This window comes from Limnospira fusiformis SAG 85.79 (assembly GCF_012516315.1).
Lineage (GTDB): Bacteria > Cyanobacteriota > Cyanobacteriia > Cyanobacteriales > Microcoleaceae > Limnospira > Limnospira fusiformis.
Map to the genome: position 1 here is coordinate 2,130,569 of NZ_CP051185.1, position 57,671 is coordinate 2,188,239.

The 57,671-nt window shown below is 45.6% G+C and carries 49 protein-coding genes and 4 pseudogenes (2 of these 53 running past the window's edge); 27 read left to right on the forward strand and 26 right to left on the reverse strand.

Annotated elements, in window-relative coordinates:
* Positions 1–631 carry the 5' portion of a hypothetical protein gene (locus tag HFV01_RS10185; RefSeq protein ID WP_006670781.1) on the reverse strand. The gene continues 986 nt to the left of window position 1, outside the view, so 631 of the gene's 1,617 nt are visible here — the first part of the coding sequence; its start codon is at positions 629–631; its stop codon lies off the left edge, out of view.
* A gap of 411 nt (positions 632–1,042) precedes the next feature.
* On the opposite strand from HFV01_RS10185, the gene HFV01_RS10190 reads away from it, so the two are divergent.
* From HFV01_RS10190 to HFV01_RS10200, 3 genes are read left to right on the forward strand one after another with little or no spacing between them, the layout of a single operon-like run.
* Positions 1,043–2,170 (forward strand): RNA-guided endonuclease InsQ/TnpB family protein, encoded by a 1,128-nt coding sequence (locus HFV01_RS10190; protein WP_006625030.1) that lies wholly within the window; start codon positions 1,043–1,045, stop codon positions 2,168–2,170.
* Positions 2,171–2,223: 53 nt separating this feature from the next.
* Complete coding sequence (locus HFV01_RS10195; protein WP_006625031.1) at positions 2,224–3,579, forward strand: serine hydrolase; 1,356 nt, start codon at positions 2,224–2,226, stop codon at positions 3,577–3,579.
* A gap of 4 nt (positions 3,580–3,583) precedes the next feature.
* Positions 3,584–4,417, forward strand: coding sequence for an alpha/beta fold hydrolase (locus tag HFV01_RS10200; protein WP_187757672.1), 834 nt, complete (start codon positions 3,584–3,586; stop codon positions 4,415–4,417).
* Positions 4,418–4,440: 23 nt separating this feature from the next.
* Here the strand turns inward: HFV01_RS10200 and HFV01_RS10205 are convergent, their stop codons facing one another.
* The 4 genes from HFV01_RS10205 to HFV01_RS10220 form a co-directional block, all read right to left on the reverse strand.
* A complete protein-coding gene (locus HFV01_RS10205) occupies positions 4,441–4,707 on the reverse strand; it encodes a DUF1816 domain-containing protein (RefSeq protein WP_046319329.1) in 267 nt (88 codons plus the stop codon).
* A 159-nt stretch (positions 4,708–4,866) separates the two neighbouring features.
* Positions 4,867–7,038, reverse strand: coding sequence for an alkaline phosphatase D family protein (locus HFV01_RS10210; protein ID WP_046319332.1), 2,172 nt, complete (start codon positions 7,036–7,038; stop codon positions 4,867–4,869).
* Positions 7,039–7,209: 171 nt separating this feature from the next.
* A complete protein-coding gene (locus HFV01_RS10215) occupies positions 7,210–8,139 on the reverse strand; it encodes a class I SAM-dependent methyltransferase (RefSeq protein ID WP_006625035.1) in 930 nt (309 codons plus the stop codon).
* A 36-nt stretch (positions 8,140–8,175) separates the two neighbouring features.
* Positions 8,176–8,970 carry an alpha/beta fold hydrolase gene (locus HFV01_RS10220; RefSeq protein ID WP_006625036.1) on the reverse strand — a complete coding sequence of 265 codons (795 nt, stop codon included), beginning with the start codon at positions 8,968–8,970 and terminating at the stop codon, positions 8,176–8,178.
* Between the two features lie 451 nt (positions 8,971–9,421).
* Between HFV01_RS10220 and metG the strand changes: the two genes are divergently transcribed.
* The 7 genes and pseudogenes from metG (at position 9,422) to moaA (ending at position 17,531) form a co-directional block, all read left to right on the forward strand.
* Positions 9,422–11,026, forward strand: coding sequence for a methionine--tRNA ligase (gene metG / locus HFV01_RS10225; protein WP_006625037.1), 1,605 nt, complete (start codon positions 9,422–9,424; stop codon positions 11,024–11,026).
* Positions 11,027–11,157: 131 nt separating this feature from the next.
* Positions 11,158–11,775 carry a LabA-like NYN domain-containing protein gene (locus tag HFV01_RS10230; protein ID WP_006625038.1) on the forward strand — a complete coding sequence of 206 codons (618 nt, stop codon included), beginning with the start codon at positions 11,158–11,160 and terminating at the stop codon, positions 11,773–11,775.
* Positions 11,772–12,953: an LPS export ABC transporter periplasmic protein LptC gene (gene lptC, locus HFV01_RS10235; RefSeq protein ID WP_035759449.1), complete on the forward strand. Its 1,182-nt coding sequence runs from the start codon at positions 11,772–11,774 to the stop codon at positions 12,951–12,953. The genes HFV01_RS10230 and lptC overlap by 4 nt, the downstream gene beginning before the upstream one ends.
* A gap of 348 nt (positions 12,954–13,301) precedes the next feature.
* On the forward strand, positions 13,302–14,306 hold the full coding sequence (locus HFV01_RS10240; RefSeq protein ID WP_006625041.1) for a phosphoribulokinase: 1,005 nt from the start codon (positions 13,302–13,304) through the stop codon (positions 14,304–14,306).
* Positions 14,307–14,754: 448 nt separating this feature from the next.
* Positions 14,755–15,363, forward strand: a pseudogene (locus HFV01_RS10245) (IS607 family transposase).
* Positions 15,326–16,435 carry an RNA-guided endonuclease InsQ/TnpB family protein gene (locus tag HFV01_RS10250; protein WP_318286282.1) on the forward strand — a complete coding sequence of 370 codons (1,110 nt, stop codon included), beginning with the start codon at positions 15,326–15,328 and terminating at the stop codon, positions 16,433–16,435. Before HFV01_RS10245 ends, HFV01_RS10250 begins: the two are co-directional and overlap by 38 nt.
* 106 nt (positions 16,436–16,541) lie before the next feature.
* The gene (gene moaA / locus HFV01_RS10260; RefSeq protein ID WP_008052103.1) at positions 16,542–17,531 is read left to right on the forward strand and encodes a GTP 3',8-cyclase MoaA; all 990 of its coding nucleotides are present in this window, start codon (positions 16,542–16,544) and stop codon (positions 17,529–17,531) included.
* 22 nt (positions 17,532–17,553) lie between these two features.
* On the opposite strand, the pseudogene HFV01_RS10265 reads toward moaA, so the two are convergent.
* Together HFV01_RS10265 and rpsD are read right to left on the reverse strand one after the other, a co-directional pair.
* Positions 17,554–17,946: pseudogene (locus HFV01_RS10265) on the reverse strand (zinc ribbon domain-containing protein); the annotation flags it as partial.
* 206 nt (positions 17,947–18,152) lie between these two features.
* The gene (gene rpsD / locus HFV01_RS10270) at positions 18,153–18,761 is read right to left on the reverse strand and encodes a 30S ribosomal protein S4 (RefSeq protein ID WP_006625045.1); all 609 of its coding nucleotides are present in this window, start codon (positions 18,759–18,761) and stop codon (positions 18,153–18,155) included.
* Between the two features lie 142 nt (positions 18,762–18,903).
* Between rpsD and HFV01_RS10275 the strand changes: the two genes are divergently transcribed.
* Entirely contained in the window at positions 18,904–19,416 is a 513-nt protein-coding gene (locus tag HFV01_RS10275; protein ID WP_006668757.1) for a hypothetical protein, read from the forward strand.
* Here the strand turns inward: HFV01_RS10275 and pdxA are convergent.
* Positions 19,400–20,452, reverse strand: coding sequence for a 4-hydroxythreonine-4-phosphate dehydrogenase PdxA (gene pdxA / locus HFV01_RS10280; protein ID WP_006668758.1), 1,053 nt, complete (start codon positions 20,450–20,452; stop codon positions 19,400–19,402). The genes HFV01_RS10275 and pdxA overlap by 17 nt on opposite strands.
* Before the next feature lie 219 nt (positions 20,453–20,671).
* On the opposite strand from pdxA, the gene rfbF reads away from it, so the two are divergent.
* The 11 genes from rfbF to HFV01_RS10335 all read left to right on the forward strand — a co-directional run bounded on the left by rfbF (position 20,672) and on the right by HFV01_RS10335 (position 30,966).
* Positions 20,672–21,526: a glucose-1-phosphate cytidylyltransferase gene (rfbF, locus tag HFV01_RS10285; protein WP_006668759.1), complete on the forward strand. Its 855-nt coding sequence runs from the start codon at positions 20,672–20,674 to the stop codon at positions 21,524–21,526.
* Positions 21,504–22,499 (forward strand): NAD-dependent epimerase/dehydratase family protein, encoded by a 996-nt coding sequence (locus HFV01_RS10290; RefSeq protein ID WP_006668760.1) that lies wholly within the window; start codon positions 21,504–21,506, stop codon positions 22,497–22,499. Before rfbF ends, HFV01_RS10290 begins: the two co-directional genes overlap by 23 nt.
* 191 nt (positions 22,500–22,690) lie before the next feature.
* A complete protein-coding gene (locus tag HFV01_RS10295) occupies positions 22,691–23,923 on the forward strand; it encodes a class I SAM-dependent methyltransferase (protein ID WP_006625050.1) in 1,233 nt (410 codons plus the stop codon).
* Positions 23,924–23,995: 72 nt separating this feature from the next.
* Positions 23,996–25,225, forward strand: a complete 1,230-nt coding sequence (locus tag HFV01_RS10300; RefSeq protein WP_006625051.1) for a class I SAM-dependent methyltransferase — start codon at positions 23,996–23,998, stop codon at positions 25,223–25,225.
* Between the two features lie 115 nt (positions 25,226–25,340).
* Positions 25,341–25,442, forward strand: a complete 102-nt coding sequence (petM, locus tag HFV01_RS10305) for a cytochrome b6-f complex subunit PetM (RefSeq protein ID WP_006618540.1) — start codon at positions 25,341–25,343, stop codon at positions 25,440–25,442.
* 297 nt (positions 25,443–25,739) lie between these two features.
* Positions 25,740–26,717, forward strand: a complete 978-nt coding sequence (locus HFV01_RS10310; protein WP_006625052.1) for an SDR family oxidoreductase — start codon at positions 25,740–25,742, stop codon at positions 26,715–26,717.
* Between the two features lie 133 nt (positions 26,718–26,850).
* Positions 26,851–27,768: an NAD(+) kinase gene (locus HFV01_RS10315; protein ID WP_046319374.1), complete on the forward strand. Its 918-nt coding sequence runs from the start codon at positions 26,851–26,853 to the stop codon at positions 27,766–27,768.
* A gap of 47 nt (positions 27,769–27,815) precedes the next feature.
* On the forward strand, positions 27,816–28,511 hold the full coding sequence (gene nblR, locus HFV01_RS10320) for a response regulator transcription factor NblR (protein WP_008051568.1): 696 nt from the start codon (positions 27,816–27,818) through the stop codon (positions 28,509–28,511).
* A 31-nt stretch (positions 28,512–28,542) separates the two neighbouring features.
* The gene (locus HFV01_RS10325) at positions 28,543–29,061 is read left to right on the forward strand and encodes a DUF192 domain-containing protein (protein ID WP_006625055.1); all 519 of its coding nucleotides are present in this window, start codon (positions 28,543–28,545) and stop codon (positions 29,059–29,061) included.
* 575 nt (positions 29,062–29,636) lie between these two features.
* Positions 29,637–29,957 (forward strand): hypothetical protein, encoded by a 321-nt coding sequence (locus HFV01_RS10330; RefSeq protein WP_006625056.1) that lies wholly within the window; start codon positions 29,637–29,639, stop codon positions 29,955–29,957.
* A gap of 58 nt (positions 29,958–30,015) precedes the next feature.
* On the forward strand, positions 30,016–30,966 hold the full coding sequence (locus tag HFV01_RS10335; protein WP_006668765.1) for an Npun_F2552 family protein: 951 nt from the start codon (positions 30,016–30,018) through the stop codon (positions 30,964–30,966).
* On the opposite strand, the gene HFV01_RS10340 is transcribed toward HFV01_RS10335, so the two are convergent.
* Positions 30,961–31,707, reverse strand: coding sequence for a class I SAM-dependent methyltransferase (locus HFV01_RS10340; RefSeq protein WP_006668766.1), 747 nt, complete (start codon positions 31,705–31,707; stop codon positions 30,961–30,963). The two genes, HFV01_RS10335 and HFV01_RS10340, sit on opposite strands and share 6 nt — an antisense overlap.
* A gap of 68 nt (positions 31,708–31,775) precedes the next feature.
* Positions 31,776–34,244 carry an ATP-dependent DNA helicase RecG gene (gene recG, locus HFV01_RS10345; protein ID WP_193521063.1) on the reverse strand — a complete coding sequence of 823 codons (2,469 nt, stop codon included), beginning with the start codon at positions 34,242–34,244 and terminating at the stop codon, positions 31,776–31,778.
* Positions 34,245–34,463: 219 nt separating this feature from the next.
* Here recG and HFV01_RS10350 point away from each other — a divergent pair, with 219 nt between their 5' ends.
* Positions 34,464–34,628, forward strand: coding sequence for a hypothetical protein (locus tag HFV01_RS10350; protein ID WP_006625061.1), 165 nt, complete (start codon positions 34,464–34,466; stop codon positions 34,626–34,628).
* Positions 34,629–34,769: 141 nt separating this feature from the next.
* On the opposite strand, the gene HFV01_RS10355 is transcribed toward HFV01_RS10350, so the two are convergent.
* The 3 genes from HFV01_RS10355 to rpsB all read right to left on the reverse strand — a co-directional run bounded on the left by HFV01_RS10355 (position 34,770) and on the right by rpsB (position 37,380).
* On the reverse strand, positions 34,770–35,651 hold the full coding sequence (locus HFV01_RS10355; RefSeq protein ID WP_193521064.1) for a hypothetical protein: 882 nt from the start codon (positions 35,649–35,651) through the stop codon (positions 34,770–34,772).
* A gap of 115 nt (positions 35,652–35,766) precedes the next feature.
* On the reverse strand, positions 35,767–36,429 hold the full coding sequence (gene tsf / locus HFV01_RS10360) for a translation elongation factor Ts (RefSeq protein WP_006668770.1): 663 nt from the start codon (positions 36,427–36,429) through the stop codon (positions 35,767–35,769).
* Between the two features lie 150 nt (positions 36,430–36,579).
* Positions 36,580–37,380 (reverse strand): 30S ribosomal protein S2, encoded by an 801-nt coding sequence (gene rpsB / locus HFV01_RS10365; protein WP_193521065.1) that lies wholly within the window; start codon positions 37,378–37,380, stop codon positions 36,580–36,582.
* A gap of 93 nt (positions 37,381–37,473) precedes the next feature.
* Here rpsB and HFV01_RS30460 point away from each other — a divergent pair, with 93 nt between their 5' ends.
* A complete protein-coding gene (locus HFV01_RS30460; protein ID WP_318286235.1) occupies positions 37,474–37,731 on the forward strand; it encodes a photosystem I protein PsaX in 258 nt (85 codons plus the stop codon).
* 625 nt (positions 37,732–38,356) lie between these two features.
* Here HFV01_RS30460 and HFV01_RS10375 read toward each other — a convergent pair.
* From HFV01_RS10375 to HFV01_RS10390, 4 genes are all read right to left on the reverse strand, one after another.
* Complete coding sequence (locus tag HFV01_RS10375; RefSeq protein WP_318286236.1) at positions 38,357–39,769, reverse strand: AAA family ATPase; 1,413 nt, start codon at positions 39,767–39,769, stop codon at positions 38,357–38,359.
* A gap of 350 nt (positions 39,770–40,119) precedes the next feature.
* On the reverse strand, positions 40,120–40,365 hold the full coding sequence (locus HFV01_RS10380; RefSeq protein ID WP_006668774.1) for a DUF2281 domain-containing protein: 246 nt from the start codon (positions 40,363–40,365) through the stop codon (positions 40,120–40,122).
* Positions 40,366–40,425: 60 nt separating this feature from the next.
* Positions 40,426–45,063, reverse strand: coding sequence for a DNA methyltransferase (locus HFV01_RS10385; protein WP_193521066.1), 4,638 nt, complete (start codon positions 45,061–45,063; stop codon positions 40,426–40,428).
* 42 nt (positions 45,064–45,105) lie between these two features.
* Positions 45,106–45,978 carry an Rpn family recombination-promoting nuclease/putative transposase gene (locus HFV01_RS10390; protein ID WP_006625072.1) on the reverse strand — a complete coding sequence of 291 codons (873 nt, stop codon included), beginning with the start codon at positions 45,976–45,978 and terminating at the stop codon, positions 45,106–45,108.
* A 153-nt stretch (positions 45,979–46,131) separates the two neighbouring features.
* Here HFV01_RS10390 and HFV01_RS10395 point away from each other — a divergent pair, with 153 nt between their 5' ends.
* On the forward strand, positions 46,132–46,386 hold the full coding sequence (locus HFV01_RS10395; RefSeq protein WP_228116600.1) for a XisI protein: 255 nt from the start codon (positions 46,132–46,134) through the stop codon (positions 46,384–46,386).
* A gap of 163 nt (positions 46,387–46,549) precedes the next feature.
* On the opposite strand, the gene HFV01_RS10400 is transcribed toward HFV01_RS10395, so the two are convergent.
* A complete protein-coding gene (locus HFV01_RS10400) occupies positions 46,550–48,013 on the reverse strand; it encodes a Fic family protein (protein ID WP_006625075.1) in 1,464 nt (487 codons plus the stop codon).
* 110 nt (positions 48,014–48,123) lie between these two features.
* The gene (locus HFV01_RS10405) at positions 48,124–48,441 is read right to left on the reverse strand and encodes a hypothetical protein (protein WP_035759459.1); all 318 of its coding nucleotides are present in this window, start codon (positions 48,439–48,441) and stop codon (positions 48,124–48,126) included.
* 589 nt (positions 48,442–49,030) lie between these two features.
* Between HFV01_RS10405 and HFV01_RS10410 the strand changes: the two are divergent.
* Positions 49,031–49,183 (forward strand): annotated as a pseudogene (locus tag HFV01_RS10410) (transposase); the annotation flags it as partial.
* A 267-nt stretch (positions 49,184–49,450) separates the two neighbouring features.
* Here the strand turns inward: HFV01_RS10410 and HFV01_RS10420 are convergent.
* The 5 genes and pseudogenes from HFV01_RS10420 to HFV01_RS32080 form a co-directional block, all read right to left on the reverse strand.
* Complete coding sequence (locus tag HFV01_RS10420; RefSeq protein ID WP_006625077.1) at positions 49,451–50,758, reverse strand: AAA family ATPase; 1,308 nt, start codon at positions 50,756–50,758, stop codon at positions 49,451–49,453.
* 108 nt (positions 50,759–50,866) lie between these two features.
* Positions 50,867–52,111, reverse strand: a complete 1,245-nt coding sequence (locus HFV01_RS10425) for a GIY-YIG nuclease family protein (protein WP_008051551.1) — start codon at positions 52,109–52,111, stop codon at positions 50,867–50,869.
* Entirely contained in the window at positions 52,104–52,823 is a 720-nt protein-coding gene (locus HFV01_RS10430) for a Uma2 family endonuclease (RefSeq protein ID WP_193521067.1), read from the reverse strand. The genes HFV01_RS10425 and HFV01_RS10430 overlap by 8 nt, the downstream gene beginning before the upstream one ends.
* 34 nt (positions 52,824–52,857) lie before the next feature.
* On the reverse strand, positions 52,858–53,040 hold the full coding sequence (locus tag HFV01_RS32075; protein ID WP_438861266.1) for a pseudomurein-binding repeat-containing protein: 183 nt from the start codon (positions 53,038–53,040) through the stop codon (positions 52,858–52,860).
* Positions 53,041–54,406: 1,366 nt separating this feature from the next.
* Positions 54,407–54,928: pseudogene (locus HFV01_RS32080) on the reverse strand (DEAD/DEAH box helicase); the annotation flags it as partial.
* Positions 54,929–55,191: 263 nt separating this feature from the next.
* Between HFV01_RS32080 and HFV01_RS10440 the strand changes: the two are divergent.
* A complete protein-coding gene (locus HFV01_RS10440; RefSeq protein ID WP_006625081.1) occupies positions 55,192–56,223 on the forward strand; it encodes a hypothetical protein in 1,032 nt (343 codons plus the stop codon).
* A gap of 3 nt (positions 56,224–56,226) precedes the next feature.
* Here the strand turns inward: HFV01_RS10440 and HFV01_RS10445 are convergent, their stop codons facing one another.
* Positions 56,227–57,513, reverse strand: coding sequence for a bifunctional folylpolyglutamate synthase/dihydrofolate synthase (locus HFV01_RS10445; protein WP_193521068.1), 1,287 nt, complete (start codon positions 57,511–57,513; stop codon positions 56,227–56,229).
* A protein-coding gene (locus tag HFV01_RS10450; RefSeq protein ID WP_006625083.1) for a hypothetical protein crosses the window boundary here: on the reverse strand, positions 57,513–57,671 show its 3' portion. Its footprint extends 153 nt past the window's final position; only the last 159 of its 312 coding nucleotides appear in the window; its start codon lies off the right edge, out of view; its stop codon occupies positions 57,513–57,515. Before HFV01_RS10450 ends, HFV01_RS10445 begins: the two co-directional genes overlap by 1 nt.

Here is a 57,671-nt window from a genome sequence, read left to right on the forward strand (position 1 = left end):
CAGCACCAGCATCAATAATTAAGGTAGGTTCGTCTATTTTCGGTTCCCATTCACTTAACCAAGTAGCGATCGCATCTTCCACCATCCAAATTTGAGAGGGACTCTTGACCAAACCCGCCGCCAAAATGGTTTCCCGCACATTAAAACCATAAGCATGGGAAGCCTGAGTCGGACATCCTACCACCACCCCGGATAAACTCATATAAGCGGTTTTGAATTCCTGATCAGTTAAACCATTAGCACCAGATTGATAGTTTTTCGGTAAAGTCAAATCACCATCTTCGCTGTCTATATTGTCACCCCCACCTTGAGGAGAAATAGTCGATAATAGCAACTGTAAAGCCTGCTTAAACGTCCCTAAAAATAACTTTTGGGTTGGGGATACCTGAAGCAGGGGACAGGGCGCATAATCCTCACCAAAATGATGGGGGATAGCCCAACTAAGATAAGGTTTAAATCCTTGTAAAACTTCTGTTTCCCCTATTTCGCCGCCGGATTTTCGATGCAAGTAGACGCGACTGGGAAGGCGAAAAATGCGATCGCTCTCCTGAGAATCACTCAGCCAATATATAGGGTAAACAGCCTCAGTCAGGCGATCCAAAAGTGCGGCTGATATTCCGGTCGTCCCCACCTCCAGCCCTAGATACCATCGATTTGAGGAATCGTCCCCAAGCGTGGATACAACAGATTGATCTGGGGGTAAATCCGATCCCCCTAGGCTTGGTGTTTCTGATGTCACTGTCCCGACTGATTGAATGTTTCCTCAGTATATCTCAGGATGATCACAAAAAACTGGGAATTTTTCCCTAGGCGATCGCACTATGGCGACAGTTGCTGCTATGATCCTTCCTGTTGGTGATGAGGAGCAAGAATTTAATCCAAGATTTGCTTGACATCTTATGACAATAAGGTACAATACCCCAAAAGATTCGCAACTCAATAATGAATATACGATAATGAATATACGGTCAAACCCCAGACCATGCCAAATTTCCCTGACGACATACTCATTAAGTCGGATTCTTCATGGTAAAATCCAATCATGCCTTACAAAGCTTTCCGGACAAAACTAAAACTCAATGACCGTCAAGCTACCTTGATGGCCAAACACGCGGGTTATGCTCGGTTCGTGTTTAATTGGGGATTACACTTATGGAGGTCAGCTTATGAAGAGGGACTCAAGCCTAACGTCAACTCCATCAAAAAGGTTTTTACGAATTATGTAAAACCTCAATATCCTTGGATGTCTGAATTGTCTTCTAAAGTTTATCAATATGCCTTCATTAATCTAGGGGATGCCTTTAAGCGCTTCTTCAAGGGAATAAGCAGTTATCCTAAATTTAAGAAGAAAGGCCACCATGATAGTTTTACGCTTGACAATTCCGGAAAGCCATTCAAGTTGTCAGGAACTCGCCATAAGCTGCCTTTTGTGGGCTGGGTTTCTACATTTGAGGCACAACCCGAAAGTGGGGTTAAGAAAGTCACTATAACGCGCCAAGCAGGTGACTGGTATATGAGCTTTTTCGTAGAAATCACGCCAGAAATTACACCGAAATATCGAGAGAGAATCGGGGTTGACCTAGGAATTAACAATTTGGCGACTTGCTCCGATGGGACCCAATTCTCTAATCCCAAGGCTTATAAAGCAGCCACCCAAAAACTAGCTCGATTACAATGTCATTTAAGTCGCAAAGTCAAAGGCTCGAAAAATTGGGCCAAATGTCTCTTAAAAGTTCAAAAGCTACATCAAAGAGTAGCAAACATTCGGCGGGACACCATTCATAAAATAACTACTTTCTTGGCTAAGAACCACAGCCAAGTAGTCATTGAAGATTTGAATGTGTCAGGTATGCTGAAAAATCATGGTTTGGCGGGTTCTATCGCTGATGCTTCATTTTATGAGTTCCGTCGTCAACTCGGTTACAAGGCAGAACGTTATGGTTCAAAGTTGATTATTGCCGATAGATTTTATCCATCCAGTCAACTTTGTTCTAACTGTGGCCATCGTCAACAAATGCCCCTAGTCCGTCGGACTTTTGAATGTCCAAACTGTGGGCTGAAGATTGATAGAGATTTGAACGCCAGTAGAAATTTAGAAAAATCGCCTGGTTCAGACGATTACACTTGTGGACGGGGTGCTGCCGACAGTCCCGGACGAAGCAAGAAATAAACATCAAGATCCGGCTATGTCCCGTTTTGTTTAAGTTTTATAGAGCAGAAACAATGGCTGCACAATCGACCAATTTTCCCTACTTAGGCAGTCCCAAACGCAGTTTATTAAACCCACTCAAGTCAAAAACCCGGTGGCTGGGTGCTGTTGCCATTGCTGTCAGTATTGGCTTAACTCCAGCCTTACCTATGCTAGGGTCATCCTCAGCATTATATGGGGCTACTTCTCTCAATGAATTGATTAGCCTCCGGGACGAGTTATTATACATCCTAGAAAACCCCCCAGAATCAGCAGGTAATTCCCGTCAATTAATGTCATTATTTCCTAACCAGAGGCGGGAACCTTCTGAGCAGATAATCGAACAATTGCGCCACGTAGAAGTTCAAATCATGATTGAACAGCGGGCTAATGATAATTGGAAACAAGCGATAAGTTTAGCCCATCAAGCGGTAGATATTGGCAAAAGTTCTCCGCTATCCTGGGAAACTAGACAACAAATGGCAACCTTTTGGCAGAGGGCGATCGCCAATTTACAGGAAATTCCCCAGGATTCATTTTTAAGGGGACAAGCCACCGCGAAAATTTCCGAGTATCAAGACAACTATAATCGCCTCAAATTCCAGTTAAGAAACGCTCAATCGGAAATTTTAGAAGAAATTAGAGTTAGGAGTGGTTTATCGCGTAATGCGACCATCAGCGTTTGTAATTTAAACCGCCATTGTGCTAGTTTACGGGGTAGTCAAACTCCGGCGAGTCCGGCGAGTTTAATTAAAGTTCCTGTGGCGATCGCCTTATTACACAAAGCGGCTGAGGAACAGGTGAGTTTTGATCAAGAAATCTATGTCGAGGGGGGGAATTTTACCGAAGATGCTTCCTCAATTCGCGCCCGCCAATCCTACTCTCTCCAAATGTTAATGGCTCAAATGATTGACCATAGTAGTAATATCGCTACTAATCAACTTATCGACTATTTGAGTGCCGATTATATCAATAAACTACTAGAACGACACGGTTATCAAAAAACGCGGGTGCAATTTAAACTCATGGGCGATCGGATCATGCCTTTTAGACCCGGTAGAGGTCGCAATAGCATGACCAGTGATGAACTCACGGAAATGATGGTAGAAATCTACAACTATGAACACCCCCACTCGGAACTATTAATTGAGGCTTTAGGTCATCAGTACGATCGCGAAATTGGTTATCAAGCCTTACAAGGATTAAAAGCGCAGTGGTTAGGGGAAAAAACCGGTCAAAACTCTAGGGTAATTGGCACGACTTTAGCGGCTAGTATTGACGGGGAAAGGTATATTATTACCATTACCGATAACTCAGCCGGAAACATTCCCCAAGTCCGCAGAGCGATCGCTGGTATTGCCGAACATATTATCATGAGAGGGCAGTTATAAACTGATGAGTTTAGCTGTTTCCTTAAACTCGGAAATTCGCGGTCAAGGATTTCCGATACTGTGTCTTCATGGTCATCCTGGGTCAGGAGGCTGTATGTCAGTTTTTACAGATCACCTATCCCAAAACTATCAAACCATCGCCCCCGACCTGCGAGGCTATGGGAAAAGTCAGGTTAAACAACCCTTTGAGATGACCGATCATCTCCAGGATATCGAACAGCTTTTAGATAGCTTAAAAATAGATAAATGTTTAATTATCGGCTGGTCTTTGGGAGGTATACTCGCCCTAGAATTAGCATTAACAAACCCGGAAAGGTTTACGGGATTAATTTTAGTGGCGACTTCCGCCTATCCCCGTGGGAACCATCCTCCGATTTCATGGCTAGATAATCTATTAACGGGAATTGCGGGTATAATTAATTGGATCTGGCCAGCTAGTCAGTGGAATATCAACCTTTTCGGTAAGCGATCGCTATTTCGCTACTTAATCCAACAGCATACAGCCACCGCCTATAAATACATAGCCAAACAAGCCACACCCGCCTATTTACAAACCTCCAGACCAGCAACCATAGCCCTGAGACAAGCATTAAAAAACCGATATAACCGTCTAGCTGAGTTGGGAAATATTAGCTGTCATTGTCTCATATTAGCCGGAGAATGCGATCGACATATTACCGCCATCTCCAGTCAAGAAACGGCGGCAAACTTACCCAATTCGCAGTTTAACTGCTACCCCAACACAGCCCATTTATTCCCTTGGGAGATCCCCGATCAAGTGATCACCGATATCGATAACTGGATCAAAAACCATCCTGATATTGTTGATATCCGGTGACCTGTCCCGCCCAAGTTAAGCCACTATGCCCACTGTAGGGGGTGATCAAAATTTTGATCAAGATCGGCTGCCACAGTCAAAATATCAGGCTGACAGTGCTTAACTGCCACCTGTAGACCTGTGGCACCTTCACCTTGAATATCTTCAATATAACCGGGTTCTGCTTGTTCCGCCTCATCTTCGGTAAGAAACGGCCCAAAGTAATAGGTACATCGAGGCATTTCGGTCATAATTTCAACCCAAAACGCCAACCCAAAAGTGTTAAACTGGCTAACCACAAAATTTTTCATTGTTCTCTGTGACCTAGGGGGATGAAGTTTTAACATGGAGTAGATTCCTAGCGCTTGCCCAAAAGCGACCCGACTTAATCATGATCGCCGCCAAACATAAATTTCATATGAATTTTTACCGTTTGTTATAGTGCCTTATATCAAATTTTTCAAGCCCAATTATTGAGGATTTACCACAAAGTCGCTGACCACTTGGGGTTGACGATTAATTACCCGCGCCGGAACCCTTTGGACATCGACCTGTGTATAAGGTTCGACCCCATAAGTAGTCACCCTAAGCTGTTGAGTATTGGTATCAATGACGAACTCGGTCCAGCCAAAAGTATGAGCGGCAAAATAGGAACCCGGAACTATTTCCTGTGCATCAATTCCCGAACCCTCCAAACCAATAGGATTATAACCCATATCCTCAAGGCGAGTATTTAGGAGATTCTCCACCAGGCGATCGCGTTCCCAGCGCGTCTGTAACCCCTCATAAGTAGCCCTTCCTTGTCGGGTTAGTTGCCATTCAGTCGCCCCATCAACAGCCACCGGACCCAAAGTAGCCCCCACTAGACCCGATCCTAAATCGGTTTGTACCCCCACCGGACCTACGGTAATTTCCATAGCATTGATAGGAATTTGTGGCCCCCCAAACTCCTCAGCAAATGTCAAATTATTAACTACAGTTCCCCCAGCTCCCGCCGACACAAACACGACATTATCAATATTATTATCATCAATAAATTTCAGCAGTCTAGTTCGTTCAGCCGCGTATCCTTCCCAGCGATCGCTTGCACCCGGAATCCCCAAATTTTGCATAGGGACCGGAGAAAATATAAACTTCCAAGTTAAACCCGCCGCCTGTGCGCCCAGTAAATTTAACTGCAACTGTTGCAACTGAGTTCGTCCCAACATGGTTCGATTAGCATCAAAAGAATCCCGCAAAAATGCCTCAATATCTTCGGGAAAAGAAGTTTCGGCGACCTGTTCTAAGGGGGCATCCCGGAACGATCGCACATCCAACAAAAACGCCGCCGCATCATCTCCATAGGTCGTAGCGCGATACAGTTGTTCTCGGTTAGCGGTCCGGCGATCGCTAATGTCTCCATAACTTTCCCGTCGCCGAGGTTGATAATCTAAAAAACCCGCCAACGCCGTCTCAAAAATATCGCTATTATTCAACCAATCACCCTCTCCATCTTCCCCCAGACTACCCCCGGCAAAATTATCGATTATTTCCCCATCATTCAATACACCAAACATAGAAGTTGCTACCCGCAGATTTGCCCAAGGATTTAAAGTTATACGCTCCCGATAAATCTCATTATGTTTTGTGTGGAAATCTAACAAAGTTTCCGCCTGAGAAACACCGGGTAAATCAGGAGATTCGGTACTTGCAGAAATTGTATTTCCTAACTGCACAAAAAAATCCAGACCACGTTCTGGGGCATTTCTCACCGCGACATGAGGCATTAATTCACCCTGAGAATCACCAGCAGCCCCAAACCTTAAACCCCCTTGACTTCCCAAAGATAAAGGAGTGCGAAAAATACCGCGATCGCTCTCCCCCATAGCATTAGTAACCCGATAAAAATAAGGTGTCCCCGGCGTTAAATCAGACACAAATACCTTAACCGGAACCGTCGGATCAGAATTATTAGTAGTCAGTGTGGAAACCACATTATCAAAATTAGGGTCGGTGGCTGTTTCAAAAGTAATCGGACCCACCACAGTATTACGCGCCATTAAAATTGTGCTGTTTTCCCTAGTATCTCCACTAGCGACACGGTTGGGAAAACCGGAACCATTCACCTCCAGAAAAGCACTAAAATCACGATTTTGAGCCGCCCCAATATCCAAATAATGCTCGATCCCGGTCAGTTCATCACGTTCTACCCTCGCCGCCACATCAGGATTACGGGCTAAATAATAATTAGGGTTATACAATACACTAGGGCGAAAATCCTCAAATTGACCGGCTTTCACAAAATGCTCGATCGCTGTGATATCTCCGGCTTCTATGGCTGCTTGAATAAAGGGATATTCATTTATATAAAAATCCGTATTAAATAGAATACTGGGATCGCGCGCTTCCCGCTGACCGAAATTAATAAAATGTTGAAAACCACTGGCGATCGCACCTACATTTACCAACGCCGCCACATCAGGATTAGTCGTCAGATAATACAATTCATCATAAAGCGGTGTCGGTTGTCTAACCTGAAACTGACCTGACTCGATAAAATGTTCAAAGCCACTACTAATAACTCCCAAATCAACTGCTTGCGCTACATCAGGGTTATTGGCTAGATAAAACGATTCGCTGTAAAAATCTTCAGCGTTCAACATTCTTAATTACGCCATAAAAAATAATCTTCTACCCAGGGGCGGGTTTCATCTCCCAGCCTTCTCCCTCTCCCCCAAAGGGCGGGTTTATTCATCTTCTCGGTGGCAGCCGAGGAATTAGCAGAACCCGCCCCGACGATTAATAATTATTAATTATTAATTATTAATTATTAATTATCCATTGACTTTGGCGATCGCCGTATGATGACGGGGACTGTTACAGACAATGGTAGGGGTCTGAAAACCTGCTGATTTGAAGGTTTCAACTAGATCTAGGGTGAAATACTGATCGAGATAGGGTTCGGTACTTTTTAGGAGGGTGAGGATATAGGGTGGCATCTTAGCGAATACCTCTGATTGGGGGTTCATATCCATAACCGCCAGATGTCCGTTAGGGCGCAATAGGCGGCGGGCTTCCTTAAATATATTTCGGGTCGCCTCTTGTGGGAGTTCATGACAAACCAGACAAAGGGAAACCAAATCAAAGGAGTGGTCTGGTAGACCTGTAGCCTCAGCGGGGGCGTGTACCCAAGTGGGGGGGTGATCGGAGGACTTTTGGTTAGTGTTATAGGCAGCGATCGCCAAAAAATAGGGGGACAAATCCACCCCTACCATAGTAGCATCAGGATAGATCTGCTGCATGGTATTGGTACTTAATCCGACACTACAGCCGAGATCCACAATAGCTTTGGGCGGTTCGGGTAAGACCTGCTGTAGTACATGATGATAACTTTGTCGTAGGCGATCGTCTCCCGCCACCCCAGCATCAGGCCAGATTTTGGCGTGAACCGCCAACGCCGCCACTTCCACCTCTACAGCAGCCTGCCAGCTTAAATTTCCGTTATCATAGGCATGAAAAGACCTTAAATAATATTCTGGGTAAGCCAGAGCAGAACTATTCACCTGCTGAAATTCTGCCGACCAGTCTCTCTGTAGGAGGGTATTGGCATGAGAGCGCCACGGAACCCCCATTTTTTCAGCCCGATCAATCATCATCTGGCGGGCTTGATGTTTGGCGAACTTAGCTAGGGGTTTAATAGATAAAATACCATTGACCAGTCGCGATGCTGGTCCAATGGGTGGATTCTTAAAAGTTGTGGTCATATAGCCTGTGAATTAGCCTCAACAATTTTTCTGTGCCTAATTTGGGCAAACCAATTGGGTTTTAGTTAAACTCTGACCGAGATCATGATCTCGAATGATCTGACAAAGGTTAACATCAGTTTCTAACAGACAAGCATGGCCGCTGTTAGGGAGGATAACCATATTAGCTTTGGGTAGCTTCCTGGTTAAAAATTGAGCCTCTCTAATGGAGGGTAGCAGTCTATCGGAACCACTGGCAATCACCAAAACGGGTAAATCTAGTTGACGGAGTTGGTCTGGTTGAATATCAAACGATCGCAGCAGTCCCAAGCGCCAACTGGAAGTACGTTGAGGGACTGATTGCATAGCCTCTAACAAGGCTTGGCGATCGCTCGGAGAAATTCCTGGCAATTTAGCCAGAAACGGCAAGAATCCGATCATAGACAGGGGATATAACCAACTAGGTAGCCAGTCCGTCAAATGTGATCCCCATTCTATCCAAGGTTGTTGCTTAAAAGCAGAAGCCGGGTTAACTAAAATCAGACCTTTGAGTTGAGCACGAATTTTCATAGCCACCTTCATCGCCAGACAACCGCCGAAGGACTCCCCGCATAGATAAATATCTTGATTGAGGTTGAGGCTGAGTTCTTTTTGAATTAAATCCACAGTGCGATCGGTTAATCCATCCCAATGGTTGAGATCTTCGGGAGGAATACTCAAACAGCGCAGGTTAAAAAACTGAGACAGTCGGCGCTGTTGGGTTCGTAGGAGACGACCCGTACCATCCATCCCGGGTAAAAACAAAAATAGAGGTAGGTGCGACTGACCGGGTGTAGAGTTCAAAAAATACATCGTTGGCTAGATTGGGGAAATATAATGGTTGATCTCAGGTAGTTGATCCCATTAGCTCATTTTAGCTTAACATTACTTTACCTTCTTTCCACAGTCATTGAGATCTATCTATACCATCGGCGGAAACCACTAGACAGACGGGGATAAGTGGCTAACTACAGTTGGCGGTAAATCTGCCAATCAACCGCTCCGACCCGGTGAATCGATCGCGCTGGTATCTCCATTGAGTTTGTAGATCTTGATGAAAAAGTTAAGAATTCGTTGAGAATTTTTAACATTTTTTTAAAAAGTATTATCATTTATAGGCTTTAGTTTGAATGGTCAAAACAGTATCAAAATTTTGGCTGTTTTGACCCGTGACAGGGTTCGGGTGTCAGGGTAACCGACTCCGCCCCGAAGGCAGATCAAACCTAAGTAAGATCAGTTTAAGAGAGAAACTTGTATATCAGTCATGGATGTGACACCAAAAACTAAAAAGACGTTTTCCTTAACAACACCCCTATATTATGTGAATGACGTTCCCCATATTGGCAGCGCCTACACGACGATCGCCGCCGATGCGATCGCCCGTTGGAAGCGACTACAGGGATATGAAGTGCTGCTAATTACTGGTACCGACGAACACGGCCAGAAAATTCAACGGACAGCCGAGGAGGCGGGATGTTCTCCTCAAGTTCACTGTGATCGGATAGTCAGCAGTTTTGAGAGTCTGTGGAAACTGCTAGAAATTCAGTATGATCGTTTTAGTCGGACCACCAGCCCCCGTCACGAGGCGATCGTCAAAGAATTTTTCCAGCGGGTGTGGCAAAATGACGACATATATTTGAGCCAACAACAGGGCTGGTATTGTGTCAGCTGTGAAGAGTTCAAAGAAAAACGGGAACTAATAGACGAGAAATATTGCCCCATCCACGTGAATAAAGAAGTAGAATGGAGGGACGAGCAGAACTACTTTTTCCGTCTGTCAAAATATCAAAAACAGCTAGAAGCCCTTTATCATGATCACCCCGACTTCATCGGGCCAGAAAGTCGCCGGAATGAAGTTATCAGTTTTATTAAACAAGGATTACAGGATTTCTCCATTTCTAGGGTGAATCTTGACTGGGGTTTCCCAGTTCCCATTGATCCCAGTCAAACCCTATATGTTTGGTTTGATGCACTACTAGGATATGTCACCGCCCTAGTTGATCCCGACTCGGAACCTACCCTCTCTGAAGCGATCGCTAAATGGTGGCCGATAGACCTGCACCTAATTGGTAAAGACATCTTACGCTTCCATGCTGTTTACTGGCCAGCTATGTTAATGTCTGCCGACTTACCTTTACCTGGTCGTATCTTTGGACACGGTTTTCTAACTAAAGATGGTAAAAAGATGGGTAAGAGTTTAGGGAATACACTTAATCCCGTAGAGTTGGTGAACCAATTTGGTACCGATGCCGTCCGTTACTATTTCTTAAAGGAGATAGAATTTGGACAAGACGGTGATTATAATCAGACCAGATTTATTAATACCCTAAACGCCGACCTCGCCAATGATCTGGGAAACTTACTTAACCGGACTATGAAAATGGCTGCCAAATACTTTGAAGGTAGAGTTCCGGCGATCGCTGTAGATCATATCCAGACAGACAATCACCTAAAATCCATTGGTAGTTCCCTCGGTAACAGCGTTAGTCAATTCTATGAAAAACTGGCGTTTAGCCAAGTGTGTGAGGCGGTTCTGATTCTAGTTCAGGCTGGTAACAAATATGTAGACGAACAAGCACCCTGGTCACTGTATAAACAAGGGGAACTATCAGCCCTGATGGAAGTGATCTACTCCGTGCTTGAGTCCGTCCGACAATCGGCTTATTTATTAGCGCCAATTGTGCCAAATCTTAGCACCGCTGTCTACCAGCAACTGGGATACTCCCTGGATTTTCAAGACCCTGAATTGTCAGCCAAAATCACGGCTTTGGATAGCCATGCTCACTGGGGTATTTTACCAAGCGAGCAAGTCCTGGGAGAAGCTAAACCAGTTTTTAAAAAGCTGGAATTACCCAGCTCTGTGGTCTGATCAATTTATCTCCCGGAGACTTACAGAGAGGAGGGAGCCGATTTAATTCCTGAATTATTGACAACTCCATGTGGGATTGATATACACCTATTTGAGCGGCATCATAAAATCATAAATGAGGTTTAAAAATCATGTTGAATCATATCAACAACAGTAGTAACGACATATTCACCCCTGAACAGATTTTAGAAAATCGAGGGCGTGTGGCCATATTTATCGATGGCTCGAATCTGTTTTATGCGGCTTTGCAATTAGGGATTGAAATTGATTACACCAAATTACTGTGCAGGCTAACCAGTGGTTCCCGGTTATTGCGATCGTTTTTCTATACCGGGGTCGATCGCACTAATGAAAAGCAACAGGGATTTTTGCTGTGGATGCGTCGCAATGGCTATCGGGTGGTTGCTAAAGACTTAGTACAACTGCCAGATGGTTCTAAAAAAGCTAACCTAGATGTAGAAATTGCCGTAGATATGATCGCTCTAGTGGGTGCTTATGATACGGCGGTGCTAGTTAGTGGTGATGGCGATTTAGCTTATGCGGTCGATTGTGTCAGCTATAGAGGTGTGCGGGTGGAAGTGATTAGTTTGCGCGCGATGACTAGCGATAGCCTAATTAATGTGGCCGATCGCTATATTGATCTCGAAGCGATCAAAGACGAAATTCAAAAAACTCCCCGCAGTCCTGGATATAGCTACCGTCCGCTATCAAGCATCAGTTTGATTGATGGAAAGGTTGAAGGCGCGTGATATTTAATAACTCAAACTCCAGCCAGCAGAAAATACCCAGTTTTCGTCTGGGCGCAATTCTGTTGCTGATGTTGGTAATTTCTGGCGGGGGACTGGTAGGGTGTCAATCCCCCCAACCTTCAGAACCAACTACTTCTGGGGACCAGCCACCCTCAGAAGAGTTTGAGAACACCCTCACCCTGGAAGATGTGGTACTCGAACAAGTAGACGAAGATGGCCAACTGCTGTGGCAGGTAGAGGCTAAACAAGCAAGTTATAGTCAAGATCAGAAAATTGCCACAGTGACTGAACCTGTGGGGGAACTGTTTGTCAAGGGTGAGTTACGCTATAAAATCGAAGCTAAACAGGGAGAACTGCACCAAGATGGTCAGCGACTGTTTCTCCGAGATGATATTGTCGCGGTTGATCTGGAAAATGGTATTGTTTTGCGCGGTCAAGAGTTGGAATGGATTGTTAATGAGCAAATTCTGATTGTTCGTGACAATGTGACCGGAGAACATGAAAAAATGCAGGCGATCGCTACTGAGGTCCAATTGTTCAACGATGACAAGCGCGTGGAATTTTGGAACCAAGTGGTGATCAACTTTAAGGAAGTAGGGGTGCAGCTACGCACTGATCATGTCATCTGGCGATGGGAAGAAGAAAGATTTATTTCTGACCGTCGGGTGGAAATCGATCGCCTAGAAAATATGGTGGTTACTGATCGCGCTGTCGCTAAAAGTGCCGAACTAGATTTAACTACAGCTATAGCCACTTTCAAAGATCATGTTCAGATTGCCCTGTCTAACCCGCCATTACAGCTTTCCAGTGATAAATTACAGTGGAACTACCAAGAACAAACTCTTAATTCCCCAGGGCCAATTACTATTATCGATCGCCAACAGCAATTGACTTTTTCGGGTGATCAGGGTTGGGGAGATTTGGACAACCAAATTTTTAACCTGATTGGTAATGTTCTGGGGGTGGCTCAAAACCCACAGGCTCAAATTAATGCTGATCTACTCACCTGGTATGTACCACAACAAGCATTTAAAGCTGAAGGTGATGTAATTTACCGCCAAGTTGACCCCCAGATGACTCTGCGGGGAGAAGTGGCCACCGGACAATTTTCTACTCAAACTGTCGTGGTCACTGGCAGAAATCAGGGCGATCGGGTAGTTACCGAAATTTTCCCCTAAACTAAATTCAATCAGGCTGGCAATTGATGTTAAAATAGCCCCACACCACTTGCGAAGTCAATAACCCCTATTCTGGCTTCAATTTTTCTCGCGATAAGTGAGAACGATTACATCTTGTAGGGATGATCCCCTTCTGGTAAAATCAATATCTAAAGTTAGTATAAAATACTTAGCTTACCAGATAACCAGGCCATTGTGTCAGTGGGGAGTCAGTAAGCTGTCTACCGATCGAGATTGGCTATACCTACATGGGTAGTCGCCAATTCTCAATTGTGACACTGGCCTGGGTTGTCCTGCTCAAAATAGAGTGGTTGAGCTTGTAAACAGTTTTTTGCTTAGAGGGAACCTATGGTAAATCAGCCGGATCGCGTAGTTTTAATTGGTGTTGCTGGGGATTCCGGGTGCGGAAAATCTACCTTTTTGCGTCGTATAACAGACATCTTTGGAGAAGATTTTGTTACGGTCATCTGTTTAGATGATTATCATAGTCTCGATCGCAAGCAACGTAAGGAAACCGGGATTACCGCTCTCGACCCCCGCGCTAACAATTTCGACCTGATGTATGAGCAGATTAAAACGCTCAAAAGTGGTCAATCTATCAATAAACCTATCTATAACCATGAAACTGGTCTGATCGATCCGCCAGAACGTATCGATCCTAATCACATTGTGGTTATTGAAGGTCTACACCCCTTGTATGATGAGCGTGTCAGAGGTCTGTTAGACTTTAGCGTTTACCTCGATATTAGTGATGAGGTCAAAATCTCCTGGAAAATACAGCGGGATATGGCTGAACGGGGACACCGCTATGAGGATGTTCTGGCTTCTATTAATGCTCGTCGTCCTGACTTTGAAGCCTATATCGATCCTCAGAAGCAATATGCAGATGTGGTCATCCAAATTCTACCTACCAAATTGATTCCTGATGATAAGGAACACAAAGTCCTACGGGTGCGCCTCATGCAGCGCGATGGAGTAGAAGGTTTTGAACCGGCTTATCTGTTTGATGAGGGATCAACCATCCACTGGACTCCTTGCGGTCGTAAGCTGACTTGTTCTTATCCCGGTATCAAGATGTTCTATGGGCCTGATGGTTACTATGGAAATGAGGTCTCTGTACTAGAGGTGGATGGGAAGTTCGATAACCTCGAAGAGATGATCTATGTTGAAGGTCACATGAGCAATATTGCTACCAAATACTACGGTGAACTCACCCATCTGTTGCGGGAACACCAAGACTACCCCGGTTCTAATGATGGCACTGGACTGTTCCAAGTTCTGGTCGGTCTGAAAATGCGATCCACTTATGAACGCTTGGTCGGAAAAGGTGAAAAAGTGGCGGCGGCTGTTTAGCTATACGCTATTTGATTTTAACTCGCCCTTGGCTATTCGCTGAGGGCTTTTTTTTGCCGCTGTCTTGATTTTTTATTCAATTTTAGGCAGTCCCAACCTAGGGGTTGACAAAAGGTGGCGATCGCGGTTACAATATTGACATATTGTTAAATAATTAAACATTGGCAAAAATAAAAAAATTACAAATATTCCATTATACTAGAAGTATAGCAGCAACCCCAGCCAAAGGCAACCCCTCCCCCCCAAAAAGGCCAATTTTTTCACAAAAGTTACAAAAGTTAACATAATTCCTAGCTTGATAATTCAAGTTGGGGGAAAAAGGACAGCACAGGACAGCACAGGACAATGCCTTCAGAGACGGCTGGGGAAGAGCATGATTTAATCTCAAATTAGGTTAATATTTTAGGGCAATATGGTATAATAAGCGAGAAGAGTTGAGGATAAACCTATTGCCAGATATGTCAAACCCAAGGAAGCCGCCCAAATCCTTGGAGTCCATGAAAGAACACTCCGCAGATGGGACGACAATGGCTCAATCGAGACCATCAGAACCCCCGCTGGGCAACGACGATACAACGTTGAGTGATATACTGCTGCCAAATCAGGCAGTGACAAACGCAAAGTCGTTATCTATGCCAGAGTTAGTAGCCGCGCCCAGCAGTCCGACCTCAACCGACAGGTGGCCGCACTGTCCAACCTCTACCCCGAAGCAGAAGTCGTCTCAGAAATCGGAGGCGGGCTCGACTTCAAGGGAAAGAAAATGCTGGCCTTACTGGGACATCATTTGTCAGGAGATGTCGGCATGGTTGTCGTTGCCCACCCAGACCGATTGGCAATATGGGGATTTGACTTGTTTCGATGGCTCTATGAGCAAAACAGGTGTTCACTCATGGTTCTCAACCAGACAAGTCTCAGTCCAGAACCAGAAATGGTTGAGGACATCCTCACTATCCTCCACTGCTTCAGTTCCCGATTATACGGACGGAGTAAATACAAAACTCAGGTCAAAGAAGATCCGGATTTACCCCAGCCCGGAGCTAAATCAAGTCTGGCGTAAATGGCTGGCCGCTTGTCGGTATTGCTACAACCAAGCAATTGCATTATCCCGGAGTGGTAAACGACTAAGCAAGTTAAAGTTACGCAATAAAGTGATGCAGAGCGACTTGCCTGCATGGGTCAAAGAAACACCCTGCCACATTCGGCAAAATGCCATCTTTGATGCCTATCAGGCTTTGATCGCCAGTCCTGATGCCAGGTTTAGAAGTTGTCGTGACAGCTCTCAAGGGATTAAGTTCAATAATACTAATTTCTCTTCAGGGAGTTGGTATCCAAGGCTCACGAAAGGATTAACTTTCATGGTTTCCGAAGCTATCCCTAAAACTTGCGGGCAAGGGACTCAGTTGGTGTTTACCAAAGGTCGATGGTTGGCGATTTTCCCTGAACCAGTTGCCGTTACCCCAACTGACGCTACTGGCGTGATTGCATTAGACCCGGGTGTGCGAACTTTCATAACCGGGTTTGATGGTTCACGATTTCTGGAATTGGGCTCCGGGGATATTGGACGCATTACTAGGCTATGTCAACATTTGGATGATTTAATGAGCCGAATCGCCAAGGAACCCTGTCGTTCAAGGAGGCGACGGATGAGGCAAGCGGCTCAACGAATGAGAACCAAAATCCGCAATCTAGTTGATGAAGCCCACAAACAAATTGCTCACTACTTGACTCACAACTACAGCCTAATTTTTTTGCCCACCTTCGAGACTTCCGATATGGTTGCCAAGGTGAAGCGTCTAATCAGGTCTAAGACTGCCCGCGCCATGCTGACATGGGCGCATTATCGATTCAAACTAACCCTGAGACATCAAGCCGAGATAACTGGAACCACAGTTGTAGATGTGACGGAAGAATACACCAGCAAAACCTGTACTCACTGTGGTCATGTGCATTCCCAGCTAGGTGGCTCAAAAGTGTTCCGATGTCCTGAGTGTGGGTTCACTCTACCCAGGGACTGGAACGGTGCTTTTGGAATCTTTCTAAAAGCTTTGCGGGATACCGCCTCTGTTACCTTAACGGGTAATAGTGCTATCGTTGCATTGTCCGGGAACAACCGGATAAATGTCGCGTAAATGTATCAGCCAATCCAATTTTCTGTTCTGAAGCGCCAGCGTTCGTTTCCGGTGTTAGCATCTAGGGCGTAGAGCAAGGTCAAATTTAAAAGTTAGCAAAAACCAGATGAATAATGTTGTTGATTATCTTCGAGTGAGCCTAATAGATCGGTGTAACTTTCGATGCCAGTATTGTATGCCGGAGGGTGCGGAAATTGACTATATCCTAGAGATGAACTTACTGACCAACGGGGAACTGCTGAAACTGCTGAGGGAAGTTTTTATCCCGGTGGGGTTCACTAGGTTTCGTCTAACGGGGGGTGAACCGTTGCTGCGTCCTGGGGTAACGGAATTAGTGTCAAAAATCGCGGGATTTCCAGAAACGGAGGATCTATCAATGACGACTAATGGTTTTTTGCTATCCCCGATGGCAGAATCTCTTTACCAGGCAGGTTTAAGGCGGATTAATATTAGCTTAGACTCTCTAGATCCTGAGATTTTTAATCAAATTATTGGTAATCGTGGGCGCGATCGCTGGCGACAGGTTTGGGATGGAATTCAATCGGCTTATCGGGTAGGGTTCAACCCACTGAAGCTGAATGTGGTGGTAATTCCGGGGGTAAATGACCATGAAATCCTAGATTTAGCGGGGTTAACGATAGACCGAGATTGGCACGTTCGGTTTATCGAATTTATGCCTATTGGCAATGGCCAGTTATTTGGCGATCGCGGTTGGGTAGCTTCGGAAACGTTGAGAGAGCAAATTCGGGGTCGTTGGGGTTTAGCAGAATCCCAGGTGCGAGGGAACGGACCCGCAGATGTTTTTAAAATTCCGGGCGCTAAGGGAACCCTAGGATTTATCAGCCAAATGTCGGAATGTTTTTGCGATCGCTGTAACCGAATGCGCCTATCAGCGGATGGTTGGTTAAGGCCTTGTTTACTCAACGAAACAGGTCAGATCGACCTCAAAACGGCTTTGCGGTCGGGTGTTACGGTGGAGGACCTACAAAAACAGGTTAGGGATTTACTAGGTATAAAACCGGAAATCAATTTTAAGGACAGGGACACAGGAACCCCCAACGGATACAGCCGCACGATGTCGCAAATTGGTGGTTAATGGAATTGATATTCTGATACATTTACGCGACATTTTTCCGGTTGTTCCCGGACAATGCAACGATAGCACTATTACCCGTTAAGGTAACAGAGGCGGTATCCCGCAAAGCTTTTAGAAAGATTCCAAAAGCACCGTTCCAGTCCCGTGGTAGAGTGAACCCGCACTCAGGACATCGGAACACTTTTGAGCCACCTAGCTGGGAATGGACATGACCACAGTGAGTACAGGTTTTGCTGGTGTATTCTTCCGTCACATCTACAACTGTTCAGTTATTTCCGCGCTTATGTCTCAGGGTTAGTTTGAATCGATAATGCGCCCATGTCAGCATGGCGCGGGCAGTCTTAGACCTGATTAGACGCTTCACCTGACTGGCCATATTGGAAGTCTCGAAGGTGGGCAAAAAAATCAGGCTGTGTTATGGGATGGCCAGGGATGCGACCCAATCAACCAAGGGGTTGAAGTCCTCACCGGGTAGTCCCCACGCCCATTTCAGCTCTATTTCATACCCGAAGGTCTCGCACCATACTTGGTATTATACCGTATTGCCGTAAAATGTTAACCTAATTTGAGATTAAATCATGCTCCCGTTATCAACTTTGTGTAACGGGAGAATGCCAATAATTAAGCCATACGGGAATAGTATTCAACGACGAGTAGTTCATTGATGGAAAGAGCGACCCATTCCCGTTCAATCACACCATTTACTGTAGCAGTGAGATTATTTTTATCTAACTCCAAATGGCTAGGGACGTTAGCTAAACCAGGATATTGAAGATTAGCTTTGACCATTTCGCGAGATTTGTCTCTATTTCTCACGCCAATGGTTTCGCCAGGACGACACTGATAGCTGGCAATATCTACAACTTTACCGTTAACGGTGATATGACCGTGGTTAACTAGCTGTCGGGCTGCGGGGATAGTGGGAGCCATACCCAGACGGAACACGGTGTTATCTAAACGCATTTCTAGGTATTGCAGTAAGACTTGACCGGTGGAACCGGAGGCGCGGCGCGCTTTGCGGACATAACGCAACAGTTGTCGTTCGGACAAACCATAGTTAAACCGCAGTTTTTGCTTTTCTTCTAAACGGACTGCATATTCTGAACGTTTGCGGCGAGCTTGACCGTGCTGACCAGGGGGATAAGCACGTCGGGCTGTTTTCCGGGTTAGTCCGGGAAGATCCCCTAAACGACGTGCAACCCGAAGCCGGGGTCCTCGATATCGAGACATCTAAGTTCCTCTCAACATAAAAATTTCACCAACCTTCTATTATAAGTTCTTAAAACCAAAAAGGGCAAGTGACAGAAGCGATCGCTTTCCAAAACGGGCAGTGGTATGATGAGCAAAAATTTGATTAGCTATATTTAGGCAAATGTTGAATTCCCAAAAATTGGCTTGGGGTCTTCCCCTGACAGTAGTTAGCCTGGTATGGGCTATGATTCCGGTAAAATCGGCGGCTCAGGGTTTCCCGTCTTATCGATTGGTGACAGAGGCTGATTATGCTAGATGTGTGCAACAATTGCAGGATGCTGGGGTGTCTCCTCGGGCTACAGCGACCGCTTGTGGTATGGCGATTAGACCTACAAATATTGGTGAGTGCGTGACTCTTATTACTCGTGATACTGGTATCGCTGGGGATGAGGCGGTTTTGGGATGTATGAATGTCCGCCGCCCGCAGGAGTTGGCTAATTGTGTGGTTAATATTACTAGGAGCAATAGTGAGGCTAATCCTTTAACTGTATTGGAAGGTTGCGGTCGCTCTCTTCTACCAGAGCGTTATGCTTCTTGTGTGGTGGGAATGGGTCGCGGTAGTACGGAATTTGCTGTCAATGACTTACTTAGGGTTTGTCTAAATCCCCCAGAACAGTTTACTGATAGGTTATAGGATGGGCTGGGGATGGTGGCTGCGCGCTATGGGCTAATTCTATGGCTAAGGCGATCGCAGCTTGAAAGCTGGAAGGGTCAGCAATACCTTGACCGACGATATCAAAGGCGGTTCCGTGGTCGGGGGAGGTGCGGATAAAGGGTAAACCAATGGTGGTATTAACGGCGCGATCGAATGCCATTAGCTTAACGGGGATTAACCCTTGATCATGGTACAGGGCGAGGTAAGCATCATGGGCGGCGGCTGTGTTTTGGCCATACCAGGCTTGACCGGGTTTAACCCATAATGTATCGGGGGGGATAGGTCCGTCTAGTTGAATTTGGGGATAGCGATCGCGTTTTTGTTGTATCCAGGGAATTAGCCAATCTTTTTCTTCGATTCCCAACTGACCGTTTTCGCCGCTGTGGGGATTAAGTCCAGAAACGGCTATTTTGGGGGTTTTAATACCAAAGTCCTGGTTGAGGGAGAGTATAAGTAAATCTAGTTTCTGGTCTAGGAGTTGAGGGGTCAAGGTTTGAGGGACTTGTGATAGGGGAATATGGGTGGTGGCGAGTAAGGTGCGTAAAGTCCAGTTACTATGGGGCGATCGGGCTACAAATAGCATTCCGTAGCGGTTAACTTGGGAACGCACCGCCAAAAGTTCCGTTTGTCCTGGGTAGTCATGTCCGGCGGCTTTCCAGTGGTTTTTGGCAATAGGTCCGGTAACAATTCCCTGAAATTGCCCTTTGAGGGTGGAGGCGATCGCTGTTTCCAAATAAGCAAAACTCGCCGCCCCACTGCTGGCATTTCCGACCCCAAATTTAATCGAGGATGGGGAGGGTCCGTCATTAATATCTAAAATATTGAGATGATCGGGATTAGCGATCGCTGGAGTAGTTTTCCTGAGTTGTTGATAGGTATTTTCCAACACCCAACGGGTACCCACCACAGTTATCTCGCAGTTTTCCGTCCAAGTGGAATTAGCCAAAGCCTTCAAAACCACCTCCGGCCCTATTCCGGCTGGATCTCCCAAAGTAATCGCCAAACGTCTTAACATTTATACCCTCAACTTAACATAATTTTATTATTGAGGTTCAGTCTCTCATAAACTGCGATCGTTTTACCAAATCTTCACAATCAGGATGTTAAATTTTACAATAGCCTCTATTTCCATTTAAGTCAACAGCTTATACTCAACAGTGTGTTAATTTTCAGGCTCATTCCCGACTCGACAGATTCAAATTGTATCAACCCAAAGTCCCTTAGAATACTAGCTATGAAAGTTGGAATCCTAGCAGGTGGATTGGGAACCCGCCTCGCCGAAGAAACAGAAAGTAAACCCAAGCCCATGGTAGAAATCGGAGGTCGTCCTATCCTCTGGCATATCATGATGCACTATGGCTACCATGGTTTCAAAGACTTTATTATTGCCCTAGGTTACAAATCAGAAGTCATTAAAAAATACATGGTAGATTACTGTTCTTTAAACAGTAATAAGCTCACCGTAAATCTAGGCACAGGCAAAGTTAACATTGATGGAGGCTACCGTCAGGATTGGATAGTTGAACTACTAGACACCGGGTTATATACCAACACTGGAGGGCGTATAAAGCAACTTGTTTCCCATGTAAATAATGAGACATTTATGTTAACCTGGGGGGATGGAGTCTCCGATATTCACCTCAAGAAACTATTAGAATTCCATCAAAGTCATGGCAAACTAGCCACCATGACAGTCGTGCGCCCCCCCGCGCGTTTTGGACTCCCCAAACTAGACGGAAATCAAGTAGTTGAATTTTCCGAAAAACCTCAAATCAGTGAAGGATGGATTAACGGTGCTTTCTTTGTACTAGAGCCCGGAATTTATGACTACATTACTGGGGATGATACGCAGTGGGAAAAAGAACCGCTAGAAAACCTAGCCAAAGATGGTCAATTAATGGCTTATCAATATGACGGTTTTTGGCAGTGCATGGATACTCTGCGAGATAAACGTCGGTTAGAAGCACTGTGGGAAACCAATCAAGCACCTTGGAAAACTTGGAGAGAAGAAGATGAAATTATTACTGACGGGACACAAGGGTTACATCGGGACAATATTAGTCCCAATGCTGTTAGCAAAAAAGCATGAAGTTATTGGACTAGACAGCGAAATATTCAAACAGTGTACATTTGGGGAAGGGATTACAGAAATTCCCGAAATATGTAAGGATATTCGCGACATTGAAGCCTCAGACGTTGAGGGTTTCGATGCAATTTTGCACCTAGCGGGACTGTCAAACGACCCCCTAGGAAATCTAAATCCTGACTTAACTTACGAAATCAATCATCAGGCTTCTGTCAAGTTAGCAAAACTAGCCAAAGAAGCCGGAGTAAGTCGCTATATCTTCTCATCATCTTGTAGTAACTATGGCGCAGGAGGAGACGACTGGCTAACAGAGGAATCACCTTTTAATCCAGTCACCCCCTATGGTATTTCCAAGGTAATGGTTGAACAAGATGTTAGCAAACTAGCAGACGACAACTTTAGTCCTACTTTTCTGCGTAATGCTACAGCATATGGTGTTTCTCCCCGTTTGCGGTTTGACTTAGTATTAAACAACCTAGTGGCTTGGGCTTTCACTACCGGGCGGGTTTATATCAAGAGCGATGGTACTCCCTGGCGACCAATTGTTCATATTGAGGATATTTGTCGCGCCTTCATTGCTACCTTACACGCCCCGCGAGAAGTAGTGCATAATCAAGCCTTTAATGTCGGTCGTAATGAGGATAACTACCGCATCCGCGACCTAGCCAATATGGTCGAAGAAATTGTGCCTAATTGCATCATTGAATATGCAGAAGATGGGGGGCCAGATAAGCGTTGTTATCGGGTAAATTGTAGCAAGATTTTAGAAGCCTTACCAGAATTTCAACCAGAATGGAATGCCCGTCGTGGTGCATCAGAACTCTACGCAGCTTATCAAAAAATTGGACTGACTCTCGAAGAGTTTGAGGGTGAACGCTACAAACGTATTGCTCACATTCAGAAACTCATTGGAGAAGGAAGTTTAGATAATAGCTTGCGTTGGAAAAGCCCGGTAAATGTCTTAGCCAAGGCTTAAATCATCTGCTGACTATCAAAAAATGGTATCAGAAACCAGTTAGTTAATAGTAGTTAAAAGTATGTTAAGCTAGTCAATCTTTTTAACTTAATTACTGCCTAAAAACTCTCAAATAGCTATAGGTTTCTGATTACCTAATTCAGTCCGTGTCAAAATATTCTCATCCTGTAGCAATCAAACATCTGTAAAATATGCCTAATTCCATACCAGTCTGTCGTTCTTGTGGTTCGGAAAACCTAGAACTAATTATTTCCTTTGGCTATACTCCCCTAGCTGATGGATTAATCACCCGCGAGAATATTGATAAACCCGAATACACAGCCCTTCTGGATTTAGTATTTTGTCCAGACTGTGGACTGGTTCAGATAACGGTTAGTGTTCCCCCGGAAATTCTGTTTGGTCGAGATTATCCTTATTTTTCGTCGGTTTCTCCTTCCTTACTGAAGCATTTTGGTGATAGCGCCCAAAACATTATTAAATCCAGAAAATTAGATAGCAATAGTCTGGTAATTGAGGCGGCGAGTAATGATGGATATATGCTGAAAAACTTTCTGGAACAAGGGATTCCGGTTTTAGGGATTGACCCCGCGACGGGTCCGGTAGAAAAAGCCAGAGAATCAGGAGTTACCACAATTCATGATTTTTTCACTAAAGATTTAGCTGAAAAATTACATTCTGAGGGCAAAAAAGCGGATGTATTTTTAGCCAATAATGTTTTGGCTCATGTGCCGGATTTAAATGGCTTTGTGGAAGGTATTTATACGCTATTAAAGCCGGATGGTGTAGCAGTAATTGAAGCTCCGTATGTCGTCGATTTAGTAGATCATTGTGAATTTGATACTATCTATCACCAACACTTGTGCTATTTTTCAGTAACCGCCCTTGATAGGCTATTCCGCCGCCATTTTCTGTATTTAAATGATATTCAGCGGACGGCTATTCATGGGGGTTCTTTGCGGTTGTTTGTGGAACCCAAAGAGGCGGTTAAAGATTCGGTGATATCTCTGCTTCAACAGGAAAGGGAATTAAAGGTAGACCGTATGGACTATTATAGAGATTTTGTCGATCGCATAGAAGTTATTAAGGATAATTTACTGAATATTCTGTGGGACTTAAAGCGACAGGATAAAAGGGTAGTAGGTTACGGTGCGGCGGCGAAAGCGACGACATTGTTAAGCTATTTTGGTATTGATAAAACGCTGTTAGATTATGTGGCGGACTTAAACCCCTTTAAACACGGACGTTTTATGAGTATCAATCATTTACCGATTGTACCACCTTCGAGATTAGTAGAAGACCAGCCAGATTATGTTTTAATTTTGGCGTGGAATTTTGCGGAAGAAATTATCAAGCAGCAACAGGCTTACCGAGACCGGGGTGGTAAGTTTATCATTCCCATACCTGAGCCCAAAATTGTAGATTGATTATCCCCAAATCGTGAGTTAAATAGCGCCCATATTGTTGTTTATCGGTCGTCAAATAATTAGGAGATAAATATGAGTAGTCAATCGGTCGCTAAGGTAGCGAATACTGAACCTGAGTTTAAGTTAGTTGAGCATACTTGTCCTAACTGCGGTCATCAGGAAATGTGGGTTTTCTATGAGGTGCGGGATGTGCCTGTTCATAGTTGTTTAATGATGCCAACCCGACAGGAAGCCTTAGATTTTCCGCGCGGGGATGTGGTGTTAGGATACTGTGAAAATTGCGGTTTTATTACCAATACGGCATTTGATTCTAAATGGTCAGCCTACGCCCCGAATTATGAAGACCAGCAAAGTTTTTCCCCGACATTTAATCAGTTTGCTCTGGATTTAGCGAATCGGCTGATTGACAAGTATAATCTCCGTGATAAAGATGTAGTTGAAATCGGCTGTAGCAAGGGTGATTTTTTGGTGCTAATGTGCGAGTTAGGGAATAACCGAGGGGTAGGTATTGACCCTTCGGCGGTGGTGGGACGAGTCCAAAGCCCAGCCACGGAACGCATTAGGTTTATTCAAGACTATTATTCAGAGCGCTACACTGAATATGTAGGGGATTTTATCTGCTGTCGCCATACTTTAGAACATATCTACCCAACGGCTGAATTTGTGGGGACGGTGCGGCGCTCTATTGGGAATCGCCCAACTTCTGTGTTTTTGGAAATTCCTGATATGGGTCGAGTTCTCAAGGATTTGGCTTTTGAGGATATCTACTATGAGCATTGTTCTTATTTTACACCAGGAACTTTGGCTCGTTTATTCCGCGCTTCTGGGTTTGAGGTGACGGATGTATATTTAGCATATAGTGACCAATATCTGTTAATTGAGGCGGAACCTGTCTCGGATTTGTCTGGGAAAATTCATCCTTTTGAGGAAAGTCCCGACCAAGTTAAACAGGATATGAGACATTTTGCTACTCATGTGCAAGGTAAAATCAACCATTGGAAAGAACATCTACAAATCGCTCAGGCAGAAGGAAAGCGGGTTGTAGTTTGGGGTTCTGGCTCTAAATGTGTGGCGTTTCTAACGACTTTGAAAACTGAGAATCAGGTGCAGTATATTGTGGATATTAATCCTCACCGACACGGACAGTTTATTCCGGGTGTTGGTCATGAAATTATGTCGCCGGAATTTTTGAAGGAATATCAGCCGGATGAGATTATTGTGATGAACCCGATTTACTGTGCAGAAATCCAGAAAATGCTGGATGATATGGGGGTATCAACAAAACTGATTCCTTTGAGTTAATGGGGGTGGTGACCGGGTCTGGGTGGCGCTGATAGCTATTTTTGGTGCGATCGCTACCGGTTCACCCTAAAATAGATAGGACAATTGTTAGACTTGTACAGGAGATCCCAAATTTATGGCTGGTGAAATTTTCAATGCGGCGTTTCTGTCCTTTGTTCTGATTCTGGTGGGATTAGGTGGCGGGTTCCTCCTCCTAAAAATCCAAGGTGGGGAATAGTCACCAGAGGCGGAACCCCACTAAGTAAATCAGGAAGGAGTTATCCGTTGCTGATTGGTATTGGCGCTAATGGTAGTTATAGCCATTGGCGCTAGTCCTGTTTGATAATTGATAATTGACCATAAAGGCATAAGTAGGGTGTGTCCCACCCGGCAAATGGTAATCAATAGGGGATAATTGACCGCTGGCGCAGTCCCACTGGGGACTCTAATCTGAGCAAATTATGAAGTTTTGTAAAAAAATGAGATAATCTTTGATAGTATTTTAAGTAAAGTTTAAGCCCCATATTGGTTATTCATGACATTATTAATTGTTGGTGCCACAGGTACTCTAGGTAGACAGATAGCCCGCCGAGCATTAGATGAAGGCTACCAGGTCCGCTGTTTAGCGCGTAGTTACAAAAAAGCTGCTTTCCTAAAAGAGTGGGGTGCAGAACTGGTTCCGGGGAACCTATGTGATCCAGAAACCTTAAAACCGGCGCTAGAGGGGGTAAAGGTGGTAATTGATGCGGCGACGGCGCGCCCGACGGATTCGCTGAGTATTAAAGATGTAGACTGGAAAGGGAAAGTGGCCCTGATTCAGGCGGCTAAAGCGGCAGGAGTAGAGAGATTTGTGTTTTTTTCGTTCCTGGATGCGGAAAAATATACGCAAGTGCCATTATTAGAGATTAAACGCTGTACAGAAAAGTTTTTAGCTGAATCTGGCCTTAAATATACAATTCTGAGACCCTGTGGCTTTCTGCAAGGCTTAATTGGTCAATTTGCGATCCCGATTTTAGATGGTCAGTCTGTATGGGTTCCGGGGGTAAGTTCTCCGATCGCCTATATGGATACTCAGGATATCGCTAAAATCACGATCCGGGCGTTATCAGTTCCGGAAGCGGAAAATAAAACGTTTCCGGTGGTGGGTTCGAGAGCTTGGACAGCGGATGAAATTATCCGCTTGTGCGAAAGACTGTCAGGGAAACAAGCCAGAGTCACGCGCACACCTAACAGCATTGTCCGTATTGTCCGCAAAGTTACTCGATTTTTCCAGTGGAGTCTGAACATTTCGGATCGTCTGGCGTTTGTGGAAGTTCTAGCGACGGGTCAACCTCTGAAAGCGTCAATGGATGAGACTTATCAGATACTAGGTATCAACCCAGAAGAAAATACCACCCTGGAAAGTTACCTGCAAGAATACTTTGGTCGGATCATGAAAAAACTGAAAGAGCTGGAATATGAACGAGAAAAACAGAAAAAACGTAAACAAAAGCGCAGCCCGTTCAAATCGTAAGAAGATTTGGCTGTAGGCTTTTGTTGTAGTAGGCTAATGGAATCGGTCAGTTATTTGGCTGATTGTGGTAAAATGGGGCGCTAAGTAAATTAGCCCCAATGATTGTTGCTCAACCATTATTAAGTTTATCCCCGTGCCAAAAGTAGGGATTCTTTATAACGATGCTAAGGCTGCTGCTTGTCGCAGTGCCATTGAATTAAAGGACAAGTTAACCAACCTGGGTTGGGATGTTTTTGTGGCGACAGGAATGGGGGGGATTTTGGGTTATTCTAATCCCGATCGCCCTCTGTGTCATACTGCGATCGAGGGGTTAGCGCCGCCAGAGTTCGATCGCGATATGAGCCTTGCTATTGTCCTAGGGGGAGATGGCACTGTTCTTTCTGCGTCCCGACAATTAGCGCCCCAGGGTATCCCCATGTTAGCGGTAAATACAGGCCACATGGGATTTCTGACGGAAACTTATCTAAATCAGTTCCCCCAAGCCTTAGAAGCGGTTTTGGCAGGGGAATATTTGGTTGAAGAACGGACAATGCTATTGGTGCGGGTATTTCACCAGGAAAGTTTGCTCTGGGAGGCTCTCTGTTTAAATGAAATGGTGCTACACCGGGAACCGATGACCTGTATGTGCCATTTTGAAATAGAAATCGGTCGCCATGTTCCGGTTGATATTGCTGCTGATGGGGTGATTATTTCTACCCCGACTGGCTCTACGGCTTATTGTCTGTCGGCGGGGGGAGCAGTAGTTACGCCAGGGGTGGGAGTTCTGCAATTGTTGCCAATTTGTCCCCATTCTCTGGCTTCGCGGGCTTTGGTTTATGCAGACCGGGAAGTGGTGACTATTTACCCGGCTAGTCCTAATCAATTGGTGATGGTGGTTGATGGCAATGGCGGATGTTATGTTCTACCAGAATATCACGTCCGAGTTGAGCGATCGCCTTTTCCGGCTCGTTTTATTCGTCTGAAACCACCGGAATTTTTCCAAATTTTGCGAGAAAAACTAGGCTGGGGACTCCCTCATATTGCTAAACCTACTTCTGTGGAACTACCTTGAGGCAACTGAGTCGAATTAACTAATTTTACACGGTAAACTGTTCCCCTATGAATGCGATCGCCCTAGATTCCCGTGCCTCCATATTGATTATTGAAAGTGATCAACTGTTGGCGGAAAATATCAGTAATGACTTGCACGAGTCCGGCTACTTTCCGGTAGTGGCTCACAATACCGCCATGGGTTTACATCAGGTAACGGAACTGCAACCAGCTTTGATTGTCATAGAATTGATGCTGGGGGGAGAGTCGGGATTGTCTCTGTGTCGCCATCTCCGGGAAATGGGCTGCACTGCGCCTATATTAATCTTTATGGCTCGTGATACCGTTGATGACCGGGTGGCTTGTTTGGAATCAGGCGCTGATGATTATTTTCTCAAACCCTATCGCTGTGAAGAGTTCCTCGATTTGGTGAAGCTATATCTCAAATCGGAAGATAATCACTCCGATATGTTGCGGTTTGCGGATTTGGTCTTAGATTTGGCGACCAGACGCGCTATTCGTAACCATCGGGCGATCGATTTAACCATGAAGGAATTTGATTTGCTCAAATATTTAATGGAGCATCCTCGGGAAGTTTTGACTCGTGAACAGATCCTGGAAAATGTCTGGGGATATGATTTTTTGGGAGAGTCTAATGTGATTGAGGTTTATATTCGCTATTTGCGACTAAAAATTGAGGAGGAAGGGGAAAAACGATTGATTCAGACTGTCAGAGGTGTAGGATATGTTTTGCGAGATGCCTAGGTTCAGTGGCGGTGCGTCCGGGGGGTGGCGCATGGATTGGCGGCGATTGGGATTAAGTTGTGTGACTATTACCTGGTTTTTGGTAGGCTGTGATACGCCAATGGTGTCTGTTCCTCCTAATCAGTTGGAACAGGATATGGTGCCAGTTTTTAGTCAGGGTCAGATGCTACCGATTACGGCTAAAGCTATGATTGGCGATCGCGAAATTCAGCTCGAAGTGGCGAGAACTCCTGAACAACAGACTTTGGGGTTGATGTTTCGGACTTTCCTCCCCGACAATCGCGGTATGTTATTTGTCTTCGCGCGCCCTGAGTTTGCACAGTTTTGGATGAAAAACTGTAAGATTCCTTTGGATATGATTTTTATGCGTGATGGGGTGGTTCGTTATATTCAGGTTAATGCTCTCCCCTGCGAGGCTGAACCTTGTCCGACCTATGGACCTACTAATGTGATGGTGGACAAGGTGATTGAGTTGCGAGGGGGACTAACTGAGGAATTGGGGCTACAATTGGGCGATCGCATCTCCGTTCGCTTTCTCAAATCTCCATAAAATAGTCTTTAGCCACTCCTATTGTAAAACTTTGTAAATTATGCTTGCCTAGTCCCAAAATGGTGCTATATTACCAGTATAGGGACACAAAACGAAGTTAATTCTTTGAGTAACCCAGTTTCGGACTTAGAGCCTGTGTCCGCCTGCTTGAGTCCACTTGCAGCGTCTGAACAGTGTGTTCGAGCTATAACTTGTTGGCATCGTCAAAGGGGTAAACTCCCGGCCTGGAGGCTCTCGTAAGTTGAGTTTGTTTGGGATCGGTGCTATAAACGGAGCCTGTATCGGCTTGATTTCTAAGGTGAGTTCCCTGAGTCAGGGTTGTTGCAAGTTTTGTTAACCAAATTTAGATCCTATCATTTTTCTGAGTAACTTATCCAACGTCTGCTTGAGTCAACTGAGTTTACTCAGTCGGTTTAGAGCCTAGTAGCCTTCTACTAGGCTTTAAGTAGTTTAGGGGTAATGCGATCGCCACATCTGGGAAAGTTTGACGAAATCAACCGAAAAAGATTAAAATTTAAGCTCTCGTATCTTCAGCCTCATATTGTCAAAACATTAATTGAATTGAGGGAACAATCATGCCTAAAGGTTCTTTTGCGACAATGCACGCAGAGACAGGGGAGCCACAGATATCATTTTATTATGAAAGTGGTACAGTTGAAACCTTCAGTCTGCCAATTTCTGCCGCTGAATTAGCCCAAAAATTGCCCCAAATGTTATCACAAAGGTGGGTAACTTTCCATTTGATTGATCAAACCGTTTTGGTCTGTATGGCTAAGGTGACTAAGGTGGAAGTCAAGCCGCCACTTCCCCAAATTCGAGATCAAGCCAGTTTCGCCAATGCTCAGAGGATAACAGCCTTACAAAGGGGAGCCGTCGGTAAAATTGGGGTACAGTAGTAGTCTAAGTTAATTCGCAGGTGCATCTCACATTTTTAAAAAATTGTCATAATTAACCATGCCTTTAGTAAGTTTAATTCAAGCAAGTTCCTATGAACCATTAGCCTTACGCCATTCTTTAGAAGCCTTATTGGAACCTTGGGGAGGTGTGAGAAGATGGGTGAAGCCAGGCGATCGCGTTTTATTAAAGCCGAACTTATTAACAGGTTCTCGTCCGACCAAAGAATGTGTCACCCGTCCCGAATTAGTAGCCGAGGTGGCGAGGTTAGTTAAAGAAGTAGGTGGTCAGCCATTTTTAGGAGATAGTCCAGCCTTTGGGAGTGCTTTAGGGGTAGCCAAAGCCAACGGTTATTTACCCCTAATTAGGGAGTTAGACTTACCCGTGGTGGAATTTCACGGTCGCCAGTATTCAACCGCTACCCAAGAGTTTGAACGGTTGCGGTTAAGTCGGGAGGCTATGGAAGCCGACGTTGTGATTAACCTCCCCAAGGTGAAATCTCACACCCAGCTAACAATGACTCTGGGGGTGAAAAACCTGTTTGGTTGTGTTCCGGGGAAAATGAAGGCCTGGTGGCACATGGAAGCCGGAAAAGATGCCGATCGCTTTGGTAGAATGTTGGTAGAAACCGCTAGAGCGATCGCCCCAGAATTGACCGTTATTGATGGTATTATCGCCCATGAGGGAAATGGTCCGAGTAACGGGGAACCCCGCTTGTTGGGCTTGCTAGGAGCCTCTGAGGACGTTTTTGCACTCGATAGGGCAATGGTAGAAGTGTTAGGGGTACAATGGGATTTAGTCCCCACCCTAGTGGCCGCGAAAAGTCTAGGGTTGTGTGGGGAATTAGAGGCGATCGCCTTTCCGTTGTTGCACCCGGATGATTTACGGGTTGACGATTGGCGACTCCCCGACAAAATGACCCCCATAGATTTTGGCTTACCAAGGGTAATGAAATCGACTTTCCGCCATCTATATATTAAGCTAATCCGGGAGCGAAGACAAGCCCTATAGGTTTTGGTTTAGGGGTTTTCTGAGAATAGCTACCGATTGTCCCAAGTTACCTAGGCTTGTTTGCGATCGGCCATCATCCCAAGTAATTGTTGACAACAAGGGGATATGGGGTTTATCCCCATCATGGATAGCATCAATATTGAGTCCCAGATGTTGAGTCCAGGCACGAATTGCATCGCGATCTATGAATTGGTCAATATGTTTGTGGGGGTCTGGATTTTTAAGCATTTCCTCGAATACAGACCAGTGTGATGGAATTCTAAACTCCAGAAAACTGATGATAATACATCCTCCGGGTTTAAGCACTCGATTAGCTTCAGCTAAATATTTATAGCTATCCTCATGTCTTAAATGGGTAAGCACCGAAAAAAATACCACAAAGTCAGCCACTTGATCTGATGCTGGAATACTCAGACTCTTGACCTTCACAAACTGCCAATCATTCCGATTGCAAATTTTACGTGCATAGTCCAATAAATCCTGAACTAAATCGATACCTAAGTAGCGAATGTCAGGAATACCCGCCAAAGGACCAGCCAAACGCCCACTTCCACACCCTACATCAATCACCATTTGACCTGGTTTGAGTCCCTGTTGTCTAAGTAAACCTAGTTCCAGTTGACCTACAGCTAGAAAGTTTCCGCCAATAGCTTGCTCGTATGCTTTGTCACTAGCCAAAACATTCTTGAGTTTTTGGAGGTGTTTAGTATATGTGTCACTATATACATTATATTCAGTCATGACTAATTTCATCCTGTGATAATTGATGGAAAAATCTGCCTTATATTGTGAATATTCAAGGTGTCAACCTAAGTCAAAATCGATCCTCCCATCATTTTTTGATAGCGTCGGTTCCACTCCGCCGCCATAGCCGGCCAACGTTGGAGGGTGTAGTCTTTCTCGATGACTTTTTGTGCGGCTTCTCTGGCTAGTTCCAAAACCTCGCGATCTTCCACCAAACTAGCCAAAGCGAAGTCAGGTAAACCCGACTGACGAGTTCCCAAAACCTGACCGGGACCCCGTAACTGCATATCCATTTCAGCAATAAAAAAGCCATCCTGGGACTGTTCCAAAACCTGTAATCTTTGCTTGGCTTCCGGTGAGGAACTCCCCGACATTAACAAACAATAGGACTTGTGAGCGCCACGACCGACCCGACCCCGTAGTTGGTGCAATTGTGACAAGCCAAACCTTTCCGCATTTTCAATTAACATCACCGTAGCATTAGGAACATCAACCCCAACCTCCACCACAGTTGTCGATACTAGGATATGAGTTTCTCCATCCCTAAATTTAGCGATCGCCGCTTCTTTTTCCTGGCTACTCATGCGACCATGCAATAAAGCGATCGCCAATTCCGGGAAAATCTTAGTTTGCAATTTTTGATGTTCTTCAACAGCCGATCGCACATCCAATTTTTCCGACTCTTCCACCAAAGGTAAAACCACATAAACCTGTCGTCCTTGTGCCACTTCTCGGCTAATCAAATCGTAGGCTTCCTGACGTTTACGACCAGATAACATAGTAGTTTGAATTGGCTGTCTTCCCGGCGGTAATTCATCCAACTGACTCACATCGAGATCTCCGTGTAAAGTGAGGGATAATGTGCGGGGAATAGGAGTTGCGGTCATGGTCAAAACATGGGGTGACTCACCTTTTTGTTGTAACTTAGCCCGTTGATGCACCCCAAAGCGATGCTGTTCATCAATCACCACCAACCCCAACTTATGAAAATTCACCTGGTCTTGAATTAACGCATGAGTTCCCACCAAAACCGGCAATTCTCCCGTTTGTAATTGAGCATGAATTTGGCGACGTTTAGCAGCCTTAGTCGAACCGGTCAACAACTCAACCGGAAGGTGCATTAAATTCAACCAACCCACCAATTTTTGATAATGTTGTTCCGCCAAAACCTCCGTCGGAGCCATCAAAGCCGTCTGATATCCTGCTTGAATTGCCGCCAACATTGCCACCACAGCCACCACAGTTTTACCCGCCCCAACATCTCCTTGAATTAAGCGGTTCATAGGTTCTTCCGAATTGAGATCCGTCAAGATTTCTCCAATCACTCGTTTTTGAGCCTTGGTTAATTCAAAAGGCAAGATTTTATAAAACTGTTGGATGAGTTCACCTTGGGGGAGGAGAGCCGCGCTTTTTTCGTTGGTTTTAGAAACTTGTCGCCGCTGCAATAAGCCGATTTGCAAATAGAAAAATTCATCAAATACTAAGCGTCGTCTAGCCGAGGCTAACCAGTCGCGGTTGGGGGGGAAGTGAATATTAGTGATAGCATCCGAGATTTCAATTAACTGATATTTTTCCAGCAATTTGGGAGGTAATGATTCCGGGAGTTTATTAGCTGCTGGTAATGCCGCCAAAACCGCCTTCCTGAGCAAATCCGCCCCAATGCCATCCGACAACGGATAAACCGGTAAAACCCGCCCAATTTTCATGGAAGCCGCACGACTATCAACCCGGTCTAAGACTTCCAATTCCGGGTTATCTAGGGTAATGCCATATTTATTTTTTTTCACCAACCCAGAAGCCGCGATAATGGCTCCCGGAGGATAGTTATATTTTTGTTTATGTTGCCAGCCTTTATTGCTATAGCGATTTCCGGCAAAAAAACGACTAATTTTGAGTTGTCCGGTTGCGTCTTTCACCATTAATTCTAAAATAGTGAGTTGGCGATTTTTGGGGCTACTAAAACAATTACACCGCTTCACCTGTGCGACAATGGTAACAGTTTCCCCAGGTGCTAATTCTTTGATGGGGACTTGGCGCGCGTAATCAATATGGTCGCGGGGATAATAATAGAGTAAATCATAAATGGTATAAATTCCCAGCCTGGCTAAAAGGTCGCTATTTCTAGGCCCGACCAGTTCTTTTAAACCCTGGTCTAATTGGGGAGATTTTGGCGGGGTAACTTCCTGGGTAATGCTGCGACTGCGAGGGGGAGGGGATGGCTCTGGGGGCTGATTTGGGGCGAGTTTTTTCTGAGCTTCTAACAGACGCTCGGCTTGGAGTAAAAAGTTGCGAGTTTCGGCGATCAAATGCTGTCTATCTTCGGTGATAAGTTGGGAATATATAGCAAAATCTCCCACCAATTTCCGCCCCAAATCATGAGCTTCTAGGGGGATAATTTCGATGAGTTTATCAATGCTGATTTGTAAAAATTCATGAAATCTATACTCTTTGCCCTGAATGTTATTAAACCCACGTTCTGCTTCTACAGATAGGGCTTTTTGGAGACGAGACCAATCGGGTTCATAGATTGCCATAGGTGATGAATTTTAACTGATTTGGATTGCCAACTTGGTTGATATTATAAGGGTTTATTGGTGCATTAATCAAGCTCAAATACTTGACAAATTCAGAAATTGCAGATATCATGAAACCATGGGCTATGGTGGCTATTTATGACCATAGTAGATGACTATTTAATCAATATAGCATATTTGCGCTAGGTCTGATAAACCCTTCCCAGAAAGGGGGTTTATATGACTATCTCTGGTGAGGTCGGACAAACTCTGCCAGAAACCAGGTTTGTTTCCCCCCAACTCCCAGAAACCGGGTTTGTTTCCCCCCAACCTCCCAGAAACCGGGTTTCTATGACTATCTCTGGTGAAGTCCGATCAACTAGGGTTTTTCTGAGGGTGAATTAGTGGATTAATTTAGATTAACTACTTGACAAACCCAGAAATCTGAGATATTATGGTGGTGATGGGTTATGATAGCCCATCTTGACTCTAGCCTAGCTAGGTAGGTCAAGGTAGGCAATCAAAGGCGATCGCATTTACTGCTCCCTACTCATCGAACCAACTAGAACGCCAAGCCGCCTCAGCCTGTAGGACAGCCCTTTCCCGCAATTTCTTCTGATAGTTGCGTCCCAACTGGTTGAGGCGTTTAGCCACCTGGCGGATTTTTTGTCGTCCAGCCATCACCCTAGGGTCAGAAAACTCGATTTCCGATATCCGCAGATGAACGGTAATCAGTTGAGTGACGCGGGAGGTCTGTTCCTCATTTTCATCTTCCGTCTCCACCATGAGAGTCAACAAATTGGGGGTATTACCCGCCGTAGCTTCCAGGGGAGGTTCAGTTTTAGAAGCGGCTTCGATGAGGGCTACAGGCAACTCCTGGGGCATTATAGCATATTCCTGCAACAGCAAGTTAATCTCATGGGAGAGGCGATGCAGAATTTTAGTAGTGGCTTCGTCAATGTTTTCTTGCCAACGCAGAAGATGGTAGGGCGTAATTAGTAGGGGTTTGGGACTAGATGGAGAAACGGATTTAAGAGGAGAAATTGAGGGGCGAAAATCTTGATTTTCTTGGCTTTCCGTCTCTGGGGATGGTTCTGAATCCTCGGATTTTTGGGGGTCATTCTCATCTGGTTTTTGCTGAGAAATCGGCGCACGGACTAGATTAAATAACCGATTTTGCGATCGCGAAACCTGATGGCGAATTTGTGATTGTAGTTCTTGCCGTCGCGAGAAAGACAGCTTTAAAAAGGCTTCTGGATAACCCTGAGTGCATAAATGATAAGTAGCCAGGATGAGTTGCTGTCGCAAGCCCTCACCCAAAACCTGTAGATAATCACTATAACATTGATGTAATTCTTGGGCAATATCAGCGATCGCATCTTCGAGGGCTGCGATCTCCTGTTCAATTTGTTTAACAGATCCGGCCATAGTTATAATAGGGGGAACATTAGAGCAACACTAAACAAAAAACCCCGATCCATTCTGATTATGCCATCAGATCGGGGTTAATTTCACCAAAACTTAGAAATTGAGAGTCGATAGGTTATGCCTTCCCACCAGTTTGGGCAGCCACTTCATCAGCAAAATTAGTCTCTTCTTTTTCCAGACCTTCACCCAAGACAAATCTGGCAAACCGACGGACCTTAATATTTTCGCCCAAAGTAGAGATAGTCTGCTTAATGAGTTCCTCAACCGAAATATTCTGGTCACGGATATAGGGTTGGTCTACCAGAGACAACTCTTTGAGTCGTTTATCAATACGACCCTGGACAATTTTCTCTTTAATGTTGTCAGGCTTGTTACCGAGATCATCACGTTTCATCTCGATTTCCTTTTCCTTAGCCACCATAGCAGCGGGGATATCATCCACCGAGACATATTCAACATTAGGACAAGCCGCAATTTGCATGGCGATATTACGCACCAACTCTTGGAACTCTTCCCGACGAGCGACAAAATCGGTTTCGCAGTTAACCTCCACCAGAACACCAACCCGACCCCCGGTGTGAATGTAGCTACCGACTATCCCTTCAGTCGCCGCACGCCCAGATTTTTTGTCAGCGGAAGCGATACCCTTTTGTCGCAGCCATTCGGCGGCTTTAGTCATATCGCCATCATTTTCCTTGAGGGCTTTTTTGCAGTCCATCATACCCGCGCCAGTTTTATCGCGCAGTTCCTTAACCATCTTTGCAGAGATTTCAGCCATGTTTAATCCTTTAATTGCTTAGTTAAATTGCCAGTAACCAACACTTGTTAGGAAAGTTTAACAAATGTTTCACCAAATACCGAAACCTGGCTCGGTAGAAGTCTGGGAAGCCATAGCGCCCCCCAGACCCTCGACTATAGTTGTATTAACCTAATCATCAGAGTCATCATCAGAGTCATCATCAGACTCATAATCATCACCAAATTCCTCGTCATCGTAATCGGTATCCGCGTCGTCGTAATCATCATCATCAGCGCCAACAGCAGATACCCCGTGACGGCCTTCATAAATACCATCAGCCAATTTACCAACAATCAGCTTAATGGCACGAATAGCATCATCATTAGCGGGAATATGGATATCAGCCAGGTCAGGATCACAGTTAGTATCTAACAGAGCAATAATGGGAATCCCCAATTTCCGGCATTCCATGACGGCATTATATTCCCGGCGTTGGTCTACCATAATCACGGCATCGGGGACTCGGCGCATTCCTTTCAGACCGCCCAAATATTTCTGTAGCTTACCCATTTCGCGACGCAAAACCGCCGCCTCTTTTTTGGGGAGATAGTCTAACTGACCGCTATTTTCTCGCGCTTCCAAGTCTTTGAGACGGTCTACGCGAGTTTTAATTGTCACCCAGTTGGTCAGCATACCCCCCAACCATCGTTGGTTGACATAATAACCACCACAGCGAGCAGCTTCCTGGGCGATAATACCAGCAGCCTGTCGTTTAGTTCCCACAAACAGGAATTTTTTGCCTTGTTCAGAAGCGCTTCTGACATAATCATAGGCATCATCCATCAATTGAGCGGTTTGTACCAGGTCAATGATGTGAACGCCGTTGCGTTCTGTGAAAATGTAGGGAGCCATTCTAGGGTTCCAGCGTCGGGTCTGATGCCCAAAGTGAACCCCAGACTCTAGCATATCTGCGAGACTGATAACTGGCATGATTAATTTTTCTCCTTTTCGGGTTAATCCTCCACCCAAGCGCCGATCTGTAGGGAGATTCCCCACAGACACCCGAACTCTTGGATGTGCGAGTTGAGACAACTTGACGATTATAGCAAATACTGCACCACTGGCGATCGCCTCTGTCACAGAAATAGAGATTTTTTCAGGAGAGGGGATAGATTAACAGCGATCGCATTGTGTGCTTTAATAGACAAAAATCATTGGAACTTTGAAAATATGGCTAAAAAATCTGGTGGATTTCCCTATCCCTTCCGTACTTTCTGGGCGATCGTCCTGTTAGGAATTAACATGGTGGTGGCTGGCTACTACTTCCATATCATTCAGTAGTCTTGGCTGATTGCCCTTAATAAAGTCTATGCTGCCGATCCATTAAGTGGGGTTCTCCCCTACCAATGGCGGCAGCATTTTGATGCTTTAACAATAGGTGCTTATAAGTTATGATACTTATAGGTTGCTGGGTTCTGCTTTTGAAAGATACTACGATAGATGAGCTATTGAGATTTGATAGCTCGAATAGGTTGATGGTTACTATCATCGGAGATTTGACTGAGGTTGGCAGTGATAAAAGTCCGGCTACTCTGTGAATTTGCAAAGGCGATCGCATGATAGCCATAACAACCTAAATGCGATCGTTACTCTGGGTTAGTTGTGATTGTGATCACATCGGCTCAGTCCCTATGTGGTGGGGGTTTGGTGTTGGGTTGCACCCAACCTACGGTTGATGTTGATGTTGATGTTGGGTTGCACCTAACCTACGGTTGATGTTGGGTTGCACCTAACCTACGGTTGATGTTGGGTTGCACCTAACCTACGGTTGATGTTGGGTTGCACCTAACCTACGGTTGATGTTGGGTTGCACCTAACCTACGGTTGATGTTGGGTTGCACCCAACCTACGGTTGATGTGAGGATTTTTCTTTTTCCATGCTGTCAAATTAGGTGGCTCGGAGCCTTTATGAATCTTTCGCATGACGTGATTTTTGTTTATTGATCAGGAGTTTGGCTTTCATCAATTCTAAATGATTGGCGTGCAATTTCTCAGTTAATTGTGAAAGCAATTGTTCAGCCTCGGTTAGGTTGGCGTTTTGTATGGCATCTAGCAGATTGTTCAGTTCAGTATCAATGGTCTCATTACGGATACTGGTATCCATGACATCTAGTAAAACCGTATTAGCATCTTGCCCATACTGGGAAGGCAATTGTTGCAATTCACCATTGTTTAAGGTGTAAACCAAGATATTTTGACAGTCGCTGATGATAAGAGGTGAATGGGTTGTTAGCACAAATTGACAGTTAGGAAAAGTGTCGATGAGGCGATCGCAAAAACTACGCTGCCACGAGGGATGTAAATGCAAATCGACTTCATCAATCAAAACGATACCATCACCTTTTAAAGGATTTTCTAGGGCGGGGTTCAGCATAGCTAGACGGCGAGCAATATCACCAACTAGAGCCATCAGAGATTTTTCGCCTTGTGAAAGTTGGGCGACATTTAGGGTTTCACCGTTTTTGTCGATCGCCATATAGAGACGAGGTTTGCGACGGACTCTCAGGTTGTCCAGATCCGGCATAAATCGGCTAATGGCGGTGCGAACTGCCGTTAATTGCCTATCTTTAGCGGAGGCATTTAGTTGCTGCAATTGCTCCCATACCGTTGAATCGGTTTGTAAGAGAGGTATGATTTCGTTCCAAAAGTCTTGAGGAATTGCTGATTCATTCTCAGTATCTTCTCTTTCTCTAAACCATTCAAAAAAACGGCGAAAGTCTACACCCTGATTTAAGGCGTTATCGTAGCCATCTAATTGCTTAAAGCTGTGCTTAGTCCTAATTTTTAGGGGCATATCCAGCACGACGCGCTCCACCGGATAAAAGGCAATTAGAGGTAGGCTTGTTTGGTCATTATCGCTGAGATCATCACGATAAATATTAGCCAAACGAGTGCAGTCGTTTAGGTTACTATTATAGGGGGATTTTCGCCCTTTTTGGGCTTTGGCTAAAGTCCATTTAAACTGATGATTAATATTGCTGATGTCGGCATTTTCTGAGGGATGATTATTATCATAAACCTCGATTTCAATGCTGGCAAAATTAGCGGAATTAAGTATAGAATTTTCTGGGATAGGGTTGCCACTGCCTTTTTCCGTGCGTAAACGAGCAGTGAACCAGCTAAGAGAGGTGGCTAAAGCGGTGAGAATGGAGGATTTACCCGCGCCATTTTTGCCCACGAATACGGTGATATTGCTGGGGTTTTGCTGGGTGGGTGCTAAGGAAATTTCCAGATTTTTAAATAGCCCAAAATTTGTGAGGATGACCCGTTGGATTTCCATCGCGATCGCCTTCAAACTCACCCCTATTATTATCTCCACATTGTCGCACAAAGTCAAGTCTTTGCTGTTTGTTAATCATACTGTTTCCTATGAACCAGGCAACAGTAGGGGCGCGGGGGTACAAGCGACGGCCCACGGCGACTACGGGGGAATCTCGCCTACATACTACGGTTGATGTTGGGTTGCACCCAACCTACCTTTGATGTTGGGTTGCACCCAACCTACCTTTGATGTTGGGTTGCACCCAACCTACCTTTGATGTTGGGTTGCACCCAACCTACCTTTGATGTTGGGTTGCACCCAACCTACCTTTGATGTTGGGTTGCACCCAACCTACCTTTGATGTTGGGTTGCACCCAACCTACCTTTGATGTTGGGTTGCACCCAACCTACCTTTGATGTTGGGTTGCACCCAACCTACGGTTGATGTTGGGTTGCACTTGCAGTTCATCATCACTGGGGGCGGGTTCGGGACGTTTGGCGATGCCTCGGAGTCCAGTCAGAGTGCCAGAGGGAATAGGATGAATGGAGGTGAGTTGTTTTTGCTGGAGAAATTCGGCGAAGTCCTGGACTTCTGGGATTTGGTTTTCTGGAAGGGTTTGAATCAGTTGATTGAGTTTTTCGGCGGCTGTCATAGTTTTTAGGCAGTCAGTTGGTTGGATTGGGTTGGATTTGTTATATTATCCCCGATCGCTTTATGACTTGGTTTTCCGTTTGGCAGACTTTTGGGCTGGGGTGGGTTGGCTGGTCATTTTTGTATATAAATCAAACAGTTTTTCCAGGCGTTCGGTGTCGTTTTTGAAGCGACGACCGATGTAAATTCGCTCGATAATTTCATCGTTGCGATCGTGCGCTTCCCGCACTAGGGGGAATTCAATATCCATCCGTTTGGGGTCGTACATATCGGCAATTGTCGCGGGGAAATAATGTTCTCTCGCTAATAGGATATCTTCGGCGCAACGGTTGAGGTCAGCCTTGTTTTGTTCCGTGAGAGTGGGGACTGGAAAGGTGTTATAGCAAGTAGAAGATGTGTATCTAATCCTATCTTCAAGTTTTCCAGATACAGCCCTTACCCAAGATAAGTGTAACGTCGAGGAAATGATTGCAAGAATGTAAAGACTTGGCTCTTGAATTATGCTGGCAGCGTTGTTGATTACATAGCTTTCATCCAAGTATCCAGCAGTAATATAATCGCGCCTTTCGGAAAAAACTGTTGGGACAATAATTTGATGTGAATTACGCTTATTAATCCAAGCAAATTTATGTGGACGAGAAATTGCTGTCTGTGCTCTCGTCCCAGAATTTTCACGATATTTTCTAACTTGATCGACTCGCTTGTATATTTCTGCATTTTCCAGAGCCTCACTTAGGTTCTCATCTTCAATCCACAGACACCATCGCAGGTTTCCTTTGATGAATTCTCCAGAACCTAAATATGGAAGGATATATTTTGCGAATCTTCCACTATTAGCTTTAATTATTTCGTCTCTTTGGTTTCGATTAAGTATTAAATGTCCACCGTCTAATGCACCACTTCCATCAGTAATTACAGAATCAAGACCGACAGGGACTTTTGTGCTTTCCACAAAGACACTTTGCGCGTTAAGAAGATAAGCATTGATATTTTCAACAGTTCTTAAGCTGACTACACTATCCTTATCAATCTCATAAAGTTTACGGTTTTTAATTGGAGGATTGCAGAAACCAACTATAACAACAGAAACTCCTGCATTATGACTCGCTAGGTTAGCCCATTTAAAAGACGTATGAGCAAAAGAAATTTCTTGACCACTTTCATAAATGAGTGGCCATAGAATAGAAGCTTGTACTCCTTGACAAATTGAATTGGTTGCCACAAACGCGCTTGCTGTCGGTGTAACCTTGCTATACTCTGATGCTTTTATGAACCAACCACAAACATAATCAAGAGGCTTCCATATTTTTATTTTAGAAGCAAATAATAAACCTATATCTTCTGTTTGTTCTTTCGTGCGCCAATTACTCCCTTTGTAAGGCGGATTCCCACAAATATAAGTTTCTCCGCCCTCATTTTGAAAATCAATCTCCGCCTCGTCTTGGGTTTCCCCCCACAAATCCAAATCTTGACGCTGCACCTTTACCCCCGTTCCCGTGGGCGGACAAAGACTCAACCAATCCAAGCGCAAGGCATTCCCACAGGTAATCCAATTATCATTTTTCAGGGGCAAAAAATCGGCCAACGCCAACATCTGCCCGCGATGCAACACATCACACTGATACTCAGCAATAATCAAGGCTAACCGGGCAATTTCTGCGGCAAAATGGCGAATTTCTATGCCCCGAAAATTGGTCAAGGGAATCTGAGAAGGGCGCTCCGGTTCCCCCCGCCGACGGTTAATTTCCGCCTCAATTTTCCGCATTTCCTTATAAGCAATGACGAGAAAATTCCCGGACCCACAAGCGGGGTCAAAGACGCGAATTTTGGCGAGGCGTTGGCGCAAATTCAACAACTTGCGGCGATTCTCCCCAGCCGCCTCCAACTGCGATCGCAAATCATCCAAAAACAAGGGATTAAGCACCTTGAGGATATTGGGAACACTGGTATAGTGCATCCCCAAAGCGCCGCGCTCCTCCTCATCAGCCACCGCCTGAATCATGGAGCCAAAAATATCGGGGTTGATTTTTTTCCAGTCCAAATTCCCGACATGGAGCAAATAAGACCGGGCAATTTTGTTAAAACGGGGAACGCCCTCACCCCCAGCCCCTCTCCCAGAGGAGGAGAGGGGAGTAAGAGTTTCTTGTCCCCCTTCTCCCGGTTGGACAGAAGGGGTTAGGGGATGAGGGAAATTCATCTCGTCCTCACCCCCAGCCCCTCTCCCAGAGGAGGAGAGGGGAGTAAGAGTTTCTTGTCCCCCTTCTCCCGGTTTGACAGAAGGGGTTAGGGGATGAGGGAAATTCATCTCGTCCTCACCCCCAGCCCCTCTCCCAGAGGAGGAGAGGGGAGTAAGAGTTTCTTGTCCCCCTTCTCCCGGTTTGACAGAAGGGGTTAGGGGATGAGGGAAATTCAGAGCGCCCTCACCCCCAGCCCCTCTCCCAGAGGAGGAGAGGGGAGTAAGAGTTTCTTGTCCCCCTTCTCCCGGTTTGGGAGAAGGGGTTAGGGGATGAGGGAAATTCATCTCGTCCTCACCCCCAGCCCCTCTCCCAGAGGAGGAGAGGGGAGTAAGAGTTTCTTGTCCCCCTTCTCCCGGTTTGGGAGAAGGGGTTAGGGGATGAGGGAAATTCATCTCGCCCTCACCCCCAGCCCCTCTCCCAGAGGAGGAGAGGGGAGTAAGAGTTTCTTGTCCCCCTTCTCCCGGTTTGGGAGAAGGGGTTAGGGGATGAGGGAAATTCAGAGCGCCCTCACCCCCAGCCCCTCTCCCAGAGGAGGAGAGGGGAGTAAGAGTTTCTTGTCCCCCTTCTCCCGGTTTGGGAGAAGGGGTTAGGGGATGAGGGAAATTCATCTCGTCCTCACCCCCAGCCCCTCTCCCAGAGGAGGAGAGGGGAGTAAGAGTTTCTTGTCCCCCTTCTCCCGGTTTGGGAGAAGGGGTTAGGGGATGAGGGCCAAACGCTTGACGGATAACAGCTAATGCCTCATCTAAATTCGTTTCAACTAACTCACTAGATAAGCGAATTACCCTCAAGCCTAATGACTCCAGCAATTCCTGTCGTTGTTGGTCTGCCTCTTGCTGCGATTTATGAATACCCCCATCGACTTCCACAATTAGCCGTTCTGCACCACAGAAGAAATCAACAATGAAGACTCCAATCGGCTGTTGTCGTCTAAATTTCCGTCCTTCTAGTTTGCGTCCACGCAGGCCTTGCCAAAGGATATGTTCACTGGGAGTGGGTTCTTTGCGAAATTGACGGGCAACTTCAGTCATTTTCTTTTTCAGGGCAGGGGGAACTTCCCAGTATTTGCCCTCACCCCCAGCCCCTCTCCCAGAGGAGGAGAGGGGAGTAAGAGTTTCTTGTCCCCCTTCTCCCGGTTTGGGAGAAGGGGTTAGGGGATGAGGGAAATTCAGAGCGCCCTCACCCCCAGCCCCTCTCCCAGAGGAGGAGAGGGGAGTAAGAGCTTCTTGTCCCCCTTCTCCCGGTTTGGGAGAAGGGGTTAGGGGATGAGGGAAATTCAGAGCGCCCTCACCCCCAGCCCCTCTCCCAGAGGAGGAGAGGGGAGTAAGAGTTTCTTGTCCCCCTTCTCCCGGTTTGGGAGAAGGGGTTAGGGGATGAGGGAAATTCAGAGCGCCCTCACCCCCAGCCCCTCTCCCAGAGGAGGAGAGGGGAGTAAGAGTTTCTTGTCCCCCTTCTCCCGGTTTGGGAGAAGGGGTTAGGGGATGAGGGAAATTCAGAGCGCCCTCACCCCCAGCCCCTCTCCCAGAGGAGGAGAGGGGAGTAAGAGTTTCTTGTCCCCCTTCTCCCGGTTTGGGAGAAGGGGTTAGGGGATGAGGGAAATTCAGAGCGCCCTCACCCCCAGCCCCTCTCCCAGAGGAGGAGAGGGGAGTAAGAGTTTCTTGTCCCCCTTCTCCCGGTTTGGGAGAAGGGGTTAGGGGATGAGGGCCAAATAGCCCCCCATTCACATAAGGAAACACATTCGCCCAATTGCGAATCCCAGCCGCTTCTCGCTGGTTGTGGGGGGTCGCCATCGCCCGAAATAGCTCCGATAGCACCTCATCGGTATTGGCAGCATCGGCCGCACTCATCTGGGCGATCGCATTTGTAAATAACTTCTCACTGTGGAAAATGTTGGTATCTTCCGCAAAAAAGCAGAAAATCAGCCGCGCCATGAAATGGTTAAACTTCTCGCGACCTTCCGCTTTATCCCAGTCTGGATTCAGCTTGAGTAACTCCACATACAGCCGATTGAGGCGACCTGTTGCTTTGATATCAAAGGCATTCTCGCGGATTTGCCACACGGTGGTAATCCCCGCCAAAGGCAGGAAAAAGCCGAAATGGTCGGAAAAGTCCGGGTAATCACAGGCGACAGTCTCCCCATCGACCAAACTTTCCGCCTCAAAACTTTTGCCGTCCGTGGCGAGAATAAACTTGACTTTGTAGCGAGTGGTGGCGGGACTCTCGCGCAAGGCTGTTAAGGTGGCGGTGACTTCCCCCTCTGGGCAGACTTTTAAATGGATATTGTGGCGCTGAAGTACCCCACCGGGTAAGTCCGATTGATTGGTGCTGTGGCGATCGCTTTTCAGGCGCTTGATGGTGGTCGCCTTATTCCCAAAGGCTTCCAGGAAGCTATAGGGGAAGGCTTCGGGGTCAAAAGGTGCTTCCGCGAGTTGGGAAACTGCTTCCTCGATTTCAACAGCATTCATGGTCACAAATCCAAAAGACTGGGGGTTCTTTCTCAACTTTAGCTAATCACTAGACCTCTCTTCCCGTAAAGTGGCAATTTCCTCTAAACTTAATCCAGTAGCTTGGGCGATCGTCTCATCATTCAGTTGACCCAATAAATTGCGAGCCGTCTCACGTTTTGCTTCTTCTCGCCCTTCTTCTCGCCCTTGTTGTCGCCCTTGTTGTAGTCCCAATGCGATCGCGCCTTGTTGGTCATAAATAAACATTTCCCGCCGCTCTAACTCTTCCAATTCCTCTAGGGTTAATCCAGCTTGATTAGCAATTTCAAAGGCTTGATTGAGTTCGGGGATATCATCCATATTTTCAGGAATAGAAGAGAGCGATCGGGCATACTTCATAAAATAAATCCATTTATCCGTCAGGGTTTCCAGTTCGTTGAGTTCTTTGGTAAACTTCGGCAATTCCACAAAGACTAACTCCATCCCATTATCTGGGTAGTACCAGCCCTCAGACTTCTCGCGATAGACAAACCGGGAAATCAATTGATTTTGTCCGGGGAACATATCAAAGTCGGTCAAGGTTAAAGCAATCACAGGTTTTAGGTCTCGATATGCTTGTCGTCTCCGTTCCAGTTGAAACGCATAAGTTTTCGCCGCATTAAATAAAACCCGCTTCCCAGAAAACTGCACATTCAAAACCTGAATTTGAATAATCACCAATGTGCCGTCATTCAAGCGCGCTTTAACATCGAGATAGGTATCTTTTAACCCTTCCAGTTGCGGGGGCAAATTCGGCTTAATGATTTCCAAGTATTCAATAGTGGAATTTCCCTCATAGACCAAACCATTGAGAAAACTGATTAAGATGTTCTTGCTTTGTGGCGAACCAAAGATTTTTTTAAAAGCGTAGCCGGTTTTGGGGTTAATAAATATCATAGCCAGCCTACCCAACTCAGGTTCATGTTTGGGAACTAATTATAGCATAACTTGTGTATTTTGGAGTTCCCCCTGTGTCTAATTCCTGGGGAGTTTCCATTTGTGCAAGAATTGTTGATTGAATATGCCCAAAGTAAGCCAGCATATTAGGAGATTGAGGTTGAGACTATTTTTGATACCCAACGAAATCATTATCAAATTGTCCATTTTGGTTGGCACCATCAGCGATGGATTCATCAGGGTGTCATCCATTTAGATATCCGCCATGAGAAAATTTGGATTTTTTGCAATTCAACGGAGCATGATGTGGCGGAAGATTTAGTCAACTTGGGTGTCCCCAAGCAAGATATTGTGCTAGGATTTTACCCGCCTTTTATGCGAGAAATGAGCGATTATGCAGTAGGCTAAAAGTAGAGCAACCAGGGCAACATTGATTGCATCAGGAGTGCATGGGTTCATTTTCATAATTGGCGGGAGGGGCAATAATCGGGTTTTTCTAAGTTATCAGACTATAACTTAGCCAATTTGTTTGCATTTTGTTCTATCCAGGAAGGGGTTATTTAAAATAATTTTAAATGCTTTTGTTCCAATACTCTAACCCAGTGAAAATCACATTTTCTAGCCACTGATGGAAACGGGGAACTAAATTTTCTTGCTCATCAGCATAGGAAAATTGAAATGGAGAATCAGTTAAAGGCTGAAGATCGCTAATAGTTGGTTCTCCTTCTTCACCATGATCTCGATGATAAGCACAGGCGCTACAAATTAGTAACCCCCGGTGTTCATGTCCGAGAACATGAAAAGAAAGAAGAACTGTTATAGATGCTTCTATATTAATTACCAATTGAATCCAAGTATGATAGTTCCGCAGGTTGGCAAAATATCCTAATTGTTTGGCAGTTTCAACCACTTGATAGCGATGATAATAATATCGAGAGTCGCCCACTGGGGCTGCAATTGTAAAAACGGCGGCATCAGTTAATATATTCTGAACAGATAGTTTAATGTCCTCGGCAATTTCTTGGAATCGCTGAGAAGCAATATCAAATAAGATGGTAGCGAAACTTTCGGCTTTTTGACATTTATCCTGGACTGAAGCCAACTGATTTTGTTTCAATTTATCAGCAATAGCCGAGACAATAACTTGAGTCCTTCTAGTCTCTGATAAAACTTGTTCTGACAAACCAAGACTTCTTAAAAATGCTTGCTTTTGACTCTTAGCAAAAAGATTAATTAAACTCGATAAATCACCGCTATCTGCCTGTTCCAAAGCGGCAATATAAACGGAGCGATCGTCCCGGGTTATCACTAAAGGAAACCAACTCGCTTGGATGCAAACTAAACTGGCTAAACAACGAGCAACCCGACCATTTCCATCTTGAAAAGGGTGGATTTGGGTAAATCGATGATGCAACCAAGCCGCCTCAATTTCTGGGGGAACTTTTTGTTCTTGATGTTGATGATGTAAGGTGATTAATAGATCCATTTCCGATGCTACTTGTTCCGGCGGACAATACTCGTGAATTGTGCCATCTGGTCGGAGGGGGTTATTGGGTTGACGTTTCCAGTCGCCTTTAATTAAGGGAACCCTAAAGATTTTTCCCTGTGGGTTTAAGGCTTCTGTGCTTTCCTGACTCTGGGTTAAAACTTGATGTAACTCCTTGATATAAGAAGTAGATAGATTTCTTTGACCCCCAACAAAATTAAATAATCCCTCAATGGCAGCCTCTTGATCTTTAATGAGCGAAACGACCTGTTTAACTGGAATATCTGTAGAGCCGTGAGGGATTAATGCTTCATTAATTCCCTGTTCAATTAACAAACGAGTGATGCCGCGATCTATGGTGTATAAACGCTCAATAATTCCGGTTTCAATGGCGATTTCCCGCCGCAGCTTTTCGCTAAAGGTTTGAAACTCTCCCGATTGACGCAGGCGATCGGCTTGCTCGTTCCAAACGGTGACTAAAGGTGGCAGTTCACTACTAGCTAAATCTTGCCAGTTGGATGGCAAATCTTCAATGGGTTTCCACAACATAAATTTTATGGCTATTGATTGCTAAAATATGTTATCATACTCTCATATGTGCGAGACGTTTAGGAGTCAAATAAGGCTGCAATGCCTGAAATAACCTCCTAGAGGGAAAATTAGACCTTCAACCAGTCTAACCCCTTAACTGTATATATGTCCCAACGCTTAGAGTATAGACTAAGCAAGGCAGGGAACTCAAGGTCAATCCCATTTAAGAAATCACAAGAATACCGTCCAAGTATACTTAGGAGGAGTACTTCAACCCACTTGGGGTGATTTGGGAAAGAGTAAAGGCGATAGCCACCCCCAGTTTCAGAAATCACAAATCTGGGATTGAAGCGGGGAACGGAAGGCGTAAGGGAAAACCTATTCCCAAAATCCGACCACTGCCAACCATCCATGATTAGGGAAACCGAATGTCTGGCTTGAACCATCGTCAGTATGAAGCAGCGAAACAGGTTGAAACGCTGCGTTCAAAAGAACAAGGGGAAAAGAAGAGGTGTTTATGAGCCATCTTCACAGACCTTTAAATGTACCCCGGTGGATAGGACAAATCTAAAGATGGAATGCCCATATATACGGAACGTTGAAACCCCTGTTAGGCTCTCTACGAGTACATCTCGTAGAGTAGTGAAAAGTGTAAGCGTAAGCCTATAAGGGGAAGGGATGTGACTGAAAGCCAATGCCTAACTGTAATGGTTGGGATATGCCCACTAGTCACGGTGTGGATATAGAGACCGCGATAAGTAATAGTTTAATGGCGAAAGCGAGTTTAAAGACTAACGCAAGCATATAGCTATGAAAGTTGAGGTCATAAAGCAGGGGGTCGTAACCTTGTTCCTACTGACAAAATAGGGTATCCACATCAGGAGCCGTGTGATGTGAAAGTATCAAGCACGGTTTTGAATGGGAGTTGGGAAAGGTGACTTTCCTTTCGACCCCTACCAGCACAAAACAGGAAAGTTAGGACGTATAATGGAGAGGACGAGATGACTAAGAAGACCAAAAATGCCAGCCTCCTAGTTTGAGTTGTGGTTGGAGTTCATCTTAATTCCAACATTGAAGCCAGGTCAGACTCTAGTATTGGACAATGCAACGTTTCATAAAGGGGGGCGGATTGCTGAACTGGTGGAGGCAGCTCAATGCCGTTTACTCTATCTTCCGCAGTGGGAACCTGCATCACCCTCCCAGGGGTTTCTCCGGCGATCGCCATTTTAACTTGCTCAACAAACAACTCAGCACATTGTCGGCGCAAACGACCCTCACTGATATGAGCAATATGATTTCCGGTTTCATAAACAACCGCCATTGGTAACAGCAAATGGGTTCCTTTTTCCAAAAAATCCCTAAGTTGTTCCATGACTAAGCCTCGCTCATCATTCAATTTAGGAATATTAAGAACATTACAAAAAACCGAAGTATCGACAATCGAAACATCGGCCATTAGTGAGCCTCCACCATGGAATTAAGCGAAGTCAACCAGTCTAGAGCCTGCTGTTTTTTGTTCTCATTTCCTGGATGCTGCTTGACAAAACGTTCTAACAGTCCCCGAGTCATTAAATGACCCACGGAACCCTGAGCAATCAGTTCCGGGTAATCGGGAATATCTTGCAACCGAATTAACTGACTTGACCCATCATCAGGACTGCGATAACAAAATTCAGTCTCAGGAATTGCCTCATCAGGAAGAGCATCTAATAAAGCCGGATTATGGCTACTAATGAGAATACGGAGGTTACGTTTTCGAGCAATTTCAGCCATCCGAGACAGTAAGGCACTCGCACGACTCGGGTGTACACCATTATCGATTTCTTCAATGACTACTAAACTTTCTTCCGGTGCAGAAAGTAATACTGCTGCAATGGATAAAACTCGCAGGGTTCCATCAGACAATCTGGCGGCATCATAAGGAGTTGCCACCCCTCCAAAGGTTTCAGTGAGTTGTAACATCACCTCATCCCGAGGGGTTTCTAAAAAACTAATCTCCTCAATCTTCTGTTCTGGAAGACTACAAACAAAGTCTAAAACCGCCTGCTTAGAGGTTGTAGATTGACATAAATTATAAAGAACTCCCGATAAATTTTGCCCTTTCTCCCGCAAAATTAAATCCGTTTTGTGACCATAGTTTCTCATCAAGCTAGGCTCTGGTTCTAAAAACACAATTCCACTTAACCAACGGACATATTTTTCGCAAACATTCGGGATAATTTCTCGACTTTTGAGATTTTCGGGTCGAAATCGAATGGAACTTAAAAGTTGGGTAAAAACCGCCAGATGACTACTACAAACCAGGCTCGGTTTTTTGCCGCCTCTTGCAAAATTATTATAAGTCACAAAAATATCACTTCCTGCCCCTTGCGGTTCACTGGTGATTTCATACAACGGAACTTTAGAAGTTGAACTGGTAATCCGTTCTTGCATAACCTGCAAATGGTTGTCTGAACTGAGTCCGAGTTGAATCTCAAAACGTTCCCAATCGGGATGGTTTGTCAAGCCAGCTAGTTGAAATGTCTGCTTTCCTCGATATCCCAAATGTTCGACATTACCTCGAAAGAAATTATCTCCTTTTTTTTGCGGATTTCTGAGCAATCCAAGTCTTTCCCCAGTGGCAAGCCGAGATAAAAGCCGCAAGGCTTCAATAACATTACTTTTACCGGAAGCATTGGCTCCAATTAATACCGTAAGCCGCCCTAAGTGCAATGTCGCCGATTTATAACTTTTGAAATCTTTTAACTCTATTTCTGTAATCATCGTCGTTCACTCCGTTGGTGAGTTAAACTATTAAACTCTGCGGGTTCCCAAAACCCATGGGAAAATGTCCATTGTGGGAACCCAATTGCTTTTTATTACTAAAATGTGTTATGATACTCTAATAATACTGGCTGTTTCCAACTCATATTGGAATTGCTCAATGGTGCCGTCTTGGATTTTGGCGATCGCCTCTTCAATGGCATCTAATGGCACTAGAAACCACTCTCTAGGCTGGACTGGGAACTGAAAACGATCCATCAATTCCAGGTCTAATCGCGCCCTGGCGAAAAACTTATGTAGGATAAACTCTAGCTTTTTCGGGTGGATATTTGCCAGTTGAAAAGTGGCTACAATTTCCACATCTGCTAACAGATAGGTAGGGTCATGCTTTGCCTTAGCAATCCGCTTTTTAACATCCCCACCCGTCACGCCAATTTTATGAATAATCGACCGATTTTTGGCTATAAAAGGCTCGTCAGATAGGCTCCGCAATACATAAATATAACCCGTGATTAAATCATCATCATCTGATTTAACTTCTGGTTCCGGCTGACCGGAAAATAAAGGCCCCCAATCCCGCCGATCCAGCTTAGTGATGCGGCGGCTGGTTTTATCCTTATTTAAGGCTCGCTGAAGTGATCTAAACAGAGGATTGCTCTCCGTGCCATTATCATAAATTACCCGGAGCCTATAATTTCTCAGACCATAGTCAGTGATAAACATCTCCCCCGTCTCTGCTACCAGAACTTTTTGACCATCAAGAATAAACAAATCCCCTTGATTAATGGTGGCATAATCCTGATATTTGACGGCTTGGCGATCGCCTGTTTTTAACTGACGCTGAACTTCCTCAAAGATGGGTTTAAATTCATCAAAATTCTGGCAGGGAAACCGCTGGGCAATTTCTTCCGCCGCCTTAATTTCTTGACGCGATCGCACATGAGTTAACTGGGTGATATCATTTTCGGGAGCAGCATCAACCCCCAAAGAAGCCAAAAGCGCCGCATCAATTTGGTCCTCTTCCAGGTTTTCTGCTAAGGTAAAACTGGCATCATTTTCCAGGTTTAAAAGTCCTCGGGAGTCCAGAGGTTCAAGGAGGGCGCGACATTCCGCCGATTCCCGCAAACGTTCCAGGCGCACTGCATAGAGGCGCTCGAAAATATCCCGATCGCCCATAAGTTGAGGAAGTCTACCTTTTTCGGCAACAAAGCGATCGATTTCCTCAAACCCAGCGATAATCCGTTCTTCTCTAGGGGAATATTCGCGAGTCGCTTCCGGGGCGATATCTATCCCCAACTGTGCCAACAGTTCTAAATCTTCATCAGTGGTAGATTTGGGCGGGGATTTAGCCATTGTTTTCGTCCTGGTGTTCAGGTTCAGCAATGCTCTCCTTTTGTTCTGGCGGGTTTTGTAACTGTTGGATTAACCAATTGGCAGCAGCGGTGTTGGTTTCGGTGTTCAGCCGTTCTAGGGTTTGTTCTAAAAGGGTGATCGGCAACCCCGTCAATACTTGGGACTGGGCGATCGCTTCATAATGCCCCAATGGAGTCAAGCTAAAGGCAAAAATCCGCCGCCCTTTCACATCAACCACCCAATATTCAGAAATCCCTAAGCTGGCGTAGAGTTGCTTTTGTTCATCCAGGTCAAGGCTGAGGGTAGTATCAGCAATTTCCCCCACCAAGTCCGGCAAACGGTGGCGACGCAAGTCAATCCGGCGCGGTTCTCCGGGTTGCCATCGGGGAATATTATCACCCTTGTACAGCACTAAATCTGGCGCACAGGCGTGGGTATCCGGGCGTTCAATGACACAGCGTCCATAAGATTGCAAAACAAACTCAGGGTGTAGGAGTACCCAAACAGAGAAAATCATCGTCATCAAATCACTGGACGAGGCATGATTGGGTCCTTCTCTGTCCATATCTACCCACAACCATCCTTGATGAAATGAGATTTTTTGCCAGTCTATATCCCCGTTATCCCGGATAGCCACATAGTCTTGCCAGGTGGCGTTGTGGCGTTGGAGGATGGAGTTTGGGGGGGTGGTTTTTTCTAGGGAGAGGGTCACGGATTGTCACCTCCAGATGAGCTATCAATTGATTTTAGGCTTTTTTTTCTTCCTTAACTTTCCGTTGCAGAAAGGCAACCCCTTCCGCCATGCACTTTTCCCAAGGATCGGCGGCGGTGAGGGAAGGCAACCGACCCCTTTCCTGTTTGAACTGTAGCGCCCGCTTTGCTAACTCTCGCGCTTCTTCTACCGAGAGATTGACTCGCTTGGCGGCGATCGCGAAGCGTCCCGGAGGGAATCGCCTCTGCTACCAGTTTCAGCCGTTCCGCACTCATGGACTTAGCCAGAATCGCGTATGCTTCCCCAAAAGGATTAATCCGGTCAATCATATCAATATCGAGGTCTGTCACCGATAGGGCAAACTGCCGCACCCCGTCAATTAGGGCGGTATTTTTCGGGGCTAACCCGTCCCCTTCGTTACTGGTTTTCTTAGCTTGTTGTACCAAATTGAGAGCGGCGATCGCGTGTTGGCGGACGGCTTCGCGATCGCCTTCATCCAGGTTGGGGAATTTCTGTTTAATAATTTTACCCATCCGTAGTTGGGTGAGTTCCTCTGGCACCAATTCCTCATCAAATAGACCGCGCTCGATACTCGGCTTATCTTGGACAAAAGCCGTCACCAATTCCGTTAAATCTTCCCGACAAATGCGGGAGGCTTCCGGGCTTTTTGGTAGGGCTAAACCCTTAATTTCTAGCTGAATTTCCCCGCTTTCTGGATTAACTCCCACATTGCATCGACTCGGATCGTAGCCACTTTCTCCATAGTCAAAGCCGGGGGTGGGTTGATTGTCCGGGCGCTTGGGTTTGAACTGAAAGCGGGGGGCTAGGACTTGTTCCATTAGCAGACTGGCAGCGATCGCCTTAATCGTATCATTCACCGCCTCTGTCACTGCCATCTCGCTGGCATCAGGTTCCGCAATCAAGTTGGTAAACCGGGCGCGGGTTTTACCCGGTGCGTCGCGGGTCGCTCGCCCAATAATTTGGACAATTTCGGTCAAACTGGAACGGTAACCAATGGTTAAAGCGTGTTCGCACCAGATCCAATCAAAGCCTTCTTTAGCCATCCCCAGGGCGATGATAATATCAACGCGATCGCGATTATCTTTGTGGGTGGGGTCCTTCAGTGCGGCTGCCACTTTATCCCGCTTGTTGGGGTCATCATCCACCAAATCGGCAATCTTGAGAATCTTACCCTCGGCGGTTTTGACCCATTGAAATCCTGTGTTTGGATCCGTGCCTTGCCATTCTCCCAATGCCTCAATAATATGTTCCACTTCCCGGATTTTGTCCTTGGTACTCTCGCGGGAATTAACGTTAGGAATATGCAGGATAGTTTTTTCGTTGGGGTTGAGTACCTGCATGATTTCATCGGTGTAGCTACCGGAGTAAAAATAATAGCCGATATCCAGTTGTTTTAGGTGTTCATAGCCGTTGAGTTGTTCATAATAGGTGTAGGTGACGGTGTGAAATTTGGCTTCGTCTTCGGGATGTAGGACTGCTTCGGCATCCCCCCGAAAATAAGAACCCGTCATAGCCACGATATGGGTTTTGTCGCGAGTCATCAGTTGGCGGATATGGTCCCCCAGCTTGTTGTCCGGGTTAGAGGAAACATGGTGAAACTCATCCACGGCAATCAGGCGATCGTCCAACATTTCCACCCCAAATTTATCCACCGCAAAGCGGAAGGTGGCATGGGTGCAAATTAAGACTTTATCATCGCTGTCGAGAAAGGTTTTCACCGCTTCTACTTTACCGCCATCGCTGCCGGGTGCGTTGCAGAGGTTCCACCGGGGTTCAACGTGCCAATCTGCCCAAAAGCCAAACTTAGTCAGAGGTTCATCATGGAAACTAGCACCGATCGCCTTTTCCGGGACAACGACGATCGCTTGTTTCAGGTTCTGGTTTTCCAGCTTATCGAGGGCGATAAACATCAGCGCCCGACTTTTCCCAGAGGCGGGGGGAGATTTAATCAGCAGATATTGTTCTCCCCTTTTCTGGTAGGCGATCTCTTGATTATGGCGCATCCCCAGGGCGTTGGTGCGGGTGGAAGTGCCATCCTGGGCGTAGGTTACGGAAACGGAAGGAATGGCGATCGCTTGCTTCATGATAGTTCGGTGTTTCTGATTAGAGGGGGATTAACAAGTAATTTAAGGATATTTCCAGAAATATTCTTCCAGTTATGGTGGTATATTGACTCATTGTCTCACACAACAACCATGCCATTGTCCAGGTCTTCAGTTGCCGATTGTACGGACTCAGGAAATACAGGTCTGTTATCAAAGAAGATTCGGATTTACCCAGAAACAGCTTTGCCTAAGACCTGTTAATGTATAATGTTCCCCCAAGTCCATAACCATTACGCTAGTAGATGCCTGAAATTCCCCAATCTGCGACTGAACTGGCTGAGGTTCTCACCGAGTTGAGTGACCTTAATTTTGAACTCCCTGATCCCGAAGATGAGGAAGTTTCCGAGCATGAATTTGCCGATCAGGTAGACACAGCCTGGAAAGTATGCGATCGCTTTGATTTACAAACCGAAATTTGGCGGGGACGGATTTTGCGGGCGGTTCGCGATCGCGAAAAACGAGGCGGCGAAGGTCGCGGAATGGGTTTTCTCCACTGGCTCAAACAGCGAGAAATCAGCAAAAGTCAGGCTTATGCTTTAATTGAACTGGCTAATAGTGCTGATGCTCTCCTGGCTCAGGGACACCTGAACCCCGATGCTATTAACAATTTCAGTAAACGAGCTTTTATCGAAACCGCTAAATCTTCCCCAGAAGTACAGCAAATGGTTAGTGATGTGGCCTGTGCAGGCGATCGCATCACTAGACGGGAAGTCCGCCAACTCGCTGATGAATGGACCGCTATGAGTTCCGATTTGGTTCCTGATGATGTCCGGGAAAAAGCTGCTATCGGAGCAATTCCACCCCGTTATCTAGCGCCTCTGGTGCGGGAAATGGAAAAGTTGCCAGATACCCACGTTGGCGAAATTCAACGGGAAATGGTCACTAACCCTGATGTGGATACCGTGCGCCAGTTAACCTCTGATGCTCGTAGTTTAGCTAAATATCTCGATGCTGCTGCACAGGTTCAGGCTTTAAATCAGTCTTCGGTAGATCTGGAAATGGCTTTAGAAGAGGCTTTGCGGGTGGGGTGTTTGAGTACCGCTTCCGATTTGGTCAAGCAGGCTACTCAGTTGGAACAAACTATTGTTAAACTTCATAGCACTTGGCGACGAGTGGGGAGTCTCGCCGATCGCTTATATGTAGATACCGGAGCCAGTACCCCCCACTTGCGATCGCTCCTTAATTGTCTCGAACAGTTAGCGGGTCAGGTGATTGAGGTTAATCTAGGAGATAGCGACGACGGCAAAATCCGCCTCCAAATTCTCTCGGACTGAGTATTAATGTCCTCCCCCACCTGATGAGACAGCTTTCAGGATATAACCTACTAAGTATAGGGAACCACACAGGACTACTAGACTATTATCTGAATTAGCTAAAGCTGTTTCTAAGCCTACAATAGGATCGCTATGGGTTTGACAAGATCCCAGTTGCGGACAGATTTGGTGGGCGAGGTGGGCGAGTTGTTCCGGTATCGCTGAACTATGATCAGGTACGGGAACTAAATGTAAGCGATCGCCAGAATGTAATAAAGCCCTGAAAATATCATCATGGTCTTTAGTCGATAACATCCCCATTACCCAGGTAATCGGACCATCAACAGTTCCCCTCTGTTGCAACTCATCCACATATTCACGCAAAGCCGCCGCCGCCGCCGGGTTATGCGCTCCATCAAGCAAAAATGAGCGATTGTCATGGCAACTTATCCATTGTAGACGACCCGGCCAGCGAGTTTTAGCGATACCCTCGACTATAGCTGTATCAGAAATCGCCCAACCCTGTTGTTTGAGAGACTCCAAAACAGCGATCGCCAAAGCTGAGTTGAGCAATTGAACTTGTCCGGGCATGGGTAAAATATATTGGCAGTTTCCATAACTAGCTACCGGGTGAAAAGGGTCAGACTTGAGCAATTGTGCTGGTTCGACCCAAGTAGTTGGACAGCCAAGAGTTAAAAGGCGATCGTTCACCACTTTTCGCGCTTCCGGCGGAAGGGGTCCCACCACCGCCGGACATCCTCGTTTAAGAATACCCGCCTTTTCCCTAGCAATATCCGCCAAAGTCGGACCAAGGCGCTGCCAATGTTCTCGACTGAGGCTAGTAATTACACTGACCAAAGGCTGATCAATCACATTAGTAGCATCAAGTCGTCCCCCTAAGCCTACCTCAATCACCGCCACATCGACTTTCTCTCTGGCAAAATAAAGCCAAGCCGCAGCCGTAATCACCTCAAATTGAGTAGGTAAAAGTTCATCAGAAGAAATAGCCCCGATCACATCTTGGAGTACAATCTGCAAATCCCGATTATCTATGGGAACCCCATTGATACAAATTCTCTCAGTCCAATCGACCAAATGGGGAGAAATATAGCGCCCCACACGATATCCCGCTTCCGTCAGCACTGAGGATAAATAGGCACATACCGACCCTTTACCGTTAGTTCCAGCAATATGCAAAACAGGGACTTGGTAGTGAGGATTATTTAACCTCACCATAAGCTCTGTAATGCGTTCTAAGCCCAGATTAATGCCAAAACGTTCAAAAGACCCCAAAATCGCATCTATACTCACTACGCCCCCTTATTGTCCGGCTCAGAGGGGGTTGATAAATCCAGATTTTTCAAAATGAATCTTAGGGATTTACGGGGAATATATGGCCATCCCCCTTGGGCTTCTATCTCGCGCAGTAAATGATAAAGTTCCTGTCTGTTCTTGGGTAAAGTCTTCTG

Excerpts from the sequence above, each read along its gene's own strand:
- HFV01_RS10190 (WP_006625030.1), top strand. The coding sequence starts at position 1,043 with ATGCCTTACAAAGCTTTCCGGACAAAACTAAAACTCAATGACCGTCAA.
- HFV01_RS10195 (WP_006625031.1), top strand. The coding sequence starts at position 2,224 with ATGGCTGCACAATCGACCAATTTTCCCTACTTAGGCAGTCCCAAACGC.
- HFV01_RS10200 (WP_187757672.1), top strand. The coding sequence starts at position 3,584 with ATGAGTTTAGCTGTTTCCTTAAACTCGGAAATTCGCGGTCAAGGATTT.
- HFV01_RS10205 (WP_046319329.1), bottom strand. The coding sequence starts at position 4,707 with ATGAAAAATTTTGTGGTTAGCCAGTTTAACACTTTTGGGTTGGCGTTT.
- HFV01_RS10210 (WP_046319332.1), bottom strand. The coding sequence starts at position 7,038 with ATGTTGAACGCTGAAGATTTTTACAGCGAATCGTTTTATCTAGCCAAT.
- HFV01_RS10215 (WP_006625035.1), bottom strand. The coding sequence starts at position 8,139 with ATGACCACAACTTTTAAGAATCCACCCATTGGACCAGCATCGCGACTG.
- HFV01_RS10220 (WP_006625036.1), bottom strand. The coding sequence starts at position 8,970 with ATGTATTTTTTGAACTCTACACCCGGTCAGTCGCACCTACCTCTATTT.
- metG (WP_006625037.1), top strand. The coding sequence starts at position 9,422 with ATGGATGTGACACCAAAAACTAAAAAGACGTTTTCCTTAACAACACCC.
- HFV01_RS10230 (WP_006625038.1), top strand. The coding sequence starts at position 11,158 with ATGTTGAATCATATCAACAACAGTAGTAACGACATATTCACCCCTGAA.
- HFV01_RS10240 (WP_006625041.1), top strand. The coding sequence starts at position 13,302 with ATGGTAAATCAGCCGGATCGCGTAGTTTTAATTGGTGTTGCTGGGGAT.
- moaA (WP_008052103.1), top strand. The coding sequence starts at position 16,542 with ATGAATAATGTTGTTGATTATCTTCGAGTGAGCCTAATAGATCGGTGT.
- rpsD (WP_006625045.1), bottom strand. The coding sequence starts at position 18,761 with ATGTCTCGATATCGAGGACCCCGGCTTCGGGTTGCACGTCGTTTAGGG.
- HFV01_RS10275 (WP_006668757.1), top strand. The coding sequence starts at position 18,904 with ATGTTGAATTCCCAAAAATTGGCTTGGGGTCTTCCCCTGACAGTAGTT.
- pdxA (WP_006668758.1), bottom strand. The coding sequence starts at position 20,452 with ATGTTAAGACGTTTGGCGATTACTTTGGGAGATCCAGCCGGAATAGGG.
- rfbF (WP_006668759.1), top strand. The coding sequence starts at position 20,672 with ATGAAAGTTGGAATCCTAGCAGGTGGATTGGGAACCCGCCTCGCCGAA.
- HFV01_RS10290 (WP_006668760.1), top strand. The coding sequence starts at position 21,504 with ATGCTGTTAGCAAAAAAGCATGAAGTTATTGGACTAGACAGCGAAATA.
- HFV01_RS10295 (WP_006625050.1), top strand. The coding sequence starts at position 22,691 with ATGCCTAATTCCATACCAGTCTGTCGTTCTTGTGGTTCGGAAAACCTA.
- HFV01_RS10300 (WP_006625051.1), top strand. The coding sequence starts at position 23,996 with ATGAGTAGTCAATCGGTCGCTAAGGTAGCGAATACTGAACCTGAGTTT.
- petM (WP_006618540.1), top strand. The coding sequence starts at position 25,341 with ATGGCTGGTGAAATTTTCAATGCGGCGTTTCTGTCCTTTGTTCTGATT.
- HFV01_RS10310 (WP_006625052.1), top strand. The coding sequence starts at position 25,740 with ATGACATTATTAATTGTTGGTGCCACAGGTACTCTAGGTAGACAGATA.
- nblR (WP_008051568.1), top strand. The coding sequence starts at position 27,816 with ATGAATGCGATCGCCCTAGATTCCCGTGCCTCCATATTGATTATTGAA.
- HFV01_RS10325 (WP_006625055.1), top strand. The coding sequence starts at position 28,543 with ATGGATTGGCGGCGATTGGGATTAAGTTGTGTGACTATTACCTGGTTT.
- HFV01_RS10330 (WP_006625056.1), top strand. The coding sequence starts at position 29,637 with ATGCCTAAAGGTTCTTTTGCGACAATGCACGCAGAGACAGGGGAGCCA.
- HFV01_RS10335 (WP_006668765.1), top strand. The coding sequence starts at position 30,016 with ATGCCTTTAGTAAGTTTAATTCAAGCAAGTTCCTATGAACCATTAGCC.
- HFV01_RS10340 (WP_006668766.1), bottom strand. The coding sequence starts at position 31,707 with ATGACTGAATATAATGTATATAGTGACACATATACTAAACACCTCCAA.
- recG (WP_193521063.1), bottom strand. The coding sequence starts at position 34,244 with ATGGCAATCTATGAACCCGATTGGTCTCGTCTCCAAAAAGCCCTATCT.
- HFV01_RS10350 (WP_006625061.1), top strand. The coding sequence starts at position 34,464 with ATGACTATCTCTGGTGAGGTCGGACAAACTCTGCCAGAAACCAGGTTT.
- HFV01_RS10355 (WP_193521064.1), bottom strand. The coding sequence starts at position 35,651 with ATGGCCGGATCTGTTAAACAAATTGAACAGGAGATCGCAGCCCTCGAA.
- tsf (WP_006668770.1), bottom strand. The coding sequence starts at position 36,429 with ATGGCTGAAATCTCTGCAAAGATGGTTAAGGAACTGCGCGATAAAACT.
- rpsB (WP_193521065.1), bottom strand. The coding sequence starts at position 37,380 with ATGCCAGTTATCAGTCTCGCAGATATGCTAGAGTCTGGGGTTCACTTT.
- HFV01_RS10380 (WP_006668774.1), bottom strand. The coding sequence starts at position 40,365 with ATGACAGCCGCCGAAAAACTCAATCAACTGATTCAAACCCTTCCAGAA.
- HFV01_RS10385 (WP_193521066.1), bottom strand. The coding sequence starts at position 45,063 with ATGAATGCTGTTGAAATCGAGGAAGCAGTTTCCCAACTCGCGGAAGCA.
- HFV01_RS10390 (WP_006625072.1), bottom strand. The coding sequence starts at position 45,978 with ATGATATTTATTAACCCCAAAACCGGCTACGCTTTTAAAAAAATCTTT.
- HFV01_RS10400 (WP_006625075.1), bottom strand. The coding sequence starts at position 48,013 with ATGTTGTGGAAACCCATTGAAGATTTGCCATCCAACTGGCAAGATTTA.
- HFV01_RS10405 (WP_035759459.1), bottom strand. The coding sequence starts at position 48,441 with ATGGTTCAAGCCAGACATTCGGTTTCCCTAATCATGGATGGTTGGCAG.
- HFV01_RS10420 (WP_006625077.1), bottom strand. The coding sequence starts at position 50,758 with ATGATTACAGAAATAGAGTTAAAAGATTTCAAAAGTTATAAATCGGCG.
- HFV01_RS10425 (WP_008051551.1), bottom strand. The coding sequence starts at position 52,111 with ATGGCTAAATCCCCGCCCAAATCTACCACTGATGAAGATTTAGAACTG.
- HFV01_RS10440 (WP_006625081.1), top strand. The coding sequence starts at position 55,192 with ATGCCTGAAATTCCCCAATCTGCGACTGAACTGGCTGAGGTTCTCACC.